Origin of the sequence: Pseudohongiella nitratireducens, from assembly GCF_001642735.1 — a bacterium.
In the GTDB taxonomy this organism is placed as follows: Bacteria; Pseudomonadota; Gammaproteobacteria; order Pseudomonadales; family Pseudohongiellaceae; genus Pseudohongiella; species Pseudohongiella nitratireducens.
Genome location: NZ_LWHM01000030.1, coordinates 1 through 57,671, shown reverse-complemented (window position 1 = coordinate 57,671; position 57,671 = coordinate 1). Strand labels below are relative to the sequence as shown.

43 protein-coding genes, 1 tRNA gene and 2 pseudogenes (1 of these 46 running past the window's edge) are annotated in these 57,671 nt (G+C 52.1%); 12 read left to right on the top strand and 34 right to left on the bottom strand.

Features of this window, described 5'->3' with window-relative positions; translation table 11 throughout:
• Window positions 1-494, top strand: partial view of a PulJ/GspJ family protein gene (locus PSCS_RS10370; RefSeq protein WP_068812038.1) — the 3' portion only. The gene continues 355 nt to the left of window position 1, outside the view; only the last 494 of its 849 coding nucleotides appear in the window; its start codon lies beyond the left edge, outside the window; the stop codon is at window positions 492-494.
• Window positions 484-963 carry a hypothetical protein gene (locus PSCS_RS10365; RefSeq protein ID WP_082866555.1) on the top strand — a complete coding sequence of 160 codons (480 nt, stop codon included), beginning with the start codon at window positions 484-486 and terminating at the stop codon, window positions 961-963. The genes PSCS_RS10370 and PSCS_RS10365 overlap by 11 nt, the downstream gene beginning before the upstream one ends.
• Here PSCS_RS10365 and PSCS_RS10360 read toward each other — a convergent pair.
• The gene (locus PSCS_RS10360; RefSeq protein ID WP_068812037.1) at window positions 960-1,253 is read right to left on the bottom strand and encodes a hypothetical protein; all 294 of its coding nucleotides are present in this window, start codon (window positions 1,251-1,253) and stop codon (window positions 960-962) included. The genes PSCS_RS10365 and PSCS_RS10360 overlap by 4 nt on opposite strands.
• A gap of 296 nt (window positions 1,254-1,549) precedes the next feature.
• On the opposite strand from PSCS_RS10360, the gene PSCS_RS10355 reads away from it, so the two are divergent.
• Entirely contained in the window at window positions 1,550-11,677 is a 10,128-nt protein-coding gene (locus tag PSCS_RS10355; RefSeq protein ID WP_157885691.1) for a DUF6701 domain-containing protein, read from the top strand.
• A 117-nt stretch (window positions 11,678-11,794) separates the two neighbouring features.
• Window positions 11,795-12,919 carry a S1C family serine protease gene (locus tag PSCS_RS10350; protein ID WP_082866558.1) on the top strand — a complete coding sequence of 375 codons (1,125 nt, stop codon included), beginning with the start codon at window positions 11,795-11,797 and terminating at the stop codon, window positions 12,917-12,919.
• 87 nt (window positions 12,920-13,006) lie between these two features.
• Here the strand turns inward: PSCS_RS10350 and PSCS_RS10345 are convergent, their stop codons facing one another.
• The gene (locus PSCS_RS10345; RefSeq protein WP_068812034.1) at window positions 13,007-14,920 is read right to left on the bottom strand and encodes an ATP-binding cassette domain-containing protein; all 1,914 of its coding nucleotides are present in this window, start codon (window positions 14,918-14,920) and stop codon (window positions 13,007-13,009) included.
• A 108-nt stretch (window positions 14,921-15,028) separates the two neighbouring features.
• On the opposite strand from PSCS_RS10345, the gene PSCS_RS10340 reads away from it, so the two are divergent.
• The gene (locus PSCS_RS10340; protein ID WP_068812033.1) at window positions 15,029-15,730 is read left to right on the top strand and encodes a response regulator transcription factor; all 702 of its coding nucleotides are present in this window, start codon (window positions 15,029-15,031) and stop codon (window positions 15,728-15,730) included.
• Complete coding sequence (locus tag PSCS_RS10335) at window positions 15,727-17,043, top strand: sensor histidine kinase (protein ID WP_068812032.1); 1,317 nt, start codon at window positions 15,727-15,729, stop codon at window positions 17,041-17,043. Before PSCS_RS10340 ends, PSCS_RS10335 begins: the two co-directional genes overlap by 4 nt.
• 733 nt (window positions 17,044-17,776) lie before the next feature.
• Here the strand turns inward: PSCS_RS10335 and PSCS_RS10330 are convergent.
• From PSCS_RS10330 to glnA, 7 genes and pseudogenes are all read right to left on the bottom strand, one after another.
• Complete coding sequence (locus PSCS_RS10330) at window positions 17,777-19,756, bottom strand: Gldg family protein (RefSeq protein ID WP_068812031.1); 1,980 nt, start codon at window positions 19,754-19,756, stop codon at window positions 17,777-17,779.
• Between the two features lie 9 nt (window positions 19,757-19,765).
• Window positions 19,766-20,512 (bottom strand): ABC transporter permease subunit, encoded by a 747-nt coding sequence (locus PSCS_RS10325; RefSeq protein ID WP_068812030.1) that lies wholly within the window; start codon window positions 20,510-20,512, stop codon window positions 19,766-19,768.
• Between the two features lie 41 nt (window positions 20,513-20,553).
• A pseudogene (locus tag PSCS_RS10320) lies at window positions 20,554-21,264 on the bottom strand (ABC transporter ATP-binding protein); the annotation flags it as partial.
• A 163-nt stretch (window positions 21,265-21,427) separates the two neighbouring features.
• Window positions 21,428-23,350 (bottom strand): metallophosphoesterase family protein, encoded by a 1,923-nt coding sequence (locus tag PSCS_RS10315; RefSeq protein ID WP_068812029.1) that lies wholly within the window; start codon window positions 23,348-23,350, stop codon window positions 21,428-21,430.
• A 14-nt stretch (window positions 23,351-23,364) separates the two neighbouring features.
• On the bottom strand, window positions 23,365-24,792 hold the full coding sequence (gene glnG, locus PSCS_RS10310) for a nitrogen regulation protein NR(I) (protein ID WP_068812028.1): 1,428 nt from the start codon (window positions 24,790-24,792) through the stop codon (window positions 23,365-23,367).
• Window positions 24,793-24,812: 20 nt separating this feature from the next.
• Window positions 24,813-25,928, bottom strand: a complete 1,116-nt coding sequence (gene glnL, locus PSCS_RS10305) for a nitrogen regulation protein NR(II) (RefSeq protein ID WP_068812027.1) — start codon at window positions 25,926-25,928, stop codon at window positions 24,813-24,815.
• A 302-nt stretch (window positions 25,929-26,230) separates the two neighbouring features.
• Window positions 26,231-27,637 carry a type I glutamate--ammonia ligase gene (glnA, locus tag PSCS_RS10300; RefSeq protein WP_068812026.1) on the bottom strand — a complete coding sequence of 469 codons (1,407 nt, stop codon included), beginning with the start codon at window positions 27,635-27,637 and terminating at the stop codon, window positions 26,231-26,233.
• Window positions 27,638-27,987: 350 nt separating this feature from the next.
• Here glnA and thiI point away from each other — a divergent pair, with 350 nt between their 5' ends.
• The 3 genes from thiI (at window position 27,988) to dtd (ending at window position 31,999) form a co-directional block, all read left to right on the top strand.
• The gene (thiI, locus tag PSCS_RS10295) at window positions 27,988-29,445 is read left to right on the top strand and encodes a tRNA uracil 4-sulfurtransferase ThiI (protein WP_068812025.1); all 1,458 of its coding nucleotides are present in this window, start codon (window positions 27,988-27,990) and stop codon (window positions 29,443-29,445) included.
• 281 nt (window positions 29,446-29,726) lie between these two features.
• Window positions 29,727-31,553, top strand: a complete 1,827-nt coding sequence (gene typA, locus PSCS_RS10290) for a translational GTPase TypA (protein ID WP_068812024.1) — start codon at window positions 29,727-29,729, stop codon at window positions 31,551-31,553.
• Between the two features lie 8 nt (window positions 31,554-31,561).
• Entirely contained in the window at window positions 31,562-31,999 is a 438-nt protein-coding gene (gene dtd / locus PSCS_RS10285; protein WP_068812023.1) for a D-aminoacyl-tRNA deacylase, read from the top strand.
• Between the two features lie 59 nt (window positions 32,000-32,058).
• Here dtd and PSCS_RS10280 read toward each other — a convergent pair whose 3' ends face one another.
• The 20 genes from PSCS_RS10280 to fabA all read right to left on the bottom strand — a co-directional run bounded on the left by PSCS_RS10280 (window position 32,059) and on the right by fabA (window position 49,784).
• Window positions 32,059-34,200: a TonB-dependent receptor plug domain-containing protein gene (locus PSCS_RS10280; RefSeq protein ID WP_082866560.1), complete on the bottom strand. Its 2,142-nt coding sequence runs from the start codon at window positions 34,198-34,200 to the stop codon at window positions 32,059-32,061.
• 155 nt (window positions 34,201-34,355) lie between these two features.
• Entirely contained in the window at window positions 34,356-35,123 is a 768-nt protein-coding gene (gene tatC / locus PSCS_RS10275) for a twin-arginine translocase subunit TatC (RefSeq protein ID WP_068812022.1), read from the bottom strand.
• Entirely contained in the window at window positions 35,120-35,788 is a 669-nt protein-coding gene (tatB, locus tag PSCS_RS16465) for a Sec-independent protein translocase protein TatB (RefSeq protein WP_068812021.1), read from the bottom strand. The genes tatC and tatB overlap by 4 nt, the downstream gene beginning before the upstream one ends.
• An 87-nt stretch (window positions 35,789-35,875) precedes the next feature.
• The gene (tatA, locus tag PSCS_RS10265) at window positions 35,876-36,127 is read right to left on the bottom strand and encodes a Sec-independent protein translocase subunit TatA (RefSeq protein WP_068812020.1); all 252 of its coding nucleotides are present in this window, start codon (window positions 36,125-36,127) and stop codon (window positions 35,876-35,878) included.
• A 45-nt stretch (window positions 36,128-36,172) separates the two neighbouring features.
• Window positions 36,173-36,526 (bottom strand): phosphoribosyl-ATP diphosphatase, encoded by a 354-nt coding sequence (locus tag PSCS_RS10260; protein WP_068812019.1) that lies wholly within the window; start codon window positions 36,524-36,526, stop codon window positions 36,173-36,175.
• A 31-nt stretch (window positions 36,527-36,557) separates the two neighbouring features.
• Window positions 36,558-36,974 (bottom strand): phosphoribosyl-AMP cyclohydrolase, encoded by a 417-nt coding sequence (gene hisI / locus PSCS_RS10255; protein WP_068812018.1) that lies wholly within the window; start codon window positions 36,972-36,974, stop codon window positions 36,558-36,560.
• 48 nt (window positions 36,975-37,022) lie between these two features.
• Window positions 37,023-38,597, bottom strand: a complete 1,575-nt coding sequence (gene ubiB / locus PSCS_RS10250) for a ubiquinone biosynthesis regulatory protein kinase UbiB (protein ID WP_068812017.1) — start codon at window positions 38,595-38,597, stop codon at window positions 37,023-37,025.
• Window positions 38,598-38,607: 10 nt separating this feature from the next.
• On the bottom strand, window positions 38,608-39,258 hold the full coding sequence (gene coq7, locus PSCS_RS10245) for a 2-polyprenyl-3-methyl-6-methoxy-1,4-benzoquinone monooxygenase (protein WP_068812016.1): 651 nt from the start codon (window positions 39,256-39,258) through the stop codon (window positions 38,608-38,610).
• 39 nt (window positions 39,259-39,297) lie between these two features.
• Window positions 39,298-40,590: a phosphoribosylamine--glycine ligase gene (gene purD, locus PSCS_RS10240; protein WP_068812015.1), complete on the bottom strand. Its 1,293-nt coding sequence runs from the start codon at window positions 40,588-40,590 to the stop codon at window positions 39,298-39,300.
• A 15-nt stretch (window positions 40,591-40,605) separates the two neighbouring features.
• Complete coding sequence (gene purH, locus PSCS_RS10235) at window positions 40,606-42,177, bottom strand: bifunctional phosphoribosylaminoimidazolecarboxamide formyltransferase/IMP cyclohydrolase (protein ID WP_068812014.1); 1,572 nt, start codon at window positions 42,175-42,177, stop codon at window positions 40,606-40,608.
• A 59-nt stretch (window positions 42,178-42,236) separates the two neighbouring features.
• Window positions 42,237-42,500 (bottom strand): helix-turn-helix domain-containing protein, encoded by a 264-nt coding sequence (locus PSCS_RS10230; RefSeq protein WP_106387106.1) that lies wholly within the window; start codon window positions 42,498-42,500, stop codon window positions 42,237-42,239.
• Between the two features lie 32 nt (window positions 42,501-42,532).
• Window positions 42,533-43,519 (bottom strand): tRNA dihydrouridine synthase DusB, encoded by a 987-nt coding sequence (gene dusB / locus PSCS_RS10225; protein ID WP_068812012.1) that lies wholly within the window; start codon window positions 43,517-43,519, stop codon window positions 42,533-42,535.
• Complete coding sequence (locus tag PSCS_RS10220) at window positions 43,516-44,127, bottom strand: DUF3426 domain-containing protein (protein WP_068812011.1); 612 nt, start codon at window positions 44,125-44,127, stop codon at window positions 43,516-43,518. The genes dusB and PSCS_RS10220 overlap by 4 nt, the downstream gene beginning before the upstream one ends.
• A gap of 8 nt (window positions 44,128-44,135) precedes the next feature.
• Window positions 44,136-45,014: a 50S ribosomal protein L11 methyltransferase gene (gene prmA / locus PSCS_RS10215; RefSeq protein ID WP_068812010.1), complete on the bottom strand. Its 879-nt coding sequence runs from the start codon at window positions 45,012-45,014 to the stop codon at window positions 44,136-44,138.
• A gap of 63 nt (window positions 45,015-45,077) precedes the next feature.
• The gene (gene accC / locus PSCS_RS10210) at window positions 45,078-46,421 is read right to left on the bottom strand and encodes an acetyl-CoA carboxylase biotin carboxylase subunit (RefSeq protein ID WP_068812009.1); all 1,344 of its coding nucleotides are present in this window, start codon (window positions 46,419-46,421) and stop codon (window positions 45,078-45,080) included.
• A gap of 12 nt (window positions 46,422-46,433) precedes the next feature.
• Window positions 46,434-46,895 (bottom strand): acetyl-CoA carboxylase biotin carboxyl carrier protein, encoded by a 462-nt coding sequence (gene accB, locus PSCS_RS10205; protein ID WP_068812008.1) that lies wholly within the window; start codon window positions 46,893-46,895, stop codon window positions 46,434-46,436.
• A 30-nt stretch (window positions 46,896-46,925) separates the two neighbouring features.
• Window positions 46,926-47,372: a type II 3-dehydroquinate dehydratase gene (gene aroQ, locus PSCS_RS10200; protein WP_068812007.1), complete on the bottom strand. Its 447-nt coding sequence runs from the start codon at window positions 47,370-47,372 to the stop codon at window positions 46,926-46,928.
• Window positions 47,373-47,476: 104 nt separating this feature from the next.
• Window positions 47,477-48,010, bottom strand: coding sequence for a protein-disulfide reductase DsbD domain-containing protein (locus PSCS_RS10195; protein WP_068893782.1), 534 nt, complete (start codon window positions 48,008-48,010; stop codon window positions 47,477-47,479).
• Window positions 48,011-48,014: 4 nt separating this feature from the next.
• Window positions 48,015-49,232, bottom strand: coding sequence for a beta-ketoacyl-ACP synthase I (gene fabB, locus PSCS_RS10190; protein ID WP_068812005.1), 1,218 nt, complete (start codon window positions 49,230-49,232; stop codon window positions 48,015-48,017).
• 24 nt (window positions 49,233-49,256) lie between these two features.
• The gene (fabA, locus tag PSCS_RS10185) at window positions 49,257-49,784 is read right to left on the bottom strand and encodes a bifunctional 3-hydroxydecanoyl-ACP dehydratase/trans-2-decenoyl-ACP isomerase (RefSeq protein WP_068812004.1); all 528 of its coding nucleotides are present in this window, start codon (window positions 49,782-49,784) and stop codon (window positions 49,257-49,259) included.
• A gap of 504 nt (window positions 49,785-50,288) precedes the next feature.
• Here fabA and galU point away from each other — a divergent pair.
• Complete coding sequence (gene galU / locus PSCS_RS10180; protein ID WP_068812003.1) at window positions 50,289-51,119, top strand: UTP--glucose-1-phosphate uridylyltransferase GalU; 831 nt, start codon at window positions 50,289-50,291, stop codon at window positions 51,117-51,119.
• A gap of 20 nt (window positions 51,120-51,139) precedes the next feature.
• Window positions 51,140-52,498, top strand: a complete 1,359-nt coding sequence (locus PSCS_RS10175; protein ID WP_068812002.1) for a phosphohexomutase domain-containing protein — start codon at window positions 51,140-51,142, stop codon at window positions 52,496-52,498.
• 8 nt (window positions 52,499-52,506) lie between these two features.
• Here PSCS_RS10175 and PSCS_RS10170 read toward each other — a convergent pair whose 3' ends face one another.
• From PSCS_RS10170 to pgi, 4 genes and pseudogenes are all read right to left on the bottom strand, one after another.
• Window positions 52,507-52,998, bottom strand: a complete 492-nt coding sequence (locus tag PSCS_RS10170; RefSeq protein WP_068812001.1) for a GNAT family N-acetyltransferase — start codon at window positions 52,996-52,998, stop codon at window positions 52,507-52,509.
• On the bottom strand, window positions 52,998-53,909 hold the full coding sequence (locus PSCS_RS16355; RefSeq protein WP_317621805.1) for a RimK family alpha-L-glutamate ligase: 912 nt from the start codon (window positions 53,907-53,909) through the stop codon (window positions 52,998-53,000). Before PSCS_RS16355 ends, PSCS_RS10170 begins: the two co-directional genes overlap by 1 nt.
• Window positions 53,910-53,987: 78 nt before the next feature.
• Window positions 53,988-54,401 (bottom strand): annotated as a pseudogene (locus tag PSCS_RS16350) (ATP-dependent zinc protease family protein); the annotation flags it as partial.
• 34 nt (window positions 54,402-54,435) lie between these two features.
• A complete protein-coding gene (gene pgi, locus PSCS_RS10160) occupies window positions 54,436-56,115 on the bottom strand; it encodes a glucose-6-phosphate isomerase (protein ID WP_068811999.1) in 1,680 nt (559 codons plus the stop codon).
• Between the two features lie 159 nt (window positions 56,116-56,274).
• Here pgi and PSCS_RS10155 point away from each other — a divergent pair.
• A tRNA-Thr gene (locus PSCS_RS10155) sits at window positions 56,275-56,352 on the top strand.
• A 51-nt stretch (window positions 56,353-56,403) separates the two neighbouring features.
• On the opposite strand, the gene PSCS_RS10150 is transcribed toward PSCS_RS10155, so the two are convergent.
• Entirely contained in the window at window positions 56,404-57,594 is a 1,191-nt protein-coding gene (locus PSCS_RS10150; RefSeq protein WP_068809987.1) for an ISL3 family transposase, read from the bottom strand.
• Window positions 57,595-57,671: the final 77 nt, after the last annotated feature.

Here is a 57,671-nt window from a genome sequence, read left to right as displayed (position 1 = left end):
CGGCGCTGACCTACGCTTCACCGGCAGGTGTTCTGGCCGTCATTTATCCGGATGACACAGATGAGCTCTATACAGGCGGTACGCCTGGTCCGCGTGCGCTGGTTGATGCGATCACCGATACCGGAGGAGCTGACGGCAAAGTGACGGTCTACCTGGACAGCACTCATCGTTTTTCCCGACGTTCTCCGGTTGATCGCATTTATATTGCCATGCAACCGGTCAGTTTCTGCCTGGAAGATAACAACCTGTATCGCTATCAGAATTATGATTTTCAGGCCACGCAATGCGACCCGGACACTGCATCCTGCTTACCGACATCAGTGCCAGACCGCCAGTTGATCAGCGATACGATCGATAATACCGGACTGGCCGCGTTTTCTATTTTGCCGGCGACCTTGCGTCGTAATGCCATTATTTCGATGACGCTGAATTTCACCAGTGAAGGTGATGTGGTCCAGCTGAAACATGAGGTCATGATGCGCAATGTTCCTTAAAATAACTTCTTCCGAGAACAAAAGCCGCATAAAAAGCAGTGAATGGCGTCTATCTGGTAAAAACGAGCAGGGCATTGGGCTGCCTGCTGCGATTTTCGTCATCACTTTGATGATTACTATCGCTGTCGCCGTTAACCTGTTGGTGCGCCAGAATGCCGAGACATTTGAAGAAGAGGTGAAACTGACCCGGGCGTTTTATGCCGCAGAGTCTGGCGCCGGGTTTGCCATGAATGCCTTGTTTCCGCCCGATGAATTTCCTTCCTACAGTACGACGGCAATTTGCCCGGAAAATGTCGGGAGTCCAAGATTATATGAGTTCGAGGCTGAAGGACTGGAAGGTTGTAGTGTGGAAGTGAGCTGTGTCACAGACGCCACGGTGGATGGAGTGGAATATTACACCATACTGAGCGAAGGCATCTGTGACGATGTCAGCCGGACCGTGCAGGTCAGGACCAGTTTCAGGCCCTAAAATGCGCCTACCAGTTTGAATACCAGCAAAACGACGGCAATTGTGCCAATCGCAGCGGCTGTGTAGGTAATCGCATTGCTGGGACCAACCTGGGTTCGATAGGGGTCGCGGCTACGATTTCTGTCATCACTGCGATGGCTGATATGGCGTTGAACCCGGATTTTGTAATTATCCAGTTTTTCGACCAGTTCCCATCCTGATTCTTCCTCTTCTTCCAATACTTGCTGCAAGTTCTCCAGTTTGCCAAAGTAAGGCGTCGTTGCCTGGATGACTTTGTATTCAAGTTCCATGATTTTTGTCCTCAAAGGGTCAAAAGTAATCAGAAATCAGGCCGATTACGTATTATCTAGCTGATATTTATTTTCTTAGCAGGCTGTAGTTATTGCAATACAAGATCCCTGGATTACGGGAATAATTAGGGTCAATTTGCACCGGAATCATGCCTCGGAATCAGATTTATCGTATTAATTTGGCTACAATCCGAATATTAGAATTCTAAAATAAGACACCGCTGCATTAAGTCATAAAACTTCCATGAAAATGGCTCCATTCAGCTACTTTAAATAAGGCTGGGAACACTGATATTGTGAATGACACGGGCAAACAAAAAGGCATTTTTCCCCAGGACAACCCCGGATGGTTTTGTCAGTTTGCGCACATGTACTTCTCAGGTCTGCTGCTAGTCCTCTCAGTTGTATTGTTTCATTCCACTGCGTTCGCGCAAACAACCCCGGTCCCTGGCCCAATCACGCTGGATGCTGCAGTCACTGGCAGCGTATCTACGTCGACACCAGGCTCTGGTCCTGCATCCGGTCGAACGGTCCATCTGTTTACCGGGAATGGTACGTTGACGCCTCCGCCTGGTCTCAGCACTCTGGATGTGCTGGTCATCGGTGGTGGTGGCGGTGGTGGTACTGCTGATTCTGGTTTCTTCGGTTTAACCGCGAGTGGCGGTGGTGGTGGTGCAGGGCGGTTCATTGAGTCCACCATTGGTATTAATGGTAACACTGCAAATATCACTGTAGGTACAGGTGGGCAAGGTAGAACTGGCAGGAATGCGGGCACCAGCGGTGGTTCCTCTTCGTTTTCACAATTAAACACTATTACGGCCGCCGGTGGTGGTGGTGGTGGTGGCTATTCATCAGTCAATGGTAGCTCCGGCGGCAGTGGCGGTGGTGGCGGCTCAAACTTCAGTTCGAGTGGCAGTGGCGGCGGCAATTCCGGAGGCAGTGGCTTTGGTGCGAATGGCGGTAATGGCCGAAGTGCCAGCTTTTTCAGTTCGGGTAATAATGCTGGCGGTGGTGGTGGCGGTGCTGGCGGTGCAGGTCAAAGCTCTCCCAGCAACGGAAGCGCCGGTGATGGTGGTAATGGGCGCACCAGTACTTTCTTTGGCGGTACCTTTGCCGGCGGTGGTGGTGGCGGTGCCAACTCACCAGGTGACGGTGGTTCGGGTGGCGCTGGTGACGGCTCGCAAAATTCAAATGCGGAGGATGGCTCTCCGAATACCGGTAGTGGTGGTGGTGGCTCACGCGGTGGTAATGGCGGTGGTGGTGGCTCTGGTCGGGTTCAGGTTCGTTATTACTCGCCATTAATGTCTTTAACACAGCAGCCGCAAGCTGTTGTGCCCAGCGGGGCAGTCATTTCGTCTGGCCCGCAAGTTACTGTGCTGAGCGGCGCTCCCGGCAATGCACCCATTTCCGGTGTGCCTGTGACAGTGTCAATTCAGGACTCTGTCGGCTCGCCCAGTCTGACAGGCACGTTGACCGTCAATACCAACGCCAGCGGTGTCGCCAATTTCAATAACATCACCATCACCGGAGATGCAGGGCAGTATTCACTGCGTTTCACTGTCGGTGGAGCCAGCGACAATTTTCTGATTTCCAACCAGTTTACGGTCAACCAAGACTACTTCACGATTGAGCACGCCAGCAGTTTTGGCCTTTGTGTGGATGAAACCCTGATCACCATTACGGTCAGGGATGCGGCGGGCGACCCGGTTGAAGATTACACAGGCACGGTGACGCTGAGTAATTCTGGCTTGCACGGTTCGTATACTGTTGAAGCAGGGCAGAACTCAGTCAGTAACCCATCAGCTGGTGTTGCACAGTATACCTTCGCTGATGCGGATGATGGCGTTGTGGTCCTGGCTTACTCGACGAATACCGCGGGCACGATTACCTTTGACGCAAACGACGCTGTCAATGAGATTGCGACGCGAGATTATGCGCTATCAATGGAGATTGGTGCCTGTTCTGTCACGATTACACACAACGGCACGGGAGGCTCCTGCTCCGTTAATGGTATCACCCTTGGTGTGATTGATTCGGCGGGCAATCCTGCCATCGGCTATACCGGCATCGTGACCATTTCTAGCGACCCATCCACGGGAAACTGGACCAACCCTCTCGGTGGGCAAGGCACACTCACCAATGGTGGTGGCAATGATGGTGAGGCGTCTTATGAGTTTCATGTGGATGACAATGCCGAGGTAGTGCTGGGATATCAAAACAGCACGGGGGGGACTTACTCCTTCGATGCCACCACCAGTGACAGTCTGAGTGTGTCGCAAAACAGTGGTGACCTTGAATTGTCTGCCTCCTGTCAATTCAGAATCCAGCATGGTGGCAACAGCAGTATCTGTTCGATTGAAGAAATTACGATCAGCGTCACTGATGCGAATGGTGATGTGATTACCGGTTTTACTGGCTTGATGAATCTCAGTACGGCCGGGGTAACTGGAGGCAATTGGTCCAAGACCGGGACAGCCTCTGATGCTTTCGGTACCTTAAACCCGGGCAGTATCGATACCGGTGCTGCATCTTACTTCTTTACGCCAGACGATCAGGGCACGATTACATTACAGTTTGCTGATGACACCGCTGAAACAGTGAATTTCAACCTGGTGGCATCGGGAGTCAATCAGCCAAGCGGCCAATATGATCCTGACCTGGTGATTGGTGAGTGTATTTTTCGGATTACGCATACTGGCACCACGGATGTCTGCTCATTGGCACAGGTGACGGTGGCTCTGTATGACTTTGACGGTAGCCCTGCGAACAATTACACCGGAACAGTGAACCTCTCTACCAGCACAGGTGAGGGCACCTGGCAGAGTATCAGCTCCGGTTCGGGTACGCTAAACGATCCCTTTGCAGAAGACGGCAGTGCCAGCTACACCTTTGACTTGTCAGATAATGGCAGTGCAACCTTTAATTTCACACACAGTGGCAGTACCGGTCCGGTTAACTTCAATGCCAGTGACAGCATCTCGACAGATCCTCAGGATTCGGGTGATCAGTACGATGCCAACCTGGAAGTGGAATCCTGCAGCGTTCGAATTTCTCACGGTCTAAATAGTAACGCCTGTGCCGTGACACCGGTGACATTCGCGGTGTACGACAGAAACGACAACCTGGCAACCAATTATACGGGCACCTTGAGAATCAGTAATAACACCGGCTACGGTGACTGGGTGCAACCAGGGGGGGCACAGGGTACGTTAACAGCGCCGACAGGTGCAGATACTGGTATTGCTGATTATGCCTTTGATGCTGGAGATAACGGCAGCGTGACGCTGAATTTCCGCAGCCAGGTGACCGGTACCATCAACTTTGATGCGGATGATGATGGCATTGAAGAAGACGGAGCCTACGACCCTGACCTGTTCTATAGCAGTTGCTTCCCGCAAATTTTTGACGGCCCTTCCTGCACCAATAACGGCACTTCAACCAGCGTCGCTATTCCTGCCGAAAACAGTGACCCGGCCCTGCGTAGTCGAGTCGTGATAATGGCGACTATGCAGATTGGAAACTCGACAACAAATACGACTGCAACGTTTGCAGGTCAGGCGATGACGCGTGTTCATCGTGAAAGAAATAATAATTCCCAGCGCGCTACTACCGAGATCTGGGCCATACTCGATGATGACTTGCCCAATGGTGCGGGCACGTATAATGGGCAGTTTAACAATGGCGTGGGGAGCCCGTCGATTTGTCTCCTCTCGGTGACGGGCGTTGCTCAAGAAATACCGCAACCCAATGCCACTACTCCGGCTAATGGGCCAGTGAATGGCAGTACCTATACCGGAAGTCGTGTTAATGGTGTTCATCCGTCTGTTACCAACATCACGACTAACAAAAATAATGCTTTTGTCGTTAGTGCCATTACCAATAATGACACCAGCAATGACGCCAACTCCTACTTCTTTGGCGCTGTTCAGCCTGCCATCACCATGGAGGATTTGTGGGGTGGACCCCAGCCCTCAGTGCAGAACAATCCGCCTTATCGTGAGAATAACCTGGCAGCGAATCCGACCGGGGGCAAAACGGCGGGTTCTGCGGGGGTCCTGGCTTCCATGGGCTTGCTGGAGGTTTCAGAGCCATTCCGGTCCGGCCTGGGTGGTCCCAGTATCAATGCGCATGCGGTAGTGGCCTTTAATCCGCTAGTGACAGGTGAGCCATTAGCCGACGGGTTCGTCCCTGTGCTTTTGTATGAAACCTATGCCGGTCGTGTCAACTATCGCGCCATTGGTAATTCTATGCGGGATACACCATCTAGTACGCAATTAACAGTCAACGCGTCTTTGGACTGTTCCATGGTGAACCCTGCTACTGGAAGTTCTGCAACACTTAACCTTCCGGTCGGCTCGCAAATGAAGTCCGCCTTCCTGTATTGGACTGGTTCGGGCACACAAGCTCAGGCAGATAATGAAGTCACGTTTGGCCCCACTGGCTCTGAAGTGAATGTCGTGGCCGAGGATGTCTTTATCATTGAAGATGTTACGGATGTGTCGGCTGACTTCTTTGCCGGTTTTGCTGATGTCACTGACATTGTTACCAGTACCGGTAATTACACATTAAAGAATCTGTCAGTTCAAACGGGTGCACCATGGAACAGTAATGGTACCTGCGCCGGTGGCTGGTCACTGATTGCCATCTTTGAGCACCCGAATGAGCATGTCCGTGTGATCAACCTGTTTCACGGCTTTCAGCCATTTCAGTATTCTGCGTTTACATTGGTGCCAAGGAACTTCCGCATGGCAACCTATGACCCCAGTTTGCTGAAGCCAAATGGTCAGGTAACACACTTTACTGTTGAGGGTGATGAGCAGTTGTTTAATGGTGATGAATCTCTGGGCATCCAAACCGCACCAGGTTCCACATCGTTCAGTACATTGCCAAATAGTTTCAATCCCGATGGTCGTGAGTTTAACTCAACCATTACCCGGCCTATCTACACCCTGGCACCCAGTAATTTCCTGGAGTTTGATTCAACGGCTGGTCCCAACAATGATGGCTATGAACTGGATTTCCCTGTTTCACCTGGCCAACAGGACAATGGTGGTGATCGTATCGGCGCTACCTGGGGTATTGATGTTGACACGCATTATCTAAGTCATACCCGGCTTGAAGATTTCGGCCAGGTGGGCAACGAAGCTGAACGCATCACGACACGCTACAGCGCGGGTCAGGACCTGGTGATGCTGGTATCAGAGGTTGTGGCATTTACCAATTATCCGATTGCGGATATCGAAGTATTTATTACCGATTCCAGTCCCTTCAAAGTGGGTGAAACGGGCGAATACTATATTAATGTCCGAAATAACGGTAACAGCAGCGGCACCGATGATGAAGCGACCGGTGAGATTATTGTTACACAGCGCCTGCCGGATGGCATGACATTGGCGAATGCTGGGTCTGTCGGTGGTGCCGGCTGGACCTGTAGCAATGTCAGCCTGGACCCCGGTGCCTTTACCTGTGTTTATGATTTGACAACATTACCCGGTGGCCAGCTTGACGGCGGAGACAGTCTGCCGCTGCTGACTGTTGAGGTGGAGGTTGGTGAGCCCCCCACTTACTTCCCGTTGCAAAGCAATACCGAAAAAGCAACGGTCAGGGTGCTGCATTCCGGCGGGAACTGCACAGTTCCGGCGGCAGGTATATCGCCTGATCCAGCCACTTGTGACAGGGTGCCCCAGTTTGACAATCGTAATGACCTGCAGAATGGTGGGGTTGATATCAATGATCTGGAAAATAAAACCGATAATAACAATAACGTTGCCAGCATTAATACCGTTATCGAAGGACGTTTCACCAATCTGAGAATGGCAAAACAAGTGGCTACCATTCTTGAATCAGGTGAATCTGCTCAGTATTTGTTGACGGTAACCAACCTGGGGCCTGATGCTACCACTACGCCATTCACACTCAGTGATGCGGAGCCAACGGGAGTAGATTTCGTCAGCGCATCTGGTAGTGATTGGAACTGCAGTACCACATCTCCTACGTTGAATTGCACCTACAGTGGAACGTTGGCGATGAATGCCAGTACCACGTTAACGCTGAACGTGGATGTGACCGGGGGTATCGGTTTCAATGTCAGCAATACCGCTCAGGTGACAGCAGGTGCATACAATTTTGACCGTTTTCCTGGCAATAACTCAGCTACGGACAGCACAGAGATTGTGGGTCCTCCTGTGGCATCCCAGGAAAAATTCCTGCTTTCTGTGAGTGATCTGAGTGATTCAACCACCATTGGTGGATTAGGGCCGTTCTCTAACGATGACCTGGTTATTTATGATCCTGCGACTGATACAGCAGAGATGTATTTTGACAACAGTGCACTTGGGTTTGGTGTCGATGATGCCAATGCAGTCCACTTGCTGAAGAACGGCCACATCGTCCTGTCAGCAAGTGCTGCAAGCTCCATTGGGCAAAATAATGTCTCCTTTGGCCCAGCTGACCTTGTGCGTTACGATCCGATTTCAGGCCAGGCTGAAATGTTTCTGCAAGGGTCGACCGTATTCAGTAACCCGGCATCCGTAAATATAAATTCAGTATATGTCATGGATGACTGTGATGGGGATGAAGGTCATGGAACCTGTTCTGTTCTGGTTTCGACCACTACCGGTGGCACGGTTGGTAGCAATAACCTGAGCTTTACTGCTTCCGATGTCGTCCGAATCTGGCGCTCTGGCCCGAATGCAGGCCAGGCAGAAATTTATCTCGACGGCAGCGATGGCGATGTGTTTGGCCCGGCAGAAGGTGCTGGTAATGTTGATGTCGATGCTTTCTATGTACGTGTTGATGGCAGTGATGCTACTGAGACCATTCAAAACTTTGCGTTGTCTACAAGCAATACAACCACAACCATCGGTAGCGGCTTAGATCCAGTGACAGGAACATTGTTCACTCGGGATGATGTTGTTCAACTGGATCTGGAAAATACGCCTAACTCAACCTCAAATCTGTTTGTCGGTGACCAGGCCCTGGGCATTTTTCAGAATACATCCAATGACCGTCGACTGGATGCCTTGCATGTTGTGGAAGATGGTTATATCGGCCACTTCAGTATTTCACAGGTGCAATCAGGGTCAGTCTGTGAAGCTGGTGTGCTTCGTATCACCAAGCATGAAGGACTTAGCCATGATGTAGATACTGACTACTATGGCAGCATCCGTCTTTCTACAAGCACTGGTGAAGGTATCTGGCAGTTACAGAATAGTTCAGGTGTCCTTACAAATTTTGGTGGGGCCAATGACGGTCAGGCGATTTATCGGTTCGTGGCTGCTGATCAGGGTGACGTTGAACTTCGTCTTGCCCATGGCAGTAGTGCAACCGTGAGTGTGAATGTCACCAATGGAGTTGCAAGAGAGTTGGGCTCGGAAGATCCAAGTTTTATTTATAATGAAGTTCTGACGCCGATTACATTCGCTGACTTGTTTACTACTGCAGCCTTTAATAATAATGACGGTACATTGAATTTTGAAGATGTCTGGCAAGAAGTTGATGGAATTACTGGCGCCGGCACCGGGTTGGGTGCTAATGCTGGGAATGTACAGGTGGTCAATGGCAGCCTGCAATTGACGTCCAGCACGACAGCAGCCAATAACAGTATTGAGCCATCACTGTCGCGTGTCATTGATCTGGATCCGATGAACCTCCCATATACAGAAGACGTCTGGCTGAAATTCCATTATGGCCATAATGCCTTGGCATTCAGTGACTCGTTTGTTGTGGAGGCCAGAGGCTCATCATCAGATAGTTGGGTGACGTTGCAGAACTTTACAGGTATCACGGTTGATAACACCAATACGGCGATACTTGCCGAATATAACATAACAACAGCACTGGGCAATGCTAGTCAGAGCTTTAGCGATACGACAGAAATCCGTTTTCGTATCAATGAAGGTTACGAGCTTGACCGGAAGTTCTTTATCCGGGATGTCACGGTGGAAACAGCAACAGACCAATGTGGGTATTCTGCTGTTGGTCAAATAGATCACTACAGTATTTCACATTCCGGAACAGGTATTTCCTGTGTCGGTATTCCCGTTACTATTACAGGCCATGATAGTGTGCACGGTGTATATGCCTCGGGTGAGTCTGTTAACCTTACGACAAGCACGACAAAAGGGACCTGGTCGAGAATACTTCAGGGCTCGGGTACGCTGACGTCAGTCTCTGCCCAGGGAGATAATGGTGCTGCTACCTACACCTTCCCGCCAGGGGAGTCTTCCGTCACACTATTGTTTAATCATACAGTTGAAGCTCAAGTGCCCGATTTGGTTAATGTCAATGTGGCAGGCGTTACCAGTGGTGCTATTGAAGTTGAAGATCCGGATATGACAATTGTTGAGGCGGGTTTTGCCTTTTATAATGAGACACAAGGCGACTACCAAATCCGCACTCAGATCGCAGGCAAGCCTTCCTCAACAGATCCTCGTGGTGATTTGATTGCGCTACAGGCTGTCAGAAGCTCTGACAACGATCCATTGCAATGCGCACCCCTTTTTGATGCTGGTCAAACACTGGAAGTCGAACTGGCTGCTGAATGTTCCGATCCTGCCGCCTGTGCCGCTGGGACATCATTCTCTGTAAACGGTGAGAATATCTCAGTGGTTAACAGCAACAGTGCAGCCAATGCGGCAGCGTATACACCAGTCACACTGGATTTTATTATCCAGCCCAGTGGTGATCCTGGTGCAACTATTGTGACCAACTACTCTGATGTTGGTGTGATGCAATTACATGCCCGATACAATATTCCATTTGGATTTTTTGGTGACACTAATCCGGTGATAGGTGGTGCTATTGTGCCAGATGATCCAACATCAGAGCTGTCGGATGACTACATGTATGGCAGCAGCAACACCTTCGTTGTCCGCCCGTTTGCACTGTCTGTGGACTTTGAGTCTGGGGATGGCCCCATCGTTGCTGACCGGGATACAGGAACTAATCAATCTGTTGCAGCTGACGAGGACGGTTCGCTTTATCGTAAAGCAGGCGAGAATTTTGCAGCCCTTGTTTCCTCGGTTGCCTGGCAGGCCGCAGACGATTGCAACCTGGATGGCCAGCCGGATGATGGCAGTGAGGTAGATGGCATGAGCCAGTCCTGCGATGAAGCTGATCTGCTGGACAATCCGGTGACGCCAAGTTTCTATCGCGATTCACAAGGTTTGTTGAATGCCTATCGCATCAAGTTGGATGTGGTTTCTAACCAGGCGGAAAACGATGGCGGTGTTCGTGGTGTACTGGACTCGGACATCTTGAACCGTAGCAATTTCGCCAATTACGGGGTGGATGGTGTCGGCCGCCTTGAAACCAATTATAACGAAGTGGGCATTATTGATATTGATGCTGAGCTGGTCGATTTTTCCGAAGACCCGACAACATATCTTTCCACTGATGCAGTAATAGGTCGCGCCAAAGATGTGGGGCGGTTCTACCCGGAGCGTTTCGATATTGTGAATGTCAGTTTGACGCCCAGGGTTGAAGCAAGTTGCTCACCACCCTCGACGTTTACCTACATGGGTGAGCCCTTCGGCTTAAACATAGAATTGGTAGCCAGAAATGTTCAGGGACAGACAACGGAAAACTATCGAGCTGGTTTTGCCAAACTGGATGAATACGACGACCTGAACCTTAAGGCTATCGAAGAAGTTACGGGTAACGACAACAATGATCTGACTGTCCGGCTGAGCAATGACACCATGCCTGCCACATACCAGGCGCAGTGGTCTGCTGTTAATGGGGGCGAACTTGAACTGGAGGGTAACGTGATCTTTGAACGAGCGAACCCTGCCGATCCTGATGGTCCCTTTGAAGATCTGATCATTGCATTTGTACCTACCGACAGTGACGGCGTGACACTGGCCGCATCAGACCTGGATACTGAAATTACCGAGGGCGATGAAGATTATTCGGAGATCGCAAGGCATGATTATTACTATGGTCGGCTGATTGTCGATAATGCTTACGGTCCGGAAACGGAGAACTTGCCGATAACTTTCCGGGTTGAGTATTTTGATGGCGAGCGCTTTGTCATCAATACTGCAGATGACTGTACGATTATTTCAGCTGCCGAGCTTGATCTGCTTCCAGGAACCTATACCAGTGATCTCGATAGTGGCGAAACCAGTATTGTTACGCCGGGAGCACCTGAGTTTAACAACGGCCTGGTCAACGGCACAGAGAGTGCCACTAACCCAACGGATGCGCCGATGACGGCAACAGCCCCTGGCGAAGGCAACAGTGGTACTGTTGATGTTGAACTGGATCTTGATGCGCTTGGGCTGCCTTTCCTGCGCTATAGCTGGCCTCATGAGGGGAATGACTATGACGATAATCCCCGTGCGCGTCTGGAGTTTGGTGTGTTCCGTAATCACGACCGTCTAATTAACTGGCAGGAAGTGTATAACGGCGCAACACCTTAATGCCTCTGTTCCTGGAGCTGGCCAGCCTTGTAATCTGTCCGGCTGCTTGAAATTTCCCTGCGCTGATCCCATTATGGTTTTTATAAAAGACCTCAGCCCAATGGAGCAGGATCTGGCATGAAATTATCGCTTCACCCAATGATATGGTTTTGTATCTCACTGCTATCCAGTATTCTGATGCCGGCGCTGGCTGGTGCTCAGCAGCCATCTATTGATAAGCCGCAAGATTATGCTGTCTTCAGTACCGATGACGAAGCAAACAATATCGAAGTATTCCGCCAGGCCAGCCCTTCCGTTGTTTATATCACCAATTCACGCCTGGTTAGGCGTTCCTTTTTTTCCCTGAATCCGGAAGAAATTCCAGCTGGCAGTGGCTCGGGTTTTATCTGGGATGAACACGGTTACATTGTGACCAATTTTCATGTGATTCAGAATGCGTCGCGTATCACTGTTACCTTGCAGGATGGGACAACCTGGGATGCGCAGGTGGTCGGTGCAGAGCCAGACAAAGACCTTGCTGTGCTGAAAATTGATGCGCCAGAGGAGCAGCTTCACCCACTACAGCTGGGTGATTCCTCGTTGCTGGAAGTGGGGCGAAAAGTGGTTGCCATTGGTAACCCCTTTGGGCTGGATACCACGATGACCGTGGGTGTGGTCAGTGCGTTGGGTCGTGAAATCAACTCCGTCACAAGGCGTCGAATCAGGGATGTGATTCAAACGGATGCCGCCATCAATCCGGGGAATTCCGGCGGCCCTTTGCTGAACTCTCTGGGCCAGTTGATTGGCGTGAATACCGCTATTTACAGCCCCAGTGGTGCCAGTTCCGGTATCGGCTTCGCGATTCCAGTGAATACGGTTCGGCAGATTGTGCCTGAGCTGATTGAATTTGGTCGGGTGCAAACACCTACCTTAGGGGTGGCATTGTTTCCACCGCAATACGCAGACTATTACCGTCGACGCTGGGGCATTGATGGTGTGATTGTGCTGGATGTAATTGATGGTGGCAGCCCGGAACGCGAAGGCATGCGAGGGCTGACTGAGACCAATCGTGGTATCGTATTGGGTGATGTGATCATTGAAGTGGATGGCGAAAGTATCAGTAATGAAGATGATCTGCTTAATGTGCTGGAAGGCCATGAAACAGGTGATGTGGTCGAGGTTGTGACACGACGGGATAATCGTGCGCAGCGTTACCAAATCGAGCTGAACGCTGCCGCATCTGAGGCCGGGTTATTACGCTAATCGGTTACGTTAACCGGTTGTGCTAATCGACAGGCTGATTCGAGTTTGTTGATTTTTCTGTTGATTTGCAGCGAAAGGTAATTGTGGTTAGGCGGACTCCAGCTCAGCAGACTTTTCCAGCCAGGCTTCTTCAACGCGATCGAGTTCGCTTTGCTGTTCCCCCTGTTTTGCCAGCAGGTCTTTGAGTTCGTCTTTACGGCTATCATCATAGATGTCCGGGTCGGCCAGCTTTTCTTCAATCACTTTCAAAGAATCGCTCAGCTTGCCCATACTTTTCTCAAGTGCCCGGATTTCTTTTCTCAACGGGCCGGTTTGCTGGCGCTGCAGGGCGGCCTGTTGACGATTTTCCTTGGCGTTGGCCGTCATGCCAGGCGAACCACTGAGATCTGTTCTGGATTTTCCAGCCCCGGTGTTACTGCTGGATGCATCCTGTTGTAACCAGCTTTCGTATTCATGCAGGTCGCCTTCAAAGACTTGGCACTTGCCCTGGTCAATCAACAGGAACTCATCAACCGTGTTGCCCATCAGGTGACGATCGTGTGAGACCAGGATAATGGCACCGTCGAAGCCTTGTAATGCGACTGTCAGTGCGTGTCGCATCTCCATATCAAGGTGGTTGCTCGGTTCATCCAGCAGCAGGACATTAGGCTTTTGCCAGACGATTAGCGCCAATGCCAGCCGTGACTTTTCACCACCGGAAAAGTGATGGGCCGGCTCACTGATACGGTCTCCGCGGAAATCAAAACCACCTAGAAAATTACGCAGTTCCTGTTCGCGTGCGGCTGGATCAATTTTTTGAATTAAGGCAATGGGAGACAGGCTTAAGTCAATTTCATCCACCTGGTGCTGGGCAAAATAGCCGATCTTTAAATGCTTGGACGCAATGACATCGCCAGTGTTGCTGTCGTGCTTCCAGCCGAGTTGTCCGGCAAGCGTTTTAAGCAACGTGGATTTGCCCATGCCATTGCGACCCAGTAAGCCGATACGCGTATGGCGGAATACTTTCAGATTGATACCAGTGACCAGCGGCTGCTCAAAGCCAATGGCCGCTTTTTTTAAAGACAGTAAGTTTTCGGCACTTTGCTCCGGGCTGAAAAAAGAGAAGCGGAAAGGCGAGTCAGAGTGAGCCGGTGCAATATCCTGCATGCGCTCAAGTTCTTTCAATCGGCTTTGGGCCTGTTTCGCTTTGCTGGCTTTGGCCCGGAAACGGCGCACAAAATCCTCGATCTCAGAGCGACGTTTCAGTTGTTTTTCAAGCGCCGCCTGTTGCTGCGCCAGGCGTTCAGCGCGTTGTTTTTCGAATGAGGTGTAGTTGCCACGGTATTCAAATAACTGTTTGCCTTCAAAGCTGACCACACCACCAATGACAGAGTCCAGAAAGCTTCTGTCGTGCGAGATGATCAGCAAGGTGCCGGTGTAACGATTCAGCCACTGTTCCAGCCATAGCGTAGCCTGCAGATCAAGGTGGTTGGTTGGCTCATCAAGGAGCAGCAGATCGGATGGCGCCATTAGTGCAGCTGCCAGATTCAGGCGGATTCGCCAGCCACCGGAGAAATCTCCCACGGGGTTATCAAACTCTGAAGTGGAGAAGCCCAGGCCGGACAATAGCTGTTCTGCCCGGACTCTGGCGTTATAGCCATCGATACGGTCCATGTCGGCATGAAGTTTGGCGATTTTGTGGCCGTCCGCTTGCTGCTCGGCCGCGGCGAGGGCGGTCTCAATTTCCCGCAACTGGCTGTCGCCATCGATGACGTGATCGATGGCCGATCGGTCACTGCCCACCGTTTCCTGCTTCATCCAGGCGATGCGCAGACTGTCAGGCATGCTCAGATCGCCCGCATCCAGCTGTAGCTGGCCATTCAGGCAGGCAAAGAGGCTGGACTTGCCACTGCCGTTGCGGCCAATGACACCGACCTTATGGCCTTTGTGCAAGGTCAGGTTGGCGTTTTCCAGCAGGGTTTGTTCGCCGCGCATCAGGCGGGCATTAGTCAGGTTAATCATAAGCGCGCTATTCTAAGCCATATCGCCATCCACATAACAGGCGTTAAGAGCAGATAAGGCATCTGTTCTGATTGATTTATTCCCGGCAAGTTCGTAAACTTCAGCGCTATGAAGCAGATCCTTATCATTGACGACGACGAAAAACTTGGCCAGCTACTGACACAGTATCTGGAACGTTATGATATGAGCGTGACCGTTGCTCATACCCCATCCAAAGGGTTTGAGGTTCTCAAGCGGTCCAAGCCCGATTTGCTGATCCTGGATGTCATGCTGCCGGAGAAGGACGGGTTTGAGATCTGTCGTGAGATTCGTGCCAAGTCATCTGTCTATGGCCACCTTCCCATCATGATGCTGACCGCCCACGGTGAGGTCACAGACCGGATTGTCGGTCTGGAGCTTGGAGCTGATGATTATCTGCCCAAGCCGTTTGAGCCGCGAGAGCTGGTAGCCCGTATTGCCAATATCCTGCGTCGTGCCGGTGATGAAGGACGTACCAGTAGTGATTTGCCTCGAGTGGAAGGGCTGGACGTCGACACTGCCCGCCGGACAGTTCACCTTGACGGAGAACTGGTGGAACTGACCACCATGGAATATGAGCTGCTGGTGCTGTTTATCCAGTCACCGAACAAAACGTTCTCTCGTGATGAGTTGATGAACCGCCTGCGCGGCATCGATGCTGAATTGTTTTCCCGTGCTGTCGACACGCTCGTCAGCCGCCTTCGCCACAAGCTCAAAGATACCTCCAAAACACCGCGCTTTATTAAAACTGTGTGGGGGCGTGGCTACACGTTTGTTGGTCAGATGCAATGAAGTCATTGCTACCCCGGCTGACCAGTTCACTGTTCTTCCGGTTGTTCCTGATCTTCAGTGCTACCGTTATCCTCTTCCTGATCATTATTACCCTGTCGTTGCGTCAGATCGACCAGAACTGGCGTCGTGAACGCACCGCGCCATTACCCGTGTTTTACCTCGATAATGTCAGGCTGATGGTGGATGCTATTGGTGTTCCGCCTGATTTGCGTCGGGCCGAAGAATTGGCCAGAGACCTGTCATTGACCATCATTATTCGCAGTCCGCATATCAACTGGCAGTCAGATGACCAGTCCGATCTGGATATTTCCAGTGCGGTGTTTATGCGTGAACTCTCTGATGATGCGCAGATGCTGGCGGTTGGTAACGAGCAGGTGATCCGTGTCGCAAGAGGTGGGTATGAGTACTTCCTCAATCGCAAGGCACCGTCCCTGAGCGACTACGATATTGCGGTGGTCTACATCGGTCTCGGTTTCGCCATCTTTATTCTGTTCTCCAATTACTGGCTGGTCCGACGGCTGCTGGATCCGGTTAACCGACTCCGGCAAGGCGCCGAGAAAATCTGTGAAGGCGACCTGGGATATCGGGTGGAAGTGACCCGAACTGACGAACTGGGTGAGCTGACCGAAAGTGTTAACCACATGGCTGACTCGCTGCAATCCATGCTGGAAGCAAAGCGTCAGTTGTTGCTGGCGATCTCTCACGAGTTGCGAACACCGGTGACGCGAGCCAAGTTGCAGCTGGAGTTTATGGAAGATAACGCACTCAAGGATACCTTGAGCGATGATATCAATGAGATTGACCTGCTGATTTCCGATCTGCTGGAAGCTGAGCGACTCAGCACCCAGCACTCAGCTTTGATATCGGATGATGTCGACTTCGCTGACTTTATTTCCATGCTGACATCGCAGTATCAGAATGAAGAAGAGCTGCTTGAGCTGAGTCTGCCTGATGAAGATCGATCCATGCACATCGACAAACTGCGCGTTCGATTGCTGTTTGCCAATATTGTTAACAATGCCATTCGACACGGTAGAGGAAATCCAGTGCATGTCACCGTTTCATTTGCCGAACATGAGGCCTTGTTGGAAGTAAAGGACCAGGGCGAAGGGATTCCTGCGGAGCACGTCAGACACGTACAAGAGCCGTTCTACCGGGCTGACAACTCACGCACACGAAACACCGGTGGCTTCGGGCTGGGGTTATACCTCTGCAACCTGATTGCAGAGGCCCATGGTGGGCGGATGGAGATTCGTAGCAATGTTGGGCAGGGAACAATCGTTTCGGTTTACCTGCCAATCATTGAGCATTGATTTCCGGTCAGCATACCTAAGGATTCTTTGGACAGCGCGCCTGAGAGCCATCGACTCAAGGGCAGACGACCGCAGCACATCAACCGCCACTCTGCGTGCGGAAACTCAGCCTGACGGCTTCAGACAGTCCGCCCGCTTTTTCGGGTTGCGAGCAGAGCATCACTTCATACTTCATATACCGCAGCCGACCACTGCCTAACGCGCCTTACCCGGCAGCCGAAAACTCGCCTGACGGCTCAGACAGTTCGGCCGCATTTTCGGGTAAGGCGCGTTAAGCAAAGCGTGGTCTGACTGGCTGCGGTATATGAAGTATGAAGTGATGCTCTTGTGCCTAGAAAGGGCAGCATTATTAATAACAGCGGACACGGTTTGAAAAAAGGCGCTGTACCTTATTCAGGTTGCAGCGGCTTTTTCATGCGTTGAGTGGTATCACAACACCATTCAGGTAGCACAAGGCCAGGGCATCATAGCCCCAAGGTCAGACAGTAAGATCACCGTAAAGCACGACACAAGGGAAGGGCATCATGTCACGTACCGCAGCCAGTCAGACCACGCCTTGCCTGGTGCCTCGCACCCGAAAGCGCAGTCGAACTGTTTGAGCCGTCAGGCGAGTTTTCGGCTGCCGGGTGAGAGGCGCCAGGCAGTGGTCGGCTGCGGTACGTGACATGATGCCCTGAGCGCTCCTGGTCGCCTGACCTTGGGGCTATGATGCCCTGGCCGTTCCCTATCCGGATCAGCCGCGCCGGTGTTGCATCTGCCGACGCCGGCTGGATTGCACCAGCGACAGGATCAATACGGCAATAATCAGCAGAGTCGGAATCAGCGCAGTATTGATCATCTTCAGGATCGTACCCAGTTCATCAATTTCCTGGTTGAGCTGAAACTGAACGTCACGCAGTTGGCGACGGGTTTCCATCTGCTGCTGCATGAACTGATCAATTTGTGCTTCCTGTTCCGGAGAGATGCCATTGGCGCCTTCCTGGTTCAGCGCCATCAATTGCTGCTCTGTTTGTGACAGTCTTTCCAGCAGAGCTGTCTCTTCCTGGCGCAGACGCTCATCTGCTTCGCGCTGAAGTGCCAGCACTCGTGTAAATGGACGAGCGTAGCGACCCCGGCTGCGAATGTTGACCAGCTCTGTGCTGCCGCTGAGGTTGTCCAGCGCGTTAATGATGAAGTCACCATTACTGGCGAAGGCATTGATTACGCGCTGACCCAGCACCTGCTGTGACTGAGCCCACATACGATCGGCCAGCAAATCGGAATCAGAAACGACAATGACGGCGATATCCCCGTCGGACTCACTGAGGTGCGGGCGAGTACTGGTTTCGTCGCTGGCTTCCTCTGAGGCCGTGTCCGTGTCAGCCGATTCGCTGTTATCGCTGGATTCAGTGCTGTTTGTGGACGCGTTATCCGCTTCTGCGTTCTCGACAACCGGCGGGCCATCTGGGAAAGCAGACCGGGCGGGACCGGAAATCCGGGCTGCCAGCACCTTGGCATCATCCTCGGATTCAAATTCATCGATCAGCAGGGTAGGGTCACCCATTTCACTGAAAAAGCCGTTATCCATCATCATGGAGGCTGGCGTAGTCTGAATCAGCGGATCAAACATTGTGGTTGCATCGTCAGAGGGTGTCAGTGCCCCGGTAGACGAAATGTTCATCACTTCCAGTTGGCCGGTGACGATGTCAGTGGAGAAGCCTGCGCGCTGTATGCCCATCATGCCGTAGTGTGCAACAGGGCGTTGACCTGGCTGCAATGTCACATAAAGAGCCAGGTCCTTGTTGATGACAACTTGCTCAGGGTTATACTCAACCCCCCAGGCAGAAAGCAGCTCGGGAAGGTCAGATGTCATATCCGGTGCAGGTGCATCACTGCTCAACGCCTGTTGGGTTTGAGTGTCCGAGTTAGGATCAACAAACACCATGGCGCGGCCACCACCGAGGACAAACTGGTCGATGGCATAGCGGGTCTGATCACTCAGCCCTTGTGGGTGAACCAGCATCAGGATATCGACTTCTTCATCGATCTCGGTGGTATTGATCTGCAACTGGCGCAGTTCATACATTGAGCGCACAGTATCCATCACCGCCCAGGAGCGGGTAGCCTGATTGGTTGCAGCATTAAAGCTGCCGTTTATCGGTAACGATGACAGTAAGCCAACAACAGTCGGGTTAGGGTCAATGACCCGGGTGATCAGACGAGCAAATTCATACTCCAGAAACTCTTCCTGGTCGGGACGAATCAACGGGATCACCTCATAAACACCGAGGTCATCTTCAGTGACTGTCGACGGGTCTGTGGCCACCACACCGAAGTAGACGTCCTGACGCCCTTCTGCCAGTGGCACAGCCTGAATGCCGTAGCCATTGGCAGTGTCTTCACTGGCAGAGAAAGGCTCAGGGTCGATGACTTCCAGCGACAGCATGCCATCACTGGCAATCACCATCTCGTCCAGCATTTCCTCTACTCGCGTGCCGTAGGCGCGTACCTGTGGCACGTCAGCAGCGGCTTCCTCTGAATAAAAGAAGGTCAGCTCAATCGGTCGCTCCAGTGTGCTGACGATTTCTCGGGTGGCATCACTGAGGGTGTATAGGTTGTCTTGTGTCAGGTCGATTCGCAGACGGGGCAGGGCGCTGATGAGCAGGATACCGATCAGCAGCGCAACCGCTGTAACAGCGAGCCCGGCCGGAGAAAATAAAGCTTTCTGATTCATGGCCAGCTCCTAGTTTGCTTTTTTGATTTCAATAACGATGGCAGAGGCAAATAGCCAGGCTCCGATAACGATCGCAAAAAATAACAGATCGCGAACGTCAAGCACGCCTTTGCTGATGGCATCGAAATGCGTCAGGAAGCTCAGTCCGGCTATTGCGTCACTCAAAAACTGCGGCGCCCATCCGGAGAAGGCGTTGAGCACGATGGCGGAACCGGAAGAGACGAAAACGAAACAGATTGCTACGGTCAGAATGAAGGCGATAACGGCATTACGAGTAATGGCTGACATGCAGGAGCCAATAGCGAGAAAACCACCAGCCATCAACCAGCTGCCGAGATAGGCTGCTAAAATGACACCGTTATCCGGTGCGCCCAGGTAATTCACGGTTATCCAGATTGGAAACGTCAGCAACAGGGCAATGCCACTGAGTGCCCAGGCAGCGAGGAATTTTCCGATCACGGCATCGCGTAAACGGATAGGTAAGGTCATCAACAATTCGATGGTGCCTTCCTTGCGCTCGTCTGACCACAGTCCCATGGCCAGGGCCGGAATCATGAACAGGTAGAGCCAGGGGTGAAAATTAAAGAAAGGTTGCAGGTCAGCTTGGCCGCGAATATAGAACCCCCCCAGGTCGAAGGTAAAAATACCGTTCATCACCAGGAAGATGACTATGAATACATAGGCCAGCGGTGTGCTGAAATAGGACCAGAGCTCGCGCTTGAACACGGTCAGCGATGGGCTGATTGCCTGTTTCATACAGCTTGCACTCCTTTTTCAGTGATATGTCGGAAGAAGGCTTCCAGGCGACCTGGAGCAGCAGAGGTGACAATATGCTCTTCAGGGGCCTGTGCTTCGAGTTCAGCAGGTGTGCCATCAGCCACGATACGGCCTTCACTGATAATGATGGCGCGGGTACAAACGGCGCTGACTTCTTCCAGGATATGGGTGGAAACGATCACAATCTTGTCTTTGGCCAGGTTGCGTATCAGGTCGCGGACATGGTGCTTCTGGTTTGGATCCAGGCCATCGGTCGGCTCATCCAGAATCAGCACTTTGGGGTCGTGCAGTATTGCCTGTGCCAGCCCGACCCGGCGTTTGAAGCCTTTGGATAGCGTTTCAATGCGTTGCTCAGCCACTGAGCCCAGCTCCACCTGCTTGATCACGTATTCGACCCGGGAATCTCTTTCCTGGTCGCGGTAGCCCCGGATCTCAGCAATGAATTCGAGAAAACTGACCACGGTCATGTCCGGATAGGAAGGAGCACCTTCTGGCAAGTATCCAATCAGTGACTTGGCCTGCAGGGCTTCATTGGTGATGTCATGGCCGTCAATAACAACGGTGCCGGAACTGGGAGCAAGGAAACCGGTAATGATTTTCATGGTCGTGGATTTGCCGGCGCCATTGGGGCCAAGAAATCCCAGCACTTCACCCTCGGAAACCGTGAAGTCGAGGTTGTCCACGGCCGTAAAATGTTCGAATTTTCGGGTTATATTTTTGATTTCTATCATAATTATCTTTGCCTGATGCATCGTTAAACGGGCTATGGCTGATGGGCAAATATAGGGGGCTGAATGCAATTTTTCAACCACTGACGCCAGTATCGGGTGAAACGTTTCAATTTGTCAGAATTTCGCGCCAGTTTAGCGGCTGTTTGCGGCGATCAGGAGCAATTTACTTGTCGACATCAAAGTAGGCGTTGCCGTACTGGCTGATCTGCTCAACATGCGTGGGTTTGCCGTCTTGGGCGAACTCAACATACCCGACACCGCTGCGGTTTAACAGGCGTTCACCACGAGAAGCGGCCGAGTGACGGTAGGGGATAATTTCCAACCGTCGTCGCCGGGTTAGCCAGTTCAACGGTGAGCGCGGTGAGAACAGCCAGCGGTTAAGGCGGTCCAGGGTATCCAGCAAGCGGGTCGGGAAACTGTTTTTCAAACCACTGCTGGTGATTTGCCATAGGTGTGGTGTGGCACGGCTGCTTTCGCTGCGAACGCGGACACCATAGACAAAGGAATAGTGCACATCCCCGCTGAGGATGACAAAGTGCTTGGGTGTTTTGGTATGACCAAAGATATTCACAATGACATTGGCGGTGCCTTTATGTGCCATCCAGTTTTCGGCGTCAACCAGCAACGGCTTACCGCAATAGGTAAATATTTTCTGTACCGCCTCGATCAGTTTGACGCCAAAAATGGGTGCTGGCGAAATAAGAATCACAGAATCCTGGTTGAGCAGCTCGTTCTGCAATTCACTCAACGCTTCCCAGTCGAGCAGCCCGGATGGTTTTTTGTGGTTGCTTTCGGATCGCCAGCGGCGTGTTCGCGTGTCCATTACCAGCACTTTAGGGTTTGTATCCAGGCTGTAATGCCAGTGTTCAAAGCGCAGAAGCTTATCAATGAGTTTGTCCTGTGGCTCTGACTCGGGTGAATCCGACCAGGCTTTCATCAGTGACATGATTTCACCGCTAAACACATCCGGGGTGTTGCCCCACGCCTGACATATTGTGTAGGCAATAAGAGCGTTACCGATAATACGCTTTGAGAAAGGGTGGCCGTAAGCTGTTTTTTCCCAGTCAGCGGTCAGGTTCCAGTCATCAGTGACATCGTGATCATCGAAAATCATCAGTGTCGGCAGATGAGCCAACAGTTGGCGAACGTCCCACAGGCCATCCCTGAACTTTTCCAGGTGTTGTCGCTCATGCTGATAACGTTCGCGCATTTCATCGTCCAGCTCAGGTTCACCTTCTTTCAGGTTTTGCCAGGGCACAGGGGACCAGACCAGCAAATACATGGCAAACATTTCAGCCAGTGTGACCAGGTGATTGTCAGCATTGGCCGATGTGAAGATGGGTTTTCTTGCGCCCTCAAAAAAGCGCTGCTGAAGTGTGTCGCCACCTTTGGTGTCCGGGAGCAGCTCATGGCGACGATAGTAGTTAAAGTCGCTGTCAAACAGTGACTGGCTGTCAGAAACCTCGGCACCCTCGATCTTTTCCGGGAACAATCCCAGCTCATCAATCAACTGATGAATGGCTGTTAACATCGGGCCGGCAACATCATCGGCATAAACCTGGTCGCCGGACATCATCAGCATGGCTGGCCATTTCTCCGCCTGGTTACTGCGTTCAGACAGCCAGGTGTTGGCAGCGACCAGACCGTCTTCACTCTGATGGTGAGGCTTGCGACAGGATCCGTGCAGCATTTTGTCGACCCGGCTGCGCAAAGAAAGTCTGGGTAGTGCTGCATCTTTCAGCCCCAGCTTTGGCGCCCACTGACGCATGGAGTACCATTTGCTGCGGGTGCTGGCAGGTTGCCATTGCAGGTCGTAATAAATGAATTCGTCTTTGGGCAGTTTGTAACTCGGGGAGAAGGTGATGAGATGGATAAAGCAGTGCTTACCCACCTGAATTGTTTCGCTGTTCAGGGTGTCCGGGCCGGCCACAACCATTTCCTGGTCTGAGGCACCTGTGGCAATACGCCATCGCAGTGATTCGCGACTACACAGCCAGAACACCAGCTGTTTGCGATCACAGCGTCTTGCGATGGGGCCGGCAAGAATTTGTTGGTCGGGCGGAATCCCTTCGTTTCGACAGTTCATTCCGCCATTATAGCTTAGTCTTCCTCAGTTTCACTGTCTGATGTGTCGATATCAAGCTCTTTGATTTTTCGGGTCAGCGTATTGCGTCCCCAACCCAGCAATAGCGCGGCATCACGACGTCTGCCCAGGGTGTGCTTGAGAGCGATCTGAATCATGGTGCGTTCGAAGGCAGGTGTAGCCTGGTCAAGTATGCTGGAGTGCCCCAGGCTTAATTCCTGGTCAGCCCACTCCTCAAGCAGCTGAGTCCAGCTTCGGTCCCCATTACCTTGCGTTTGCTGCTCTATTAACTCAGGTGGCAGGTCATCAATACGAACTTCACGGCTGGAGGCCATCACTGTTATCCAGCGGCAGAAGTTCTCCAGCTGTCTGACGTTGCCCGGCCAGTGCAGACTGGTAATGTATTTTTCGGTTTCCGAGCGAAGCACCTTGGTTTCAACTTCAAGCTCTTCCGCCGCCTTAACCAGGAAATGTTGCGCGAGCCGGGGAATATCTTCACGACGATCGCGCAATCTTGGAATGTGGATGCGAATGACATTCAGGCGGTGAAAAAGGTCTTCCCGGAACAGGTGCTGCTGCACCAGCTTTTCCAGGTTCTGGTGGGTCGCGGCGATAATCCGGACATCTACCTTGATAGGTGTTGTGCCGCCCACCCGGTAAAACTCGCCGTCTGACAGTACGCGCAGCAAGCGTGTTTGAGTGTCGGCTGGCATATCACCGATTTCATCCAGGAATAATGTGCCGCCATTGGCCTGTTCAAAGCGGCCGGTACGATGTGCTGTGGCGCCGGTAAAGGCACCTTTCTCATGTCCGAATAATTCGGACTCGATCAGGTCTTTGGGGATAGCGGCTACGTTCAGTGCAATGAATTGCTGGCTTTTGCGGGGGCCATGTTTGTGCAGGGCATGGGCAACCAGCTCCTTACCGGTACCTGACTCACCATTAATGAGCACGGTGATATTTGACTGTGACAAACGGCCAATGGCGCGAAAGACTTCTTGCATGGCTGGTGCTTCACCGATGATCTCCGTGCTGGTCTCAAGCACAGGTTGTGGCACCTCTTCGTGTTGCTCGCGAGCATGCTCAAGCGCGCGCTGCGCCATTGCTACGGCTTCTTCAATATCGAAGGGTTTGGGCAAATACTCGAATGCGCCCCGGCTGTATGAAGAAACCGCACTGTCCAGATCTGAATGGGCGGTCATGATAATGACCGGCAGTAGCGGGTGCTGTTCATGAACAGTGGAAAGCAGGTCCAGGCCGTTTATGCCGGGCATGCGGATATCGCTGATAATAGCGTCAGGTCGTTCTTTTTCCAGTTTGTAAAGCAGGTCATCGCCATTGTCAAAGGTCTGAGTGGTGACGCCGGCGCGATTCAGTGACTTTTCCAGCACCCATCGTATCGACTTGTCATCATCGAGTACCCAGACTGTGTTCTGCTTAATCATGTTTGACTCCGTTACTGCGATCAACTGGATCCGCGACTGCCATTAGCCGCCGGCTCCGAATCAGAGTTCACTGGCAAATAAATGGCAAAGCGGGTTTTGCCAGGTTCGCTGTCGCACTCAATAATGCCTTTGTGCTGATTGACGATTGAATGTGCAATGGACAAACCCAGGCCAGTACCTTCCGGGCGTCCACTTATCATGGGAAAGAAAATATTGTCAGCCAGTTCTTTGGGAACACCTGGTCCGTTATCTACTATCTCGATTTTGGCTGCCAGGCGGTGGTAGAAAGAACCTATCGTGACATTGCGCATTATTCGCGTGCGCAGTTCGATAACACCTGAACAATGGTGAACGTGTGGGCTATCCAGAGCCTGGACCGCATTACGAACGATATTTAATGTGGCCTGGATGAGTTGCTCCGGATCGCCGCTAATATCCGGTATGCTGGGGTCATAGTCTCGAACAATCCGTATATCCCGATCTTTCACTTCCGCTTCAATCAGGTTTCTGACCCGCTCCAATACCTCATGGATGTTCATCTCCTGGAATTCCATGGGCTTTCGCGATCCTACCAAGCGGTCTACCAGCTTATGGAGCCTGTCGGCCTCTTCAATAATGACGTTGGTATAGTCGGTCAGCTCGCCATCTGGCAGCTCAGAGGCCAGTAGTTGAGCTGCTCCTCGGATACCGCCGAGAGGGTTCTTGATCTCGTGAGCCAGCCCTCTGACCAGCTCTCTCGTCGTCTCGTGTGTAGAAATCAGATTCTCGTCGCGACTGATGCGCTCAGCGTAGTTCAAACCCTGTATTTCTATCAGCACCGCTGCACCGTCCAGGTCATGTACAGGCGAGACTGAATAGTCGACCTGCAGTGACAACCCATTAATAATATGAAGTTGGGTGCGTCGTTTGGTGTAACTGCGGTGCTCAGACATGGCCTGATGGATATCCTGGATATCAGCGTCACCGTCGATCAGGATGTCCTGTAATGGAGCGTTGTGAAACTGTCTGCCGCTGATGGCCAGCAGGCTTTCAGCTGCCAGGTTGATGTACTGGAGCTGAAGGCTTTTATCAAACACAAGTACAGCCGTGGACAGATTGTCCATCAGTCGGCGGAATACTTTTAAATTGGTCAGCATGCCCGGAATGCTCCAGTTAAGGTCAGGTCGTTGCCATCAGGTGGCGGTGCACTGATTATCCTATGCAATAAATAAACCAGTTTTGCTCGGTGTGGGCCATTGATGGGCGGCATGCAGAAAACGTCCTGTATTGGCGCGGAAAGTGTGCTTCAGCGCACAAATGCCCAAACTGCCTGTGAATCATTTTGAGCCGTGTCGCTTTGCGTGTGCACTCAAATGGTGCAATAGAAATAGTGAGGCAAAAAAAATCGCCTGGCAAGGGTTACCTACCAGGCGATCTCTTGTGTAACGTGCTTTAGGAATTAGACGCTGTAGTACATGTCGAATTCAACAGGAGGTGTAGTCATGTTCAGTCGTGTGCAGTCCTGCTTCTTCAGCTCGATGTAGCCGTCGATCAGGTCGTCACAGAACACGCCACCTTCCTTCAGGAAGTCACGATCCTGGTCCAGCGCATTAAGCGCTTCGTCCAGGGAGAAGGCAACGGTTGGGATTTCCGCTTCTTCCTCTGGCTCCAGGTCATACAGGTCTTTGCTTGCTGGGTCGCCAGGGTGGATCTTGTTCTTGATGCCGTCCAGGCCTGCCATCAACAGTGCTGCGAAGTACAGGTAAGGGTTGGCAGAACAGTCGCCGAACCGGACTTCGATGCGTACCGCTTTTGGGTTTCCACCCAGAATGTACGGGATACGGATCGAAGCAGAGCGGTTGCGCGAAGAGTAAGCCAGCAGTGTTGGCGCTTCGAAACCTTTTACCAGGCGCTTGTAGCTGTTGGTAGAGGCGTTACCGAAAGCGTTCAGTGCTTTGGCGTGCTTGATGATACCACCGATGTAATGCAGGGCGGTTTCAGACAGGCCAGCATAGCCGTCGCCAGCAAAGGCATTTTTGCCATCTTTGAAGATAGACATGTGAACGTGCATGCCGGAACCGTTATCGCCAACAACTGGCTTGGGCATGAATGTTGCTGTTTTGCCGAAAGCATGAGCTGTGTTGTGTACACAGTATTTCAGGATCTGAGTCTCGTCAGCCTTGAATACCATGGAGTTGAATTTGGTGCCGATTTCGCACTGACCAGCGTTCGCGACTTCGTGGTGATGCAGTTCGATTTCCAGGCCCATGGCTTCCATGGTGTCGCACATAGCGCCACGCAGATCGCTCAGTGAGTCGACTGGGGGTACGGGGAAGTAGCCGCCCTTGACGCGTGGACGGTGACCGGCGTTGCCGCCTTCGATGTCTGCGCCTGATGACCATGCTGCTTCTTCTGAGCCGATCTGGAAGAATTGCTTGTCCATGCCGACGTTCCATTTGATCTCGTCAAAAACGAAGAACTCTGGTTCTGGGCCAAAGAAAGCCTCGTCACCGATGCCGGTGGATTTCAGGTACTCTTCCGCGCGACGTGCTACTGAGCGTGGGTCACGGTTATAGCCTTGCATGGTGCGGGGCTCGATAACGTCACAGCGCAGGTTCAATTGTGTTTCGTCGGCAAACGGGTCCATGACGGCGGTGGTGTCGTCAGGGCGCAGGATCATGTCTGATTCGTTGATGCCTTTCCAGCCGGCAACTGAAGAGCCGTCAAACATCACGCCTTCCATAAAGCTTTCGTCAACGGCAGAGGCAGGGAATGTAACGTGCTGCTCTTTACCCTTGGTGTCGGTGAAACGCATATCTACCCATTTCACGCTATTTTCTTTTATCATTTCTAATGTCTTCGACATTCCTGATCCTCCGTGTGATCCAGAAGTTTGCGTTGCATCGGTGTTTGCCAGACCAGATGCCGCGCGGTTGGTTTATGTTCTAACAAGAATCTGCCCTCAACATGACAGGCGTTCGGCACTATAATAAACGCGCTGCCGCTCAGATCCCGAGTGCACTGTATGCAGCAAAAGTCATGCCATTATGCAGGTTGTGCTATGACATTGTAATCACTACAGTAATTGGCTGCTATTGCTGCAGCTGTGCACTATATCGGTGCGCATAATAATTTAACGCACTATTTTTGTGCGCTGCTGAGTTCCCCCGCTGTACTCCTTGGCGCTGACAGATCACATCCTTGCTAGAGGTACGAATGCTTTACATTATCCGGTTCTTCCCAGAAATGACGATTAAGTCCCGACCTGTCCGTCAAAAGCACGTCAAAGCATTGCGCGGCAATTTGCGCATCATGCTTGAGCGGCTTGAGCCAACCATCAGTGTAACGGGAGACTGGGACATACTGGAAGTAGAAACTGCAAGTGACGATAAGAATTTGTTGGAGCAGGTCGAGGAAATACTGCTGCATACGCCGGGTATTTCGCTGGTTATGCCAGTAACCAAACTGCCTTTGCCTGAATTTGATGACATCGCGGCTCCGGTTCTGGCTGAGTACCGACAATCATTGTCCGGGCGCTCTTTTGCAGTGCGCTGTAAACGGCGGGGTAAGCAAGGGTATACCTCCAGTGATGTCGAGCGCCAGGTTGGTGCGGTACTGATGCGCGAATCTGATGCACGGAGTGTGGATCTGAGAAATCCGGAAGTGACAGTCAGGCTGGAGATTCGTGACAAAGATTTGTATGTCATTCAGCGTCAGCTAAAAGGGCTGGGTGGTTTCCCGCTAGGTACCCAGGAAGGCGTCCTGTCGCTCATTTCAGGTGGCTTCGATTCGGCTGTCTCCAGTTATCAGGTGATGCGCAGGGGGCTGCAAACGCATTTCCTGTTTTTTAATCTGGGCGGGCGCGAACATGAATTGGCAGTGAAGGAGGTCGCCCTCTATTTGTGGATGAAATTTGGTTCATCGCACCGGGTGAAATTTGTGAGCGTCCCCTTCGAAAATGTCGTCAATAACATTCTGGAGCATGTCGATAACGGCCACATGGGCGTCATTCTCAAGCGTATGATGATCCGTGCTGCTGATCGTATAGCTGATGAGATGGGTGTGCGTGCCCTGGTCACAGGAGAGAGTATTGCTCAGGTTTCCAGTCAAACACTACCTAACCTGGCGGTGATTGACAGCATCAGTAACTGCCTGATCATTCGCCCCCTGGTGGTATCTGATAAACAGGACATTATCGATACCGCACGAGCGATAGGTACCGAAACCTTCTCTGCCAATGTGCCAGAGTACTGTGGTGTCATATCCGTCAAGCCGACAACACACGCCCGTAAACATCGTGTCGAAGAAGAAGAAGCCAAAATTGACTTCTCAATTCTGGAGGCGGCACTTGCTGACAAAGAGGTGCAGCGTATTGACCGTGTTGTTGAAGTCATTGAACACCGCGATGTCGAGCCTGACTCTTATCAGGAAATACCGCAAGGAGCTGTTGTCATAGACGTCAGGCACCCGGATGAAATGGATCGATCACCACTCTCGATTGATGGGGTGGAGGTCATGCCGTTGCCGTTCTATCAACTGGCGTCTGGTTTTTCCAAGCTGCCTTCAGAGAAACAATATTTACTGTACTGTGATCGGGGCATGATGAGCCGTTTGCACGCATCTCACTTGAAAGATGCCGGTCATAACAACGTCGCCGTGTATCGACCAGAATGATTCTTATAGTCAAAGAAGTGCGCGACCAATGACTCTCAATTCCGAGAGTGGCGATAAAATAGCAATAAAGTACTACAAAAATCATTACTCCTGTAAATGGAAGGATGGATCACAATCTATTGATTAATTATTCGGAGCCGTTAATCAAAGCTGAATTTTTACTGGAATAAAGCTGTTGTTAAGGTATCTATAAGGTTGGCGTCTGGTGTACAATATGCCGCCATTTTCCTGCAATATCCAAAATATTGCTTCCAAAAGTCATACATTTACAGGTATTCCCAGTGATAGAGAAGATTCGCAATATTGCCATTATTGCTCACGTAGACCATGGCAAAACCACCCTGGTAGACAAGCTGCTGCAACAGTCAGGCACATTTGGCGATCGCGCGAATGTTGTCGAGCGCGTTATGGATTCGAATGACCAAGAGCGCGAGCGCGGTATTACTATTCTGGCCAAGAACACGGCAATCAGCTGGAATGATTACCATATCAACATTGTGGACACGCCCGGACACGCCGATTTCGGTGGTGAAGTTGAGCGCGTAATGTCCATGGTTGACAGTGTTTTACTGCTGGTTGATGCCGTAGACGGCCCGATGCCGCAAACCCGTTTCGTAACGCAGAAAGCATTCGCGCAAGGTCTGCACCCGATCGTTGTTATCAATAAAGTCGACCGCCCCGGCGCGCGTCCTGACTGGGTATTGAACGAAGTCTTCGATTTGTTTGACCAACTCGGCGCCACCGATGAACAGTTGGACTTTCCTGTGGTATACGCATCCGCACTGAACGGCATTGCCGGACACGAAGCTGATGAGATGGCTGATGACATGACGCCGCTGTTTGAAACAGTTGTTAAGCATGTTGCGCCCCCACCGGTAAATGTTGATGCGCCTTTCAAGATGCAAATCAGTGCCCTGGACTACAATAGCTATGTGGGCGTTATCGGTATCGGCCGTGTTACCGGCGGTACAGTCAAACCGAATATGCAGGTGGTTGTCGTTGATGCAGCCGGTAAAGAGCGCAAAGCGAAAATTTTGCAGGTTAAAAACCACCTGGGCCTGGAGCGAATGGATGTAGATCAGGCGCATGCGGGTGAGATCGTCTGCATTACCGGTATCGACAAGCTGAATATTTCGGATACGCTGTGCGACCCTGATCATGTTGAAGCCATGACACCGCTGACGGTTGATCAGCCGACTATCAACATGACTTTCCAGGTGAATGATTCACCTTTTGCCGGTCGTGAAGGCAAGTTTGTCACCACACGCAACATCCGTGAGCGCCTGGATCGCGAATTGATCCATAACGTGGCGCTGCGTGTTGAACAGGGTGATTCGCCGGATAAATACAAAGTGTCCGGTCGTGGTGAACTGCATTTGTCAGTGTTGATTGAAACCATGCGTCGTGAAGGTTTTGAGCTGGCGGTTTCTCGTCCTGAAGTCATCATGAAAGAAATTGATGGTGTCCTGAGTGAGCCGTTTGAGTCTCTGGTGATTGACTGTGATGAAGAGCATCAGGGTTCAGTTATTGAAGAGCTGGGCTTGCGTCGTGCTGAGATGCAGGACCTGCAACCGGATGGCAAAGGACGTGTGCGTCTGACTTTCGACATCCCGACACGTGGCCTGATCGGTTTCCGTTCGCAGTTTTTGAGCCTGACCTCTGGCTCGGGCATTATGAACCACGTCTTTGATCATTATGGTCCGGCCAAGCAGGGCGATTTAGCCAAGCGCAAAAATGGTGTGCTGGTTTCCATGGTCAACGGCAAGGCACTGGGTTATGCGCTGTTTACCTTGCAGGAGCGTGGTCGTCTGTTTATTGGCCCCAATATCGAAGTTTACGAAGGTATGATTGTGGGCTTACACAGCCGCGACAATGACCTGGTGGTCAACCCGACCAAGGCCAAACAACTGACTAACGTGCGTGCCTCCGGTACGGATGAGAACATCTCACTGACACCGCCAGTGAATCATACGCTGGAGCAAGCCATGGAATTCATCGACGATGATGAACTGGTTGAGATCACGCCGGAAAGTATCCGTTTGCGCAAGAAGCACTTAACGGAAAGTGATCGTAAACGCGCCAGCCGTGGTTCGGCTGCTCGCGGGTAACGGTTACCGTGATTGCCCTGATACAACGTGTGAACCATGCCAGTGTCAGCATTGCTGGTGAGGTTCACAGTCAGATTGGTCAGGGCCTTTTGCTGTTGCTGGGGCTGGAAAAAGAAGACACGTTCAGTGACGGACAGCGACTTATCCGCAAAGTACTGGCATATCGAGTCTTTGCTGATGACCTGGACAGAATGAATCTGAGTCTGAAAGATATCAGTGGCGAATTGTTGCTGGTGTCACAGTTTACCCTGGCGGGCAGTACGCAAAAGGGATTGCGGCCTTCCTTCTCTTCTGCCATGCCACCGGAACCTGCAAAAGCCTTATATGAGGAACTGGTGGCCTGGGTGAAGAATGAATACCCGGCGACATCGACGGGAGAGTTCGGGGCCGATATGAAAATCTCACTTGAGAATGACGGCCCCGTTACCTTTATTCTTAATAGTTAATTGAGCAAAGTCCCAACGCCGAAAGATCGTTTGTCAGGACGCACTCAGTTCAGTCCAGATTAAAAGTACCACATCAGGCGGCCGTAGAAGCTGCGGCCCAGCAGACCTGGTACCCGGGCACCAACCGGGATGTCCGGGTTCATGGCGCGATTGTAACCACCGAGGTGGTTTTCATAGTTCTTGTCCAGCAGGTTGTTCACGCCAAGACCAAGCTCAGAATCAGGGGTAGGGCGGTAACTGGCTGACAGGTTGACCAGGGTGTAGCCATCCGTCTGCATCTCTTTGTTGGTCTCGGAAACTCGCTCCTGGTCTGCATAGCCCACAGTTTCCAGTGTGCCATTCCAACTGCTACCGAAATAGTCTAGCGCCAGCATGATGTTGTCAGGGGAAACCCGGTACAAATTATCATCAATATCGCGCCGCTCGCCTTCGATGATGCTGCCAACGGCTCTTAGCTGCCAGGCGGAGTTAATGCGGAAACTGGCTTCCATGTCCATGCCACGGAAGCGGGCATCCACATTATTCCACTGCAATGGGTCCGGTTGCCCCATTCCCATATTTGCCATCATCTGGGCAAAATTATTGGCCAGCATATTGGAGCTGGGTGTGCCCTGGATGTAATCTTTTACATTGCGGGCAAACAGCCGGGGGTAGAAACTGAAACGACCGGCATCAAGGTCAAAGCCGATTTCAATCTCGTGTGAAACTTCAGGTTTCAAGTTAGGGTTGCCGACATACAGATTGCCATCGGCAAGGCCTGATGTAATGCCAAGGGGAAGCCATAAGTAGCGCTCCTGATAGGAGGGGGCACGCATTTTCTGTGCAGCCCCTGCGTACCAGATCAGGTTGTTAGAAGAATCTATGCTCAGTCGGGCAAACCAGTCGGTGTTGTAGTCGCGCTGCTTGAGATCATTGCTGTTAAACTGCATAGCCAGCATCCCGGCCATGTTGTTCATCATAAATGGCATGCCGGACCCCATGTTCATGGGGTTGAGGTTGGCGCTGACCTTGCCTGAATTCATGGTGATCCGATTAAACCGAACACCAGCATCCAGACCTATGTCGTCAGTCAGTGATTGTGAGCGCTCCACATACATACCCAGGATATCCCGGGTAACATCGGAGAAACTATTGATCTCAAATGCGGCGGCATTCGGGTTGCCGATGCGGGCCTCGTGGTTTTCAAAATTGCCATCAACACCTACTTTCCAAGTGCCCGCGCCCGTTGGCAGTTCCAGGTCCACCACAAAGTGCGTGTTATCACCTTCTGCCAATGTGCGGCGATAACGCATCGTGCCTGGCCCCATCATGTTATCTTGAGGTGGTGTACGCATGTGATAATTGCTCATCCAGTGCGTTACGTCATTATGCGAGATCGTCGTTGAGAGCTTGAAGTCACTGTTGTCCCAAGTGTGCTTAACACTGTACATATCAGTATCAACCGCTTCAATATCCATTGCCAGTGCGACTGTGCCAGCATCGTTCGTGTCATTACGGCTGTAATCAAAGGTAAATTCGTGATCACCATGGCGTGTGCTGAAGCCGAGGTCGTAGCGGTCGCGGTCGTAGGAAGAGGGTGTAATTGTGCCGTCAGCGAAATCGCTGTCACCGGCCTCTTCTCTCATGAACATGCCTCTGAAGATCTGGTTCCTGTTAGCGAGTGATAAAAAAAGGCTGCCAACACCGCCATCATTCACCGTCTGGCCGCCAACATACAATCTTCCTCCGAGCTCATATTGATTGCTGTCCCCGTAATCACCACGGTATGTAACAGCGTTCATCTGCCCGCCGATTGTTTCCTGACCGGCACTGACGGGGGCAATACCACGTCGAATGGTGAGCGACTCGAGTACAGCAACAGGGGCGTAGTGCAATGGCGTGTCCATGGCGTTAGGGCCACCGGAACTGATGTGTGAACCGTTGATCGATACATTAACACGCTGGCCATGCATACCTCTGTACTGTGGAATACCAGTAAGCTCTCCATTACGGTTTACGTTTGCTCCCGGCATTTCTTTTAGTAATTCAGCTGTATCAGCCGGTGCTACCATAGTGTCATCAGTGCGAACAGTGTGGGTATCCCGGACGCCGATGACAATCATTTCTTCAACTGGCTGAGCTTGTGTATAGGTTGCGCCACAGGTAATTGCAGTGACGGCCATGGTGATTATGCGTTTATTAAATAAGCGGCCATTGTTCATACTTCTCTCTCCTGATGCAGGTAACTTGTGTTACCAAAAAACACATAGTCATTGTAAGGGCATGAACAGTTTCAGCCATGCGACATAGTGTCGCACCGCAGGTGAAGAGATGAAAAACATTGATATGGCGCAATGAATTGCGCGGCACAGAAGGCCTATTCGTTGTTCTCTTGTGCCTGTTCCCGCTCTTTCTTACGCAGGAAGTACTTGCCGAAGTAGAGGCCGAGTTCGAACAGGATCCACATGGGTATCGCCAGCAGGCTTTGTGTGAAGGGGTCTGGTGGTGTCAGCAGCATGGCGATAACGAAACAGCCGACGACAACATAGGGGCGTTTTGACTGCAGGCTTTCGACATCAATGAGTCCTGCCCAGACAAACAGGAAAACAGCGATAGGAATTTCGAATGCAAAGCCGAAGGCGAAGAAAATCTTCAAGACAAAGTTCAAGTAACTGGCTATGTCCGGTGCGACGGCAATGCCTTCGGGAGCAACAGAGATAAAGAAACTGAATACGATGCCAAACAACACAAAGTAGGCGAAAGCCATGCCGGCATAGAACAGGAAGACACTGGACACGAACAAAGGAATCGCCAGTGACTTCTCATTTCTGTACAAGCCTGGAGCAATGAAAGCCCAGAGTTGGAAAAGGATGAATGGAGCGCATACGAACAAGGTGGCGTAGAACGTCAACTTAAACGGGGTGAAGAAAGGCGAGGTGGGGTCAATCGCAATCATGCTGGTGTCAGGCGGTAATACTGATACCAGTGGGGCAGCGACATAAGCGTAAATATCATTGGCAAATGAAACCAGCCCCAGAAACACGATCAGCAGGACAACCACACATTTCAGGATACGGTCGCGCAGCTCAACCAGGTGGCCAATCAGTGTCAGTTCTTTTTGAATCGAGTTGTTGGTGTCGCTCATGATTTGGCGCTGTCCGCCTCGCTATCGTCGTTATCCGGCTTTTTGCCAACCACAGTGCTTCCGTGTATGGAGACAATGCCTTCTGGCGGTGTGTTGTAGAAGTCTTCAACAACCGGCTTTGCTTTCGTTTCGTTGTCACCCGATTCGTTATTGCTGGATTGCTCGGTTTCGCTGTTCTGGCTGGCGACCGTGGTTGCCGAAGGCTCTTCATCTCCCGGAGGTGTTGCACTTACTTCGGGTTCTTGCTGGTCTGCCAGGACAGTTTTTGTGCTATCGGTTTTGTCAGATTTTTTATCAGGCTCTGCGGTGGGAATACCTTCTTCTGCACTGTTGGTGACAGTCGGCATTTTTTTGATGTCTTCAACGCTGCGGTTGACCTGCTCGCGGGTTTCATCAATTTCCGATTGCGTATCTTCGATCAGCTGATTGGCATTCTTTTTGGCTTTTTCGATGTCAGCCAGGATAGATTCATTGTGCAGCTGTCGGCGGATATCGTCAGCGTCAATTTGCTGCTCAATCTCGTTTTTGACTTTATTAAAGCTACGTTTGGCACGCCCGATCCATAGCACGGCAGTGCGCACAGCACTGGGCATTTTTTCCGGCCCGAGCACAAGCAGTGCAACGATGCCGATTAACACTAGCTCAAATAGTCCAATATCTAACATGAATCAAATCCTGCGATCTGTTTGCACGAAACAGATCGACCTGACATGTAGGAAAGTCGCATTCAGGTGCTGAGCACCTGGAGGCTCTTACTTCTCGCGCGTATTTTCAGTGCGAGTCGTACTGGATTCAGCGTCAGCCGGTTTTTCGCTGTCTGCTTCCAGTTGCTGGTCGCCTTTTTTCTTTGCGTCTTCTTCATCGTCTTTCATGGCGCTTTTGAAGCCTTTCAGCGCACCACCCAGGTCAGTCCCCAGTGAACGCAGCTTTTTTGTGCCAAATAACAAAACAATGATCAGAGCAATAATCAATAATTGCCAGATGCTGATACCGCCGATACCCATACTACCTCCGAATAGCCACGGTCGCGCAGGCGCCGGGCATTAAAATCATGATTTGGTCGGTCTGGAAGCCTTTTCGACCAGGCCCGATATGTTAAAACGCTTTTGTAGTTCTTCCAAGACCTGTTGATGGCTTAGATCAAGGTGGCTGAGCATGACCAGCGTGTGGAACCATAGATCTGCCACTTCAGAAATCAGTGCCTGGGAATCTTTCCCTTCCGCTGTGTCCCGGGCCGCGAGAATTGTCTCAACCGCTTCTTCACCCACTTTTTCCAGAATCTTGTTCAGGCCTTTGTGGTGCAGACTGGCGACATAGGAACTGTCAGGTGATGCTGACTTTCTTGCTGCCAATATGTCGGCAAGCTGTTCCAGGGTTGTAGACGTGTCGGCCTGACTGTTCATGTGTGTTTCCTGACGTTAATACGATATTGCACTATTTAGGGTTACGGTACATCTCATCTGGAGATTTTACTATCTCAGATGAGATCTGCCATGTGGGTGCCGTGTTGCTCTGAGCAGGGGCAAGCCGCTGGAAAAAGCAGTTGGGGCGCCCGGTATGGCAAGCGATGCCGCCAATTTGTTCGACAACATAACAGAGTGCATCATTATCGCAATCCAGATATATATCATGGAGTTGCTGAACATTGCCCGACTCTTCGCCTTTTCGCCACAGCTGCTGACGGGATCTCGACCAGTAAACAGCGCGCTGTTCTTTCTGGGTGGCGGACAAGGCCTCACGATTAGTCCAGGCCAGCATCAGTATCTGGCCGGAGTGAATGTCCTGGGCAATCACTGGCGCCAGGCCATCTTTATCCCATTTTACCTGGTCAAGCCAGTTTGAATTGGACATGGTATTTCAGTTGCACCTTTCGGGGTTGTATCTCTCGTTGCCGGGAGACTAGTTCAGTATAAAGTACCAGATGGCTACCGCTGCTGTGATGGAGAGCAGTGCTGCAACCCGCCAGCGTTTGGTACTGGCTTGCTGGCGTTCTATAGCCTGCTGCTGCATGGCCAGCTGTTCCTGCATGCGTTGATGGATCGATTGCAGATTTTGTTGATGCTGCATGCTATCCAGCACCAGTTGCGGCAAATGCGGGAACTGTTCAATCCAGTCAGGCACATGCGTTTTAAGCTCTTTCCACAGGTAGCTGGGTTGCATGCGCCGCTTGTTCCAGCGCTCCAGGAATGGCAAAGCAGTCTGCCACAAATCCAGATCGGGGTACAGCTGTCGGCCCAACCCTTCCACGTTTAAGAGGGTTTTCTGCAGAAGTACCAGTGACGGCTGAACTTCCATATTAAAACGGCCAGCGGTACGGAACAGTTGCACCAGTAAATAGCCGAAAGAAATGTCTCGCAGTGGGCGTTCGAAGATAGGCTCGCAAACGGTTCGCATGGCCGCTTCAAACTCAACCACACGAGTATCAGGGGGGACCCAGCCACATTCAACATGCAGCTCAGCTACTTTTCGGTAGTCGCGTTTGAAAATGGCCAGCAGGTTCCTGGCCAGGTACTGCTGGTCATCGTTGCTCAATGAGCCGATGATGGCACAGTCGATGGCGATGTAACGAGGTGACGTGGGGTTCTCCGGGTCAACAAAAATGTTACCGGGGTGCATGTCAGCATGGAAAAAGCTGTGATCGAAAACCTGGGTGAAAAATATCTCCACACCAATTTCTGCCAGGCGTTTCAGGTCAACATTGTGAGCCCGCAAGGTGTCGATATCCGAAACCGGGATGCCTTGAATACGTTCACTGACCAGCATCGTCTCACGACTGATATCCCAGTAAACTTTGGGGACGTATAACAGCAGTGAGTTGTCGAAATTGCGGCGCAGCAGGCTGGCGTTGGCACCCTCTGAGGTCAGATTGAGTTCACCCAGAATGACATGCTCGTAGTCTGCGATGACTTCCTTGGGGCGGAGTCGCTTGCCGTTAGGAATATAGCGTTCAATGATAGTGGCCACCCACTTCAGCAGGTGGATATCCTGTCGGATCGTCTGCTCAATATTGGGGCGTAGCACTTTAATCACGACCTCTTCACCACTGGTCAGTGTGGCGGCGTGGACCTGGGCAATAGATGCGGACGCCAGCGGTGAAGTATCGACGTGTTGAAAATATTGCTGCCAATCGATGCCGAGGTTGGCCTCAATGATTTCATGAATACCAGGTTTGCTGAATCCGGGGACTTTGTCCTGGAGGCTCTGTAATGCTTCACTGATGTCGTGAGGGAGAAAATCACGGCGCGTGGACAGCAACTGGCCGAACTTGATATAGATCGGTCCGAGCTCTTCCAGGGCGGCTCTTAGTCGGTCGGCGGGTGGCAGCTTTCTTACGGCGTTGCCTGTCCATGGCAGGCCTAAGGTGCCAAGCACCATGCCCAGCAGACGGGAGCGGCCACTGGCGGGTGCCAGCTTGTCCAGTCGGTACTTGGCGGCAACCGAAATAATCTTTAACAAGCGTGGCAGATGCTTCACTGCGTCATCCTTATAACCGGCGGGTTACAGACTTCATGACATTGGCCATCAGTTTCATGCCTGTTCGAACCGGGGCTGGCAGTTCAGCACCGCCAGCAGCCATGGCGGCATCGCCATGCTCCCGCTCATCGACAATCATTTGCTCCAGAATTTTGCGGCTGCGAGTATCCTGGGCGGGTAACTGGGTTAAATGTGATTCGAGGTGGTCACATACCTGCCGCTCGGTTTCGCCAACAAAGCCGAGGCTCCATTTATCCCCAATCAGGCCTGCCGCTGCGCCGACGCCAAAAGACATGGCGTAGAATGCAGGGTTGAAAACACTGGGGCGGCTTTCCAGCTCGCCCAACCGGTCTTCACACCAGGATAAGTGATCAATCTCTTCGCTGGCTGCATGATTCATGCTTTCACGAACATCAGGCAGTCGAGCTGTCAGCGCTTGCCCCTGATACAGCGCCTGAGCACAAACCTCACCAGTATGGTTGATGCGCATCAGTCCAGCGGCTGCTTTTCTCTCGGCATCACTCATCCCGCTGTCTTCAACCTGGGTGGCAGGCGAAGGGCGCGATGCGGTGCTACTGCCTGGAACCAGCGTATGCAGCGCCTGATCCAGTTGCAGAATAAGCCGGTCTGCCAGGCTGTGCTGTGTGCCGTTTGAACTCATCGGAACCTCGAAACCTTTCTGAAACGTTAACGGTCTGTCTTAACTGGCAGTCTTTTCCCGAGCAATGGCGCGATGGCCAATATCTCGACGATAATAAACGTCTTTCCAGTCAATGCTGTCCACCAGACGGTACGCAGCGCTTTGAGCTTCAGAGACGCTGTCGCCCAGCGCAACTGCACAAAGTACGCGACCGCCGCTGGTGACGATGTCTTCGCCATCAACTTTGGTGCCTGCATGAAAGACTTTACCAGGCAGTTCGGCTGCCGCATCCAGGCCGGAAATGGCATTACCTTTGGCGTAGCTGCCAGGATAACCACCACTGGCGAGCACCACGCCTATCGAGGCACGAGAATCCCATTCTGTCTGTTGTTTGTCCAGTGTGCCATCAATAGCTGATAGGCATAAGGCAGCCAGATCACTTTGCAGGCGCATCATGACAGGCTGTGCCTCCGGGTCGCCAAAGCGACAGTTGAACTCAATCACATTGACTGCGCCATCCGGAGACACCATCAGCCCGGCATAAAGGAAGCCGGTATAGTCGTTGCCTTCTGCTGCCATACCCGCCACGGTGGGCTCTATGACTTCTTGCATGATGCGATCGTGTACCGCCTGCGTGACCACTGGCGCTGGCGAGTAGGCTCCCATGCCGCCGGTGTTAGGACCTTTGTCACCTTCATCGCGGGCTTTGTGATCCTGCGAGGTTGCCATGGGGAGGATATTTTTACCATCAACCATGACAATAAAACTGGCTTCTTCACCTTGCAGGAAAGTCTCGATGACCACGCGGCTGCCGGCATCGCCGAAGCTGTTGCCGGAGAGCATGTCACGGATGGTGGTTTCTGCTTCTTCCTGGGACTGGGCAATGATCACGCCTTTGCCCGCTGCCAGGCCGTCAGCCTTGATGACGATTGGCGTGCCTTGCGCTTTGACATAGGCTATCGCAGCTTCAGCATCCGTGAAATTCTGGTAGCTGGCTGTTGGTATATTGTGTCGAGCCAGAAAGTCTTTGGTAAATGCCTTTGACCCTTCCAACTGGGCAGCGCCCTGGCGGGGGCCAAAACATTTCAAGCCACGTTCTTCATAGTAGTCCACGACGCCGGCCACCAGAGGAGCCTCCGGGCCGACGACCGTCAGCTCAACATTTTCCTGCTTGACAAACTCGACCTGTGCGGCGAAATCCATGGGATCAATAGCCACATTCTGCATGCCAGGCTCGGTTGCCGTGCCGGCGTTACCGGGTGCGATAAACACCTGGTCTACCTCAGCAGACTGAGCCAGTTTCCAGGCCAGGGCGTGCTCGCGCCCGCCACTGCCCAATACCAGTACTTTCATCTTGCTACCCCTGAATCAGTGACGGAAATGGCGAATGCCAGTGAATACCATGGCCATGCCCGCTTCATCAGCGGCGGCAATAACCTCTTCATCACGCATTGAGCCACCAGGCTGGATAACAGCAGTAATGCCAGCTTTAGCAGCTGCATCGATACCATCGCGGAAGGGGAAGAAAGCATCGGATGCCATCACTGATCCTTCCACCTGCAGGTTTTCGTCTTCTGCCTTGATGGCAGCAATACGAGCGCTGTAAACACGGCTCATCTGGCCAGCGCCAACGCCAATGGTTTGCTGGTTTTTGCAGTAAACGATGGCGTTTGATTTAACAAACTGGGCCACTGTCCAGGCAAACATCAGGTCAGCTGTCTCCTGGTCAGTGGGTGCGCGCTTGCTGACAACTTTCAGGTCACCCTGGCTGACCTGATGGATGTCACGATCCTGAACCAGCAAGCCGCCATTGACGCGTTTATAGTCCCAGGCTGGCAATGGTTTATCTGGCCACTGGCCGCTGGACAACACGCGAACATTTTTCTTGGCAGCCAGCACCTGCAGGGCTGCATCGCTGACACTGGGGGCAATAATGACTTCGCTGAACTGCTGATCAACGATGGCCTGAGCGGTATCCGCATCCAGTTCGCGGTTAAAGGCCAGGATGCCACCGAATGCAGATGTCGGGTCAGTCTGGAAAGCCAGCTGATAGGCAGCCTGAATATTGTCAGCTACGGCCACACCGCAAGGGTTGGCGTGCTTGACGATGACGCAGGCCGGTTCACTGAAGCTTTTGACACATTCCAGTGCGGCATCAGTGTCGGCAATGTTGTTGTAGGAAAGCTCTTTACCCTGGTGCTGAACAGCAGTGCTGACGCTGGCTTCCTGTGGGCTTTTCTCCACATAGAAAGCGGCTTGCTGGTGCGGGTTCTCACCATAGCGCAGGTCCTGCTTCTTGCTGAACTGGGAGCTGTAAGTGCGTGGGAAGGCGTTTTCGGTGACTGTCTTGCCCAGGTAATTGGCAATGGCGCCATCGTAAGCCGCTGTATGTTCGAATGTTGCCACAGCCAGGTCGAAACGGGTCTGCCCGGATACGGCGCCCTGGTTTGCCTTCATCTCATCAAGAACGCGGCTGTAATCCTGTGGGTTTGTGATCACAGTGACCCAGGCATGGTTCTTGGCCGCCGCACGCAACATGGTCGGACCGCCGATATCAATGTTTTCAATCGCGGTCGCCAGATCACAGTTGGGGTTGGCCACGGTCGCTTCAAAGGGGTAGAGATTGACGACAATCAGGTCGATAGTCGGTATCTCGTTGGCTTTGAGGACCTCGGCGTCAATGTCGCGACGCGCCAGAATGCCGCCGTGGACTTTCGGGTGCAGGGTTTTGACACGCCCATCCATCATTTCGGGAAAGCCAGTGTAGTCGGCAATCTCGATGGCGGGGATGTTCTCTTCGCGCAGCAGGCGATAGGTGCCGCCGGTGGAGAGAATTTCAACACCTGCCTGGTGCAGGTCGCGGGCAAATTCGGCAATGCCGGTTTTGTCCGACACACTGATCAGTGCGCGTCGGATAACAGCAGCGTTCTCAATAGACATAGGCTAATTAATGATCTGTAGTTAAGAAATTGTTGGGTCTGGAAGGGAAACAGAACCGATCAGCGACGATTTGTCGAGTCCAGTCCATAAAGTTTCATTTTCTTGCGTAGAGTACCACGATTGAGGCCCAGCATGGTAGCAGTCCGGCTTTGATTACCATTGGTGAAGTTGAGCACTGACTGTATCAGGGGCAGCTCCACTTCACGCAGGACGAGGTCATACAAATTGGTAACCAGGTCGTCATCGTCCTCAACGTCGGCAAGGTATAACGCCATTGAGCGTTCGACGGCCTGTCTCAGGCTGAGTGGTTCCATAGGGGGCATGTTGGGTGCTGTAGGCTTTGGGCTCATGAATCTCAGGTCAGGTTGGGAATCTGTTCGTGATAGTTCGACAGCATGTCTCGTTGTTCGCTTGCGTCCTTGCTGCTCATAAACCGGGCCTTGAGCGGCTCCCCGCCGGGAAGCACTTTACTGTACCAGTCTATGTGTTTACGGGCAAAGAGCGCGCCTTTGAAATCGCCGTAAAAGGCATGCAATGCACGAATGTGATCCTGCATCAGCGTGCTTATCTGCTCAGGTTCAGGTGACAGACTGGCTGTGCCGGTTTTCAGAAATTCATTGATTTGCCGGAATATCCAGGGCTGCCCCTGTGCGGCACGGCCGATCATGACGCCGTCCGCGCCAGTATATTCGAGGACGCGTTTGGCCTGTTCCGGTGTGTTGATGTCTCCGTTAGCGATGACCGGGATGCTGACAGCCTGTTTGATTTCCGCGATGGTGTCGTATTCGACTTCGCCGACAAAGCGGCATTCACGCGTGCGGCCGTGAATGCTGAGCATGGTGATGCCGCAGTCTTCGGCAATTTTCGCAATGTCCCTGCCGTTGCGCATGGTCCGGCTCCAGCCTGTCCGGGTTTTCAGTGTGACCGGAACGTCTACGGCAGAAACCACTGCACGTAATATACTCTCTACCAGTTCCGGATCCTGAAGCAGGGCGGAGCCGGAGGCGCGTTTTAATACTTTTTTAGCCGGGCAACCCATGTTGATATCAATCACTTCGGCACCAAGTTCAACGTTCTGTCGTGCCGCTTCAGCCATCATCTCGGGATCAAAGCCGGCAATTTGCACAATGTCGGGGCCGGTTCGTCCGGAGCGTTTCATGCGTAAGCGATTTTTTTCGGTATGCCACACAGACGTGTCTGCCGGCACCATTTCGGCGATTGTCAGGGTGGCGCCTTGCTGTTTGCATATCTCGCGAAATGGCAGGTCGCTGACGCCAACCATCGGTGCCAGAATGACCGGGCAGTCAAGCTCGTACTTGCCAAGGCTGAAAGGCTGAGTCATGGCAATACCTCTTCAGGAAGGGGTGCCAGTGTGATATCAAAATTAGGCAGGCCAGTGCCTGGATCAACAATATCCAACACCAGGGAAACCATAGAGCCTGGTTGCCACTCCTGTGCATGGCCCCCGGATGTGGTGTTTGACGCTATCTTGTCCTGGTATTCTGCAGGGGTAAAACGCCTGGCGCCGGCAGCGTCACCCTGGCGATCATAAAAGGTCACCAGTACAGCAGGGAGTGAGATTGCCTGATTACCTTGATGTTGGAGCTCTGCCTCCAGGCGCCAGGCTTTCTGAAAATCCGGGTGATGAGCCATGCTGGAGGTGGTGATTAACCAGTCATCAGGACGTTGTCTGATGGGAACCTGGCATTCAAAAACCTGGCAGGTCCAGACCACAGGCTGTCGCAACAATGGCACAGCAATAACGGTTTGCGTGAAGTGAATCAAACATTGTAAGAACAGAATCAGACCGAGTGCGATCACTGCAATGAAATAAACAAGCTGTTTGCGCAACCCTGGTCGTGGCCGTTGCTCTTCCTGCAGTTCAATGGCTTGGTCTATTTCCGGAAGCGGCGTAGCCGGCTTCTCTTTGTCCTCAATAATTGTCCACATGTGCTTGATTATGCCCGGCGGGTGCCTACGATGCGGGCCCAGCCATCACGAACGACAGGTGGTTCCATGTCAAAGTCATCAGCATAGGCGTTGATCAGTGCCTGGCTTTGCTCGTCAAGTAAGCCGGATAAAACCAGTTTGCCATTGGGCTTCGTCAGAGACGACAGGATGGGTTCCAGTTCAACAAGCGGACCAGAGAGAATGTTGGCAATGACGATATCTGCAGGCTCATGGGCTTCGCCGGGTAAGTGCGCGGTCAGTACAGCAGCATCAATGCCATTTTCCTGGCGGTTGCTTTCTGTGGCCGTAACGGCTTGCGGGTCGTTATCAACACCAATAATCCGTTTTGCTCCCAGCAATGCGGCAGCGATTGCCAGAATGCCTGAGCCGCAACCGTAATCAATAACCGTTTTCCCGCTTACAGGCTCGCCATCAAGCCACTCAAGGCAGAGGGCGGTGGTTGGGTGTGTGCCCGAGCCAAATGCCAGTCCCGGGTCGAGCCGGACATTGACGGCAGATTCGTCTGGCGGTGACGTCCAGCTGGGACAGATCCAGAGGCGCTCGCCAAATTTCATGGGTTTGAATTCATCCATCCAGGCACGCTCCCAGTCCTGGTCTTCGATGGTTTCAACCACCAGGTCTTCATCCGACAAGCGACTGGCAGATTTTAAGGTCAGAAGGATTTCATCGATAGGCGTGTCTTCTTCGAACAAGGCACTTAGCAGGGTTTGCTGCCACAAAGGGGTGGCGCCAGGCTCAAGTTGAAAGACAGCTTCGTCTTCAGCATCCAGAAAGCTGACAGATACAGCACCAAGCGATTGAAACAGTTGTTCCATATGTTCTGCTTCGGTGTCAGTAATGCGAGCCTTGATCTGTTGCCAGGGCATGGCGCCGTCCTCTGAGGTAATATAGAGTTCAGGCCCGGCCAGAGCGGCCGGGCCTGCTTTGACTTACTTTTCGCCCAGCATTTTTTCCAGGTAGTGAATGTTGACACCGCCGCGCTGGAAGTTCTTGTCGCGCAGAATGTCTTTATGCAGTGCGATATTGGTTTTGATGCCGTCAATCAGAATCTCGTCCAGCGCATTTTGCATGCGAAGCAGTGCTTCTTCGCGCGAAGAGCCGAAACTGATCAGTTTGGCAATCAGTGAGTCATAGAATGGCGGTACTGTGTAGCCGCTATAAATGTGTGAGTCGACCCGTATTCCGTTGCCACCAGGTGCATGGAAAAGATCAATCTTGCCAGGTGAAGGCATAAAGGTGTTCGGGTCTTCTGCATTGATCCGACACTCAAATGAGTGTCCTTTGATATTGATGTCTTCCTGTTTGACAGACAATGGCTGGCCGGAGGCAATCAGCAGTTGCTCCTTGACGATGTCGATGCCAGTCACCATTTCAGTCACAGGGTGCTCAACCTGAACTCGCGTATTCATTTCAATGAAATAGAAGCGCTCGTCCTCGTAAAGGAATTCCAGTGTGCCGGCGCCTCGGTATTTCATCATTTCACAGGCTTTAACACAGGTCTCCATGACTTCCTTGCGGACGTCATCCGGGATGCCGGGTGCTGGTGCTTCTTCCACAACTTTCTGGTGGCGGCGCTGCATGGAGCAGTCGCGATCACCCAGATAAATGGCATTGCCCTGGCCATCACCGATCACCTGGATTTCAACGTGACGCGGGTTTTGCAGGAATTTTTCCAGGTACACCGTGTCATTGCCAAAGGCGGCTTTTGCTTCAGACTGCGTGACGTAAATCGCTTTGAGCAGCGCTGACTCTTCGTGAACGACTCGCATGCCGCGACCACCGCCACCGGCAGCAGCCTTGATGATAACCGGGTAGCCAATCTCACGGGCAATAGACAGCGTACGTTCGCTGTTGCCGTCCAGTGGGCCGTCCGAACCTGGAACCGTCGGTACACCTGCTTTCTTCATCGCTTCGATAGCAGAAACCTTGTCGCCCATCAGACGAATGGTTTCAGCTCGTGGGCCGATAAAAGTGAAACCGCTGCGCTCTACCTGCTCGGCAAAGTCAGCGTTCTCGGACAGGAAGCCATAGCCGGGGTGAATCGCTACAGCGTCGGTTACCTCGGTGGCACTGATGATGGCGGGTACGTGCAAATAACTCTGAGCTGCACTGGCGGGGCCGATACAAACCGATTCATCGGCCAGGCGAACGTGCATCAGGTCTTTGTCGGCGCTTGAGTGTACAGCGACCGTTTTTATGCCCAGCTCCTTACATGCCCGCAGGATGCGAAGGGCGATTTCGCCGCGGTTGGCGATCAATACTTTTTCTAGCATGTGCGACAACCTTTAGGAAATAGTAACAAGTGTCTGGTCGAACTCTACAGGCTCGCCATCTTTAACCAGTATGGCTTCCACTACACCGGCATGGTCGGCTTCGATCTGGTTCATCATTTTCATGGCTTCAATGATACAAATAACATCACCAGCCTTAACATGCTGGCCCACTTCAACAAAAGGAGAAGATGTTGGTGAAGGGGAGCGATAAAACGTGCCAACCATGGGGGATTTCACAGCATTGCCAGTTGGAGCACTGTCAGCCGTGCTGGCTGGCTCGCTGGCTACCGGAGCAGGTGCTGCGGCGGGTGCTGGCGCTGCTGGTGCTGGTGCCTGGTATTGGGCAGGTGCTGCCTGGTTGACCGAGCTGCCGCGGCTGATTCTTACCGCTTCTTCACCTTCTTTTATCTCTATTTCAGCAACGTCAGAGGATTCAAGTAACTCGATGAGTTTTTTTACTTTTCTGATATCCATAGTTCGGTCTCTTGGTATATTTCGTAGTTATTAGTGGGTGTCAGTCAGGCGGTTGAGTGCCGCCTGAAGGGCCAGGTCATAGCTCATGGATCCCAGCCCCGTAATGGTGCCGACTGCAATGTCCGAGAAATAGGAGTGGTGCCTGAATGATTCACGCTGGTGAACATTGGACAGGTGCACTTCAATAAATGGAATGCCGACGCTCAACAAAGCATCACGCAACGCCACGCTGGTGTGCGTCAATGCAGCCGGGTTGAAGATTATAAAATTGATGCCTTCCTGGCGGGCATCGTGGATACGTTCAATGAGTTCGTATTCCGCGTTGCTTTGCAGGTGGAGCAGGTGATGGCCTGCTGAAAGGCAAAAATTGCTGAGTCTGGCATTGATGTCATCCAGGGTTTCATGCCCGTAAATCTCCGGCTCGCGTGTGCCTAGCAGATTCAGATTGGGGCCGTGAAGAACGAGAATCGTTGCCATACAGTGTTTTTGAGATGCAGCGCAGCAGAGTGTGCTGGATCAGAATAACCTTCAATTGTTGTTGAGGGATGCATTTTCGCAGATTTTAGTCTGCTTTTCACCTCTCAATTGTGGTTTTTCTCTGACTTTTGATCCTGGGGGGCGTGCCAGATGTCAATCTCGCGCTGTTCCGGGGGGTAGCAGAGTCCTGCATCGGCGCAGCCTTGGTAATTAAGCAGCAGGGTTGTGTTTTTTCCAGCCAGTGCTGGAGGCAGGTCAACGGTTAGAACCGCGTGTTCATAAAAGACCTCAACGGCGCCAAAATACTCATCTACATGAGGTTTTCCGGGGGGTATATGAAGCTCGGGCGCCTGGTCTGCCTGGTTTGCTGCGGATAATGTGACGGCAAATTTGTCGGCATACAGGTAATACCCGGGGGCAATCTGCCAGTGAATGGCTATCTGTTCACTGGAGTTGAGGTTGATGTGGTAGCGGAAGGCTTCATCGACATCAAGAAACCGTGGCTGGCTGGGCGCAAACAGTGAACTGGCACTGTCCTGCGCCAGGGCAACTGGAGAAGTTGCTGGCAGTGTGGCAGTCAGTGTAATAACTGCCAGCCCTGCCAGCAAAAGACGGAATATAGGGCTCCGTCCTTTCATCAGCTCAGCCTTCGTAGCGTTCGAAAATCAGCGTGGCGTTAGTGCCGCCAAAGCCGAAGCTGTTGGACATGATGCAGTTTAACTTAACGTCGTCCATTCGCTGTCTGGCTACCGTGATGCCTTCTGTTTCGGGGTCAATCTCTTCAATATTGGCAGATTCGCTGATGAAATTGTTTTCCATCATCAGCAGGCCGTAAATGGCCTCCTGGGCGCCTGTGGCCCCGAGGGAGTGACCTGTCAGAGACTTGGTGGAATTGATAATCGGAGCTTTGTCGCCAAACACTTCTTTGATAGCGCGCAGTTCAGCGACGTCGCCTACCGGGGTGCTGGTGCCGTGAGTGTTCAGGTATTGGATTGGCTGTGTGCTGGTTGCCATGGCCATTTTCATGCAGCGCACTGCGCCTTCGCCGGAAGGTGCGACCATGTCATAGCCATCAGATGTGGCGCCGTAACCGGTGATTTCACCGTAAATTTTGGCGCCACGGGCAAGGGCATGATCCAGTGACTCAATGACCAGTACGGCACCGCCGCCAGCGATGACGAAGCCGTCACGACTGACATCGAACGGGCGAGATGCCTTGGTTGGCTCGTCATTATGCGTGGTTGTCAGCGCGCCCATGGCGTCAAACAGGTTGGTCAGCGTCCAGTGTTCCGCTTCGCCGCCACCGGCAAATACGACATCCTGCTTGCCCAGTTGAATCAGTTCAACGGCATTGCCAATACAGTGCGCGCTGGTTGCGCAGGCGGATGAAATCGAATAATTCACGCCTTTAATTTTAAAGGGTGTTGCCAGGCAGGCAGATACCGTGCTGCCCATCGTGCGAGGTACGCGGTAAGGGCCAATTTTGCGCAGCCCGCGAGTTCGAAGAATGTCGGCGGCCTCGACCTGGTCTGCCGACGAAGAGCCGCCAGCACCCATGATAATACCGGTGCGCTCGTTGGAGACATCGCTGTCTTCAAGTCCGGCATCCTTGATGGCCTGGTCCATGGCAATGTAGCCATAGGCCGCCGCATCACCCATAAAACGCAACACCTTGCGGTCGATGTGCTCGGAAAAGTCGATATTAACCTGGCCGGCAATGTGTGCGCGCAGCCCCATTTCTTCGTATTCGGGGTTGTAGCTGATACCGCTGCGGCACTCCCGAAGTGATTCCAATACGGTTTGTTTGTCGTTTCCTATACAGGAGACGATACCGATGCCGGTAACAACAACGCGTTTCATAGGTACCTCTGTCTAGCTAATAAATCAGAATTTTGCATCTGGGGTGAACAGGCCGACTTTCAGGCCCTTGGTGGTATAGATGACCTTGTCATCGACGGCAAGTTTCCCGTCAGCAATGCCCATCACCAGTTTTCGTTCAATAATTCGGCTCAGGGAGATATCGTAAGTGACTTTTTTGGCAGTCGGAAGAATTTCTCCACTGAATTTGACTTCGCCGGCACCCAGTGCCCGGCCTTTGCCGAGGTTGCCTCGCCAGCCGAGAAAGAAACCAACCAGTTGCCACATTGCATCAAGGCCCAGACAACCAGGCATGACGGGATCTTCCGGGAAGTGGCAGTCAAAAAACCAAAGATCAGGGCGAATATCCAGTTCAGCCAGGATATGGCCTTTACCGTGCTCGCCACCTTCGTCAGCAATTTTGGTAATCCGGTCCATCATCAACATGTTACCGACTGGCAGCCGGGCATTACCCGGGCCAAACATACGCCCATAACCGCAATCGAGCAATTCGTCGCGTTCGTAGGAGCTTTTCTGCGTAAATCTTGCATTCATAAGCGGCTTCGACACCCGTTTTCCACAAAACGTGCAATATTATCGCGAGCGGACAAAATAATCGATATTATTTTACCTTTGTCTGACTTGGTTGATCGATCTGGGTTAGACTTTAAGGATTGATTTGTAAAGGAATTGACATGATATTCCCGTTATTTTGGCGCTCAGTTCGTTGAATTGTACCGCGAAATCAAAGGCGGGTGTTGGGCTGGTGTCATTAGATTGGCATTGATCATGCAGTCTCTTAAGTATGAAAAACAGCAACATGGGAATCTATAGAGGCAGACCTGTGGTCATGCCCTGGTTTGAGGCTGGCGCCAGTGCGTCGCCCTGTTATGGTGCATAAGCGCCCTGTACCTGGCTCAAGAGGCTGAAGAGCATGGCAAGTGGACTGGAATGGTATTCATTACAAGCCGTCAACAATACTGTTGACGGATAATTTTTGGGGCTATCTCTCATGATGGACAGGCTTGGCCCGGCGATTTTAAAAGGAGTGTTATCAATATGATCAAGAAATGTTTGTTTCCCGCAGCAGGTTATGGAACCCGTTTTCTGCCTGCCACCAAGGCGATGCCGAAAGAAATGCTGACAGTGGTGAATAAACCGTTAATCCAGTACGGGGTTGAGGAGGCCATGGCAGCCGGCATGACTGGTATGGCGATTGTGACCGGCCGGGGTAAGCGAGCGATTGAAGACCATTTCGATATCAGCTACGAATTGGAGCAGCAAATTGCCGGTACCAGCAAAGAAGAGCAGATGAAGGATATTCGCCATATCATCGATTCCTGCACTTTCTCTTACACCCGTCAGGTTGAAATGAAGGGCCTGGGGCACGCTATTCTGACGGGAGAAACACTTGTCGGCAACGAGCCTTTCGGTGTCATCCTGGCAGATGATTACTGTGTCTCCGAAGAGGATCCGGTTCTGCTGCAAATGGTCAAATTGTACGAAAAATATCAGTGCAGCATTGTTGCTATTGAGGAAGTGCCAGCCGACCAGACTTACAAGTACGGTGTTATCGGTGGTAACGAGGAAAAACCAGGTGTTTTCCGGATTCAGCAAATGGTGGAAAAACCGGACCCTGAAGATGCTCCTTCTAATCTGGCTATCATTGGTCGTTACATTCTGACGCCCGATATTTTTGATGTGCTGCGCGAGACATCGCCTGGCCGTAATGGCGAATTACAGATTACCGATGCCCTGATGTCGCAGGCAGAGCATGGTCGTGTGATCGGTTACCAGTTCAAAGGGCAACGTTTTGACTGTGGTAGCGTAGAGGGGTTTGTCGAAGCGACAAATTATTGTTTCGAGAATTACTACAAAAACGGTAAATAAGACAGGTCAGGGAAAAGACAATGCAGATCACATGTTTCAAAGCGTACGACATTCGCGGGCGCGTTCCGGACCAGTTGAATGAGGATGTCGCCTGGCGAATAGGTCGGGCCACCGCCGAGTACCTGCAGGCTAAAACCATGGTTGTGGGGCATGATATTCGCCTGAGCAGCCCGGCTATTTGTGAAGCATTAACACGCGGCCTGACTGAAGGCGGCGTTGATGTTCTTGATATCGGTCTGTGTGGTACGGAAGAAGTTTATTTCGCTACGGCTCACCTGAAGGTTGATGGTGGAATTATTGTAACGGCCAGTCATAATCCCATGGATTACAATGGCATGAAGCTGGTGCGCGAGGAGTCCAGACCGATCAGCGGTGATACCGGGCTGAAAGACATTCAGTCACTGGCTGAAAAAGGGCAGTTCAAAGAGTCAGGTCACACGGGTAGTGTTAAATCCGTAGATACTCGGCCGGAGTATATCCAGCATTTGTTGGGTTATATTGATGTGTCTGCCTTACGTCCGCTGAAAATTGTGGTTAATGCAGGTAATGGTGGTGCAGGCCCAGTAGTGGATGCCATTGCCGAACACTTGCCTGTAGAGCTGATTCGCGTGCATCACGAGCCGGACGGCAGCTTCCCCAATGGTGTGCCAAATCCGTTACTGGTTGAGAACCGAGCGCCGACCATTGCGGCTATCAAGGAACATGGCGCTGATATGGGCCTGGCATGGGACGGTGATTTCGATCGCTGTTTCTTCTTTGACGAAACCGGTTACTTTGTCGAAGGTTATTACATTGTGGGTTTGCTGGCTCAGGCCTTCCTGCAGCGAAGCAGTACGGGCGGGAAAATCATTCATGATCCCAGGCTGATCTGGAATACCCAGGAGATCTGTCGTGAGTTTGGTGGCGAGCCGGTGCTGTGCAAAACCGGCCACGCTTTTATCAAAGAGCGTATGCGTAAAGAAGATGCTGTCTACGGTGGTGAGATGAGCGCGCACCATTATTTCCGTGATTTTTCTTACTGTGACAGTGGCATGATTCCCTGGCTATTAGTGGCGGAACTGGTATCACAGAGCGGGAAAGCATTTTCTACATTGGTTGCCGAGTGTATGGCTGCATTCCCGGCCAGTGGTGAAATAAATCGCACGGTTTCTGATGCTGCTGCGTTGATCGCCGAAATGGCGAAACGATATGAAGGTGATGCGGTTGCTGTTGACCGTACTGACGGCTTAAGTATTGACTATGCGAACTGGCGCTTCAACATTCGTATGTCCAATACCGAGCCGGTGGTTCGTCTGAATGTGGAGTCGCGAGCGGATGAAAACCTGATGCAGGAGAAAACGGCTGAATTGTTAAAAGTGATTGATGAGTTTGCCAGTTGAGTCTGTCTTTATGGGTAGATCATCTGATAGCGTTCGTTATCAGATGATTCTGTCCTGAAGTTCAGTCTCTGGTAAAAGTTGTAAGCAGGGTTGCAACGCAGAACCTTGAGTCTTATGGGTAACGATTCTGCAGTCGCCTGCCTTATCAACGACTGCATGATTGTGCTGCCCAGATCACTATTTCGCCACGGGGCGTCGATCACCAGCAGTTCCAGCTGCAAGTGTCTCTTCATAGATATCAAACTCATTCCGCCGATGCGTACATCCTTCAGGATAAGTATGTCGAAATTGCTGGGTGAAAAATTCTCCAGAAAACCGTGTTGCTGGAAAACCTCATCCCAGCCCCAGGTCTGATCAATGTAACGTCCGAGGCAGCGCTTGAATAACTGAAATGCCCAGGGCATTTCATCAGGTAGTGCCGGCCTGGCACTCAGGTCGGTGTTGAACTGTTTCAATCCTGGTCGGGTCAGGCTAATGTCTGCTCCGTCGGGTTTCAGCATTACGTTGACACAGGGGAGGCCAGTTTGCGTTTCCAGCCTAGCTTTTTCTCAACTGTACTGATCAGGTTGCCTGCGAGGTCTTTGCCAACCACCGACTCCAGGTCATCGAGTGCTGGTGAGCTGGTCACCTCAATCAGCAGTGGGCCCCGGCGTGAACGTAACATATCAACACCGGCGACCTTCAGGTCCAGGCTTTTGACAGCCTTGATGGCCAGCTTACGTTCTTCTGCACTAATACGTGTGGCACTGATGGCGCCACCGATGGTCTTGTTGCTTCTGAACTGTCCTGGGGCCGCCTGGCGTTCGACGGCGCAAACGACTTTGTTGTCGACGACTAACAGTCGCAAAGACTTGCCATCAGCTTCCTTAATGAATTCCTGAACCAGCAGGTTGGCCTGTAACGATCGGAAAGCAGTGATCAGGCTTTCACCGGCATTGCGTGACTCTGCAAGCACAACTCCACGCCTTTCCGGACCTTCCAGGAGTTTCACCAGTAAAGGCGCACCATTGACCATCTCGATGAGTTCTTCAGTCTCCAGTGGGCTGTCAGCCAGCCCGGTGGTGGGAATCGGGATCCCTTGCGTCAAAAAGTGTTGCAGGCAAAACAGTTTGTCACGGGAGTGGCTGATGGCATTCGCACTATTAAGTGAGAAGATACCCAGGTTCTCGAACTGCCTGACGACAGCGCAGCCATAATAGGTCAGGTCAGGTCGAATGCGGGGAATGACAGCATCCAGCTTGTTAAGTAGCTGGCCACCCCGGTAGTGTATCTCGGGTTGTTCGGCATCCAGTTTGATATAGCATTGCCTGATGTCGTAGAAGCGAATGCGGTGACCACGCTCTTCCCCGGCTTCCAGTATGCGCTGGTTACTGGGCAGCTCCGGGTTGCTGGCCAGCAGTCCGATTTTCAGGCCAGAAGACTCCCGGGTATGGTCTCGGTAGAGCGTTTCGATTCGCGCTTTATCCAGTGCGCCACAAAGGAAGCTGCTGGCCGGATCAACCAGTATTCGAGTGTTCATCGCCTGCCGGCCAAGCAGCATGCGGTAACCCATGGAGTCACGGTTACTCAGCGTGATTTCCACCGACCACGACTGGCCGTTCAGCTGGAGTTCGGTGCGAACTACATAACGTTTTTCGCCGATGCCTGACGAGCTTTTGACCACGCGCCTGTCAATGACCTCTGCTTCGCAGCGGATAATGGTGCGACGGTTCTTTTGCAGGGGGTGTACTTCAAAGCTGACCCAACGTTGTCCGCCGCGACTGAAAGGGCGGATATTGAAAGCATGCAGGGAAGAAGTCCTGGCCCCGGAATCCACGCGGGCCTTAACTGCAGGAATGCCAAGTTGAGGCAGGTAGCACCATTCTTCGCTGCCGACGATAATTTTGTCTTGCTTAGTGCTCATGACTTTGACCTTATGGACGATATTGAGTCGATCGTCATCGCGTGTTATTGCTGTCCTGAGTCTTCAGACACAAGGATATAAGCTGTTCTGTTGAAGGGTCTAGTGTAGCGGAATTCTCACTTGTTGTTGCCCGTGTGGCGGAGTTTCTTTCCGTTAACAGTCTGCTGGCAATCGGGCGACTCAGTTGTTTGCCAAGTTCGACTCCCCATTGATCAAAGGCGTTGATTTGCCAGATGGCGCTTTGCACGAACACCTTGGCTTCATAGTAGGCGAGTAAACTGCCCAGGCTTTGTGGCGTCAGCCGCCCCAGTAACAGCGTTGTGCTTGGCCGGTTGCCAGGGACCACTTTGTGGGCTGCCAGGCGTTTTATTTCTTCAGTACTGGCGCCGGCTGCCAGCATTTCGGCCTCAACTTCTTCTGTTGATTTGCCTGTCATCAAGGCACGGCTTTGCGCAAAACAGTTGGCTAGCAGGTGCTGATGAGGTTCCCATCGGTCGGCACTGGCAGGGCAGGCGATGGCTATGAATTCAGCAGGAATCAGACTGGTGCCCTGGTGCAGGAGTTGATGGAATGAGTGCTGGCCATTGGTGCCGGCACAGCCCCAGATAATGGCCCCCGTGTCCTGCTGAACGCTGACGCCATCTCTTGTTACCTGTTTGCCCAGGCTTTCCATGTCCAGTTGTTGCAGGTGCGAGGGCAGTAAATGCAGTGGCTGGGAGTATGGCAGGATCGCCTGGCTTTCTGCCTGCCAGTAGTTCCGGTACCACACTGACAACAGGCCTGCTATGACAGGGACATTCTCCTCCAGTGGCTGATTAAGAAAATGCTGGTCCATGGCTGCAGCGCCGGCAAGAAGATCAACAAATGTCTGCCAACTGGTGGCCAGTGCGATAGCAATGCCTGCTGCTGACCAGAGCGAGTAGCGACCGCCGACCCAGTCCCACATAGGAAAGACGTTATCTTCTGAGATGCCAAATGAAACTGCCGCAGGCAGGTTCGTAGTCACTGCGACAAAGTGCCTGGAGATATGCTGTTTGCTTCCGCCATGGGCCTTGAACCAGGCCATAGCCCGTTCTGCATTCTGCATGGTTTCCAGTGTGCCAAAACTCTTGCTGACGATAATAAACAATGTGCTTTCGGGAGTCAGTCCAGCAAGAGCAGAATCGATTTGAGCTGGGTCGACATTGGACACAAAGTGACAGGTAATACCCGGGTTCAGGTAATCCTGCAAGGCCGCAGTGACCATGGCAGGACCCAGGTCGGAACCACCGATACCGATATTCACGATATTGGTAATGGCTCCTCCGTCCTGGCCTAGCCAGGCGCCATTGTGGACAGCGTTAACGAAGTCAGCCATTTGTTGTTGAGTGCGTTTTATCTCTTCTGCAACCTCTGGCGCAGCCGAGGGGATGTGGCCACGAAGCGCCATGTGTAAGGCGGCTCGTTGTTCAGTGTTGTTTACCTGCTGGCCGGCAAAGAGGTTGCTAATAGCTTGCTGGAGGTTTTTCTCTTCAGCCAGCCTGAGCAATACGGATAAGCTTGAACTGTCTATGTGTTGCTTGCTAAAGTCGGCAGTCAGGTGGGGGGCTTCAAACGTCAGCCGTGCTGCTCGGTCAGAGTCTCGGGAGAACAATGCCTTCAGTGTATGATCCGCCTGGGTGAGGCGGATTTGATGTTGCAGTAACTGGCGTTCGGTGTCCGTTTCGTTGGCCATGTCTAAGCAAAGTCTGCTGCTGTCTGTATGAGAGTTTAAAGTAGCTGATTCCACTGGTTGGATCAATCGCAGATGAGGGTATTAAACAAGAATGAAAAAAAATGTTGATCTATTTTTATTTCGTTGATAGGATGCGCGCCCTGTAGACGAAACAGCAATGCCGACATAGCTCAGCTGTGGTAGAGCAACTGACTTGTAATCAGTAGGTCCCGGGTTCGACTCCTGGTGTCGGCACCATTTCTCTTCGCTGCTTTCGGGCTCTACCCCATTAACGGGGGATAGCACTCATTAAACCCTGTTCACAATGCCATCCCACCCACAGTGGGCCAGCACTCGTAATCGATAGTTTTCAAAGTTTCTAAAACCATACGCTCTCCTTGAGATCATTTCCATCTTGTTGTGAAACCCTTCGGTAATACCGTTGCTTTTACTAAAGCGCCACATGGCGACAATCGGTTCCATCCAAGAGGTTAATGTCTTGGCCAATGCCTTCAGCGGACTGTCTTTCAGTTGTTCCAACAGCGCCAGATACTGTGGCAGTTTTTGCTTCATTCGTTTGACTCTGAGGGTTTTGAGCAGGATAAAGCGCATCAGCCTTTGCTTGATCAGGTACAGCTCTTTCAGGACAGGAAACTCGGCCAGGTAATCCATCAGTTTTGCGTGCTGTTCATCGCTCAGATGCCACTTATGTCGGCGCATCAGACTGAGTAGCCCGCGGTTTTTTCTGCCCTCCTGGTGGTGCTGTTGCCACAGTTTCAAAAAGTGCTGATTGATCAGTCGCACGACATGGAAACGGTCGGCAACAATCTTGGCATTGGGGAAGTGTCGTCGGGCAATACTGCGATAGGTTTCTGACAGATCCATGACCACGATCTGCACCTGATCTTTGCCTTCAACCCCTTGTAAATAGCGGCGTAGAGACGATTCTGAGCGCCCCAGTTTGACATCAAAGACCTTACGGTTGTTCAGGTCGACGAGAGTGGTGGCGTAGCCCTTTTTACGGGTAAAGAAATGCTCATCAATGCCCAGCACCTGAGGACAGGGGCGTCCGCTCATCTCTGAAGTTCTCATGCGAACCCGATACTGATACCAGCGCTCGATGGTGGCAGCGCTGATCCGATGTGTCAGTGAGAGTTTGCGCTGGGTGATACCGCCGTCATGGGCTTCAAAGACCTCCAGTCGGAAGGCTTCAGAGGCGCGGTAGCGGGGTCGAATACCCAGGAAAGGATGGCGAAAATAGCGGTGACACTTGAGACAGCGGTACTTGGGTACGCGCAGGTGCAAGGTCATTACCTTATTGCCCAGCCGGGTGTGTTTGACGGTGCGCTGATGGGTGGCTTTGATGTGTAAATGCTGGTGCTGACAGTGCTTGCAAAGTGGTCGTCGTGCGGGACTGGCCCACACTTCGAGGTTCTTCTGATGATCTATCCGTTCAATCTGAAGCTCAGGTATGCCTATAATTGTGCCTGCGAGGGACATCGGTGTTCTCCATTAAAGTGATCGTCGCAAAATCAGTTTAATGTAATGCCGGTGTCCCCCGTTAATGATGTAGAGCC

Bases quoted from the DNA above. Each gene is read 5' to 3' on its own strand.
- PSCS_RS10365 (WP_082866555.1), top strand. From the start codon at position 484: ATGTTCCTTAAAATAACTTCTTCCGAGAACAAAAGCCGCATAAAAAGC.
- PSCS_RS10360 (WP_068812037.1), bottom strand. From the start codon at position 1,253: ATGGAACTTGAATACAAAGTCATCCAGGCAACGACGCCTTACTTTGGC.
- PSCS_RS10350 (WP_082866558.1), top strand. From the start codon at position 11,795: ATGAAATTATCGCTTCACCCAATGATATGGTTTTGTATCTCACTGCTA.
- PSCS_RS10345 (WP_068812034.1), bottom strand. From the start codon at position 14,920: ATGATTAACCTGACTAATGCCCGCCTGATGCGCGGCGAACAAACCCTG.
- PSCS_RS10340 (WP_068812033.1), top strand. From the start codon at position 15,029: ATGAAGCAGATCCTTATCATTGACGACGACGAAAAACTTGGCCAGCTA.
- PSCS_RS10335 (WP_068812032.1), top strand. From the start codon at position 15,727: ATGAAGTCATTGCTACCCCGGCTGACCAGTTCACTGTTCTTCCGGTTG.
- PSCS_RS10330 (WP_068812031.1), bottom strand. From the start codon at position 19,756: ATGAATCAGAAAGCTTTATTTTCTCCGGCCGGGCTCGCTGTTACAGCG.
- PSCS_RS10325 (WP_068812030.1), bottom strand. From the start codon at position 20,512: ATGAAACAGGCAATCAGCCCATCGCTGACCGTGTTCAAGCGCGAGCTC.
- PSCS_RS10315 (WP_068812029.1), bottom strand. From the start codon at position 23,350: ATGAACTGTCGAAACGAAGGGATTCCGCCCGACCAACAAATTCTTGCC.
- glnG (WP_068812028.1), bottom strand. From the start codon at position 24,792: ATGATTAAGCAGAACACAGTCTGGGTACTCGATGATGACAAGTCGATA.
- glnL (WP_068812027.1), bottom strand. From the start codon at position 25,928: ATGCTGACCAATTTAAAAGTATTCCGCCGACTGATGGACAATCTGTCC.
- glnA (WP_068812026.1), bottom strand. From the start codon at position 27,637: ATGTCGAAGACATTAGAAATGATAAAAGAAAATAGCGTGAAATGGGTA.
- thiI (WP_068812025.1), top strand. From the start codon at position 27,988: ATGCTTTACATTATCCGGTTCTTCCCAGAAATGACGATTAAGTCCCGA.
- PSCS_RS10280 (WP_082866560.1), bottom strand. From the start codon at position 34,200: ATGAACAATGGCCGCTTATTTAATAAACGCATAATCACCATGGCCGTC.
- tatC (WP_068812022.1), bottom strand. From the start codon at position 35,123: ATGAGCGACACCAACAACTCGATTCAAAAAGAACTGACACTGATTGGC.
- tatB (WP_068812021.1), bottom strand. From the start codon at position 35,788: ATGTTAGATATTGGACTATTTGAGCTAGTGTTAATCGGCATCGTTGCA.
- tatA (WP_068812020.1), bottom strand. From the start codon at position 36,127: ATGGGTATCGGCGGTATCAGCATCTGGCAATTATTGATTATTGCTCTG.
- PSCS_RS10260 (WP_068812019.1), bottom strand. From the start codon at position 36,526: ATGAACAGTCAGGCCGACACGTCTACAACCCTGGAACAGCTTGCCGAC.
- hisI (WP_068812018.1), bottom strand. From the start codon at position 36,974: ATGTCCAATTCAAACTGGCTTGACCAGGTAAAATGGGATAAAGATGGC.
- coq7 (WP_068812016.1), bottom strand. From the start codon at position 39,258: ATGAGTTCAAACGGCACACAGCACAGCCTGGCAGACCGGCTTATTCTG.
- purD (WP_068812015.1), bottom strand. From the start codon at position 40,590: ATGAAAGTACTGGTATTGGGCAGTGGCGGGCGCGAGCACGCCCTGGCC.
- purH (WP_068812014.1), bottom strand. From the start codon at position 42,177: ATGTCTATTGAGAACGCTGCTGTTATCCGACGCGCACTGATCAGTGTG.
- PSCS_RS10230 (WP_106387106.1), bottom strand. From the start codon at position 42,500: ATGCCCCCTATGGAACCACTCAGCCTGAGACAGGCCGTCGAACGCTCA.
- dusB (WP_068812012.1), bottom strand. From the start codon at position 43,519: ATGACTCAGCCTTTCAGCCTTGGCAAGTACGAGCTTGACTGCCCGGTC.
- PSCS_RS10220 (WP_068812011.1), bottom strand. From the start codon at position 44,127: ATGTGGACAATTATTGAGGACAAAGAGAAGCCGGCTACGCCGCTTCCG.
- prmA (WP_068812010.1), bottom strand. From the start codon at position 45,014: ATGCCCTGGCAACAGATCAAGGCTCGCATTACTGACACCGAAGCAGAA.
- accC (WP_068812009.1), bottom strand. From the start codon at position 46,421: ATGCTAGAAAAAGTATTGATCGCCAACCGCGGCGAAATCGCCCTTCGC.
- accB (WP_068812008.1), bottom strand. From the start codon at position 46,895: ATGGATATCAGAAAAGTAAAAAAACTCATCGAGTTACTTGAATCCTCT.
- aroQ (WP_068812007.1), bottom strand. From the start codon at position 47,372: ATGGCAACGATTCTCGTTCTTCACGGCCCCAATCTGAATCTGCTAGGC.
- PSCS_RS10195 (WP_068893782.1), bottom strand. From the start codon at position 48,010: ATGAAAGGACGGAGCCCTATATTCCGTCTTTTGCTGGCAGGGCTGGCA.
- fabB (WP_068812005.1), bottom strand. From the start codon at position 49,232: ATGAAACGCGTTGTTGTTACCGGCATCGGTATCGTCTCCTGTATAGGA.
- fabA (WP_068812004.1), bottom strand. From the start codon at position 49,784: ATGAATGCAAGATTTACGCAGAAAAGCTCCTACGAACGCGACGAATTG.
- galU (WP_068812003.1), top strand. From the start codon at position 50,289: ATGATCAAGAAATGTTTGTTTCCCGCAGCAGGTTATGGAACCCGTTTT.
- PSCS_RS10175 (WP_068812002.1), top strand. From the start codon at position 51,140: ATGCAGATCACATGTTTCAAAGCGTACGACATTCGCGGGCGCGTTCCG.
- PSCS_RS10170 (WP_068812001.1), bottom strand. From the start codon at position 52,998: ATGCTGAAACCCGACGGAGCAGACATTAGCCTGACCCGACCAGGATTG.
- pgi (WP_068811999.1), bottom strand. From the start codon at position 56,115: ATGGCCAACGAAACGGACACCGAACGCCAGTTACTGCAACATCAAATC.
- PSCS_RS10150 (WP_068809987.1), bottom strand. From the start codon at position 57,594: ATGTCCCTCGCAGGCACAATTATAGGCATACCTGAGCTTCAGATTGAA.